Raw genomic sequence first — 57,671 nt, 5'->3', positions numbered from 1 at the left:
CCATCCCGGTCCTCTCGTACTAAGGACAGCTCCTCTCAAATTTCCTACGCCCGCGACGGATAGGGACCGAACTGTCTCACGACGTTCTGAACCCAGCTCGCGTGCCGCTTTAATGGGCGAACAGCCCAACCCTTGGGACCTACTTCAGCCCCAGGATGCGACGAGCCGACATCGAGGTGCCAAACCTCCCCGTCGATGTGGACTCTTGGGGGAGATCAGCCTGTTATCCCCGAGGTAGCTTTTATCCGTTGAGCGATGGCCCTCCCACGAGGTACCACCGGATCACTAAGCCCGACTTTCGTCCCTGCTCCACTTGTAAGTGTCGCAGTCAGGCTCCCTTCTGCCTTTGCACTCTACGAACGATTTCCGACCGTTCTGAGGGGAACCTTTGGGCGCCTCCGTTACTTTTTTGGAGGCGACCGCCCCAGTCAAACTGCCCACCTAACAATGTCCCGTCACCAGCTTCATGGTGCCCGGTTAGAATCCCAGTACTGTCAGGGTGGTATCCCAAGGTCGACTCCACACCCCCTAACGAGGATGTTTCCCAGTCTCCCACCTATCCTGTACAGACAATACCGAAACTCAATGCTAAGCTACAGTAAAAGCTCTACGGGGTCTTTCCGTCCAATCGCGGGTAGCAAGCATCTTCACTTGCACTACAACTTCGCCGGATTTACAGTTGAGACAGTGCCCAAGTCATTACGCCATTCGTGCGGGTCAGAACTTACCTGACAAGGAATTTCGCTACCTTAGGACCGTTATAGTTACGGCCGCCGTTTACTGGGGCTTAAGTTCACCGCTTCGCGTTACCGCTAACGATTCCCCTTAACCTTCCAGCACCGGGCAGGCGTCAGCCCCTATACATCAGCTTTCGCTTTAGCAGAGACCTGTGTTTTTGCTAAACAGTTGCTTGGGCCTATTCTCTGCGACCTACTCTCGTAGGCACCCCTTCTCCCGAAGTTACGGGGTCAATTTGCCGAGTTCCTTAACTGTAATTCTTCCGCCGGCCTTAGGATTCTCTCCTCACCTACCTGTGTCGGTTTGCGGTACGGGCACTACATTTCTCCCTAGAAGCTTTTCTTGGCGGCCGTAGAATCAAGTACTTCAGCCACAAGGGCCTTCCCCATCACACCTTAACTTAGCAAGCGGATTTGCCTACTTGCATGTCTAAGTGCTTAGACTAGCATCCAATAGCTAGCACACTCTATCTTCCTGCGTCACTCCATCGGTAATAACGATTTGCAGTGGTATCGGAATATCAACCGATTGTCCATCACCTACGCCTTTCGGCCTCGGCTTAGGTCCCGACTAACCCTCAGCGGACGAGCCTTCCTGAGGAAACCTTAGGTTTTCGGCCACTAGGATTCTCACCTAGTTCTCGCTACTAATGCCAACATACTCACTCGTAATCAGTCCACCGCTCCTTACGGTACGACTTCAGCCCGATTACGACGCTCCCCTACCCCAGTAGATTAAATCTACTAGCCGTAGCTTCGGTGATAAGTTTGAGCCCCGAACATCTTCGGCGCAGGATCTCTCGACTAGTGAGCTATTACGCACTCTTTTAATGAGTGGTACGCTTCTAAGCCAACATCCTAGTTGTCTTAGAAATCCCACATCCTTTCCACTTAACTTATACTTTGGGACCTTAGCTGACGATCTGGGCTGTTTCCCTTTTGACTACGGATCTTATCATTCGCAGTCTGACTGCCGGACTAATACTATATGGCATTCGGAGTTTGATAAGGTTCAGTAAGCGATATGCCCCTAGCCCATTCAGTGCTCTACCTCCATTAGTCATATCCGACGCTAGCCCTAAAGCTATTTCGGGGAGAACCAGCTATCTCCGAGTTCGATTGGAATTTCTCCGCTATCCACAGCTCATCCCATGGTTTTTCAACACCAACGTGGTTCGGTCCTCCACGAAGTTTTACCTTCGCTTCAACCTGGCCATGGATAGGTCACCCGGTTTCGGGTCTACGGCATGCAACTATTCGCCCTATTCAGACTCGGTTTCCCTTCGGCTCCGTACCTTAAGTACTTAACCTCGCTACATACCGTAACTCGTTGGCTCGTTCTACAAAAAGCACATCATCACACACATATGGTGCTCTGATCGGTTGTAGGCATACGGTTTCAGGTTCTATTTCACTCCCCTCCCGGGGTTCTTTTCACCTTTCCCTCACGGTACTTCTTCACTATCGGTCATCAAGTAGTATTTAGCCTTGGGAGGTGGTCCTCCCTGCTTCCCACAAGGTTTCACGTGTCTCGTGGTACTCTGGAGCAGAACTATGGTCTTCTTGTTTCATTTACAGGACTATTACCTTCTACGGTGTATCTTTCCAGATTTCTTCAATTACAATAGCCACCACATTTATATTCTGTCCGCAACCCCAAAGATAAATCTTTGGTTTGGGCTCTTCCGATTTCGCTCGCCGCTACTGACGGAATCGATTTTTCTTTCTCTTCCTCTAGGTACTTAGATGTTTCAGTTCCCTAGGTTTACCCTCCTATAGCTATGTATTCACTATAAGATACGTAGGGTTACCTACGTGAGTTTCCTCATTCGGAGATCTTTGGATCACAGGCTATTTGCGCCTACCCAAAGCTTATCGCAGCTTGTCACGTCCTTCTTCGGCTCTTGATGCCAAGGCATTCACCATACGCCCTTTGTAGCTTGACCTATCAAATCAAGTCTGCTTTAGCAAACTTGCTGAATATCTAAAATGCTAGCGTGCATTTTTCGATAATCAATTTATTACAAAGAATTAGTAAATATCTTTACTTTAACTTATGTGCAATTTTCAAAGAACAATGGTGGGCTTAAATGGACTCGAACCATCGACCTCACGCTTATCAGGCGTGCGCTCTAACCAGCTGAGCTATAAGCCCACATATGGTGGAGATAAAGAGATTCGAACTCTTGACCCCCTGCGTGCAAGGCAGGTGCTCTCCCAACTGAGCTATACCCCCATATATGTATATTAAGTTAAGATGCCAAATTAATGGTATCTCAAAATTAAACAGAGTAAACAACAACCAGAATTCGTGTATATTAAGTCTGAAATACATCAGTACTTAATAATTTCTCCATAGAAAGGAGGTGATCCAGCCGCAGGTTCTCCTACGGCTACCTTGTTACGACTTCACCCCAATCGCTGACCCTACCTTCGGCTGCTGCCTCCCTTACGGGTTAGCTCACAGACTTCGGGTATTGCCAACTCTCATGGTGTGACGGGCGGTGTGTACAAGGCCCGGGAACGTATTCACCGCGACATGCTGATTCGCGATTACTAGCAACTCCGGCTTCATGTAGGCGAGTTTCAGCCTACAATCCGAACTGGGACAAGTTTTTGAGATTTGCTCCACCTCACGGTCTTGCGTCTCTTTGTACTTGCCATTGTAGCACGTGTGTAGCCCTAGACATAAGGGGCATGATGATTTGACGTCATCCCCACCTTCCTCCCGGTTAACCCGGGCAGTCTCGCTAGAGTGCTCAACTAAATGGTAGCAACTAACAATAAGGGTTGCGCTCGTTGCGGGACTTAACCCAACATCTCACGACACGAGCTGACGACAACCATGCACCACTCTGTCTTCCTGTCGATACCAAAGGTACCGACTTCCCCGGTTAAGGGTAATTCAGGAGATGTCAAGTCTAGGTAAGGTTCTTCGCGTTGCTTCGAATTAAACCACATGCTCCACGCTTGTGCGGGCCCCCGTCAATTCCTTTGAGTTTTAATCTTGCGACCGTACTCCCCAGGCGGGATACTTATTGTGTTAACGGCGGCACGGAGGTGTTGAAACCCCCACACCTAGTATCCATCGTTTACGGCGTGGACTACCAGGGTATCTAATCCTGTTTGCTCCCCACGCTTTCGAGCCTCAGTGTCAGTTACAGTCCAGAAAGTCGCCTTCGCCACTGGTGTTCTTCCTAATCTCTACGCATTTCACCGCTACACTAGGAATTCCACTTTCCTCTCCTGCACTCTAGATATCCAGTTTGGAATGCAAAGCACCCAAGTTAAGCCCAGGTATTTCACATCCCACTTAAACATCCACCTACGCTCCTTTACGCCCAGTAAATCCGGACAACGCTTGCCACCTACGTATTACCGCGGCTGCTGGCACGTAGTTAGCCGTGGCTTCCTCCTTGGGTACCGTCATTATCGTCCCCAAAGACAGAGCTTTACAACCCGAAGGCCTTCATCACTCACGCGGCGTTGCTGCATCAGGGTTTCCCCCATTGTGCAATATTCCCCACTGTCGCGCCTCCCGTAGGAGTCTGGACCGTATCTCAGTTCCAATGTGGCCGATCACCCTCTCAGGTCGGCTACGCATCGTCGCCTTGGTGAGCCATTACCTCACCAACTAGCTAATGCGCCGCGGGTCCATCTTATAGCGGATTGCTCCTTTGATTTTCATTTCATGCGAAACGAAAATGTTATGCGGTATTAATCTTCCTTTCGGAAGGCTATCCCCCTCTATAAGGCAGGTTACCCACGTGTTACTCACCCGTCCGCCGCTAAGAAAGTTCCGAAGAACTTTCTCCGCTCGACTTGCATGTGTTAGGCACGCCGCCAGCGTTCGTCCTGAGCCAGGATCAAACTCTCAATTTAAAGTTTAATCATAGCTTACTTACTTAGTAAGTCTTTTTTCAAAAGAATTGCTGGTTTAAGTCTAGTTTTAGACTTTGTTTATTTTACTCTGTTTAATTTTCAAAGACCATTGCAATCGTTTCCGACCGCTTAATTATATTAACATTTTAGATTCAAATTGTCAACTTATTTTTTAATGTAAGTTTTAAATTTTCATCTCATCACCTCTCAGCGACGTTTATTATAGTAACATGTTTATTTATAGTTTCTAAGAAGTCCCTTGCATGAATATAGAAATTATCTCTCTATATTTTTATTTTACTGTATTATTTGCCATTTTCCTATTATTGATACACCTGGTATAGTTTAAAGAGTACAGCATACCCTTTATGTTATATCCAAAATATATTGCACCTTATAACTCCACAAAATAACAATAAATCTTTTAATACTGATTATAATAATTGTTATCTTAGATTTATTGAATAAAACTATAATGTCTATTAAAGCAAATAGATATATAATTATATAAACATAATAAACTTAATAAACTTAATAAACTTAATAATGCTAAAAAAACAATTATAACTTATATGTTAATGTTATTACTAAAAATCTTAATATTGCTGAATACTAGCATTCTTGAAAAAGTTATATATTTAATAGTAAAATATAATTTTTCATTAATATATTAACAATAACAACGATAATATATCTGTTGGCTTAATAAAAATACATATCACAAGAAAAATTAAGTAATTTATTATGTTCTATTTTATAGCTATACAGATTTATTAATCCTTAATAATTTATATATACTTACATAAATCTATAAAAATAAAAAAGGAGGAACACTATGAAAAAACTTTTAATTTATTCAGCAGTGATAATGTCCTTAACACTGTTTTCATGCTCTTCTACTAGTAGTTCAACTAATTCAAATACAAAGAAAAGTAGTTCTACAGAAATAAAAATAACATCTCCTACGGTAGAAAATGATATAAACACTCAAAATAGCACTAAAAAAACTGGCATAACCGTATCTGGTGGATTCAGTAAATCCCTGCCTATAATTAGACTTGGTAATAATACATATGTGTCCCAGTGGAAAGATAACAATAGGTTGTATAAATACATATCAAACGACTTAACCTCTTTAAATGATCTGACTAAGGCAGATAAAAAGTATGATTATTATTGTACAGAATTAATTCAAGATAATGAGAGAATTTATTTTTCTAATATGTCCGATAATAATAGCATATATACCTTAACTGATAGCACAGGTGAAATAAAGAAATTTGATAATAGTAGAAGTTCTAATCTAGTATTGGGTTCTGACGGACTATACTTTATAAATGCTAGTGATAATAACAAAATTTATAAGATAAGTTTAGCAGATAAAATAAAGACCGCTGTAACTCAAGATTCAGCATCAAAATTCCTTTTATTTAATGATTGGATAATATATCAAAATAAAAACGATAAATATAGAATATATGCTTATTCCCTTGCCGATAAAACTAAATTGAAACTAACTAATAATTCATCTGAAAGCTTTGGTGTAACTAATAATAATTTGTATTATGTGAATTCAGGCGAAGGCGACAGCATATGGTCTCTAGATCTACAAACTTTAGAAGAAAAAAAGATAGTAACTGCACAAGCTGAAAATCTGCAAATAGTTGCGAACAGAATATTTTTTATAAACAAATCTGATTCCAGCTATCTATACGAATTAATTTCACCTTCTACAGGAAACCAAGTGGCAGCAACTAAATCATTAGTGACTGAGGGAATTAATCAATATCATATACTAGAAAATACGATATATTATGAATCAATCACTTCTCATAATGATATAAAGGCATATAATATAAAATAAAATACCAACAGAATATTATTTAAGACATACTTTTCTTTATTATAGCTTTCGTAAAGAAAATAAATATCCCCAATCATTGAATAAATGGATGATTGGGGATATTATAAATTTGCCGCTATATTTAAATTTATACCAAAGCATTCCTAAGATTTCTTAAAATAGTTTTCAGATATAAGGTTCATCTATTTATAAATTACAATCCACTAACTATATCTTTAAACTTATTTCCTCTGATTTCAAAATTAGCAAACATATCAAAACTAGCGCAAGCTGGTGACAGAATTACTATATCTTCAGTTTTAGCCAAGTCTCTTGCTTTAAATACTGCTTCATCCAAACTATCTACCATATGCATTGGGATGCTAATTCCCTTTTCAGTACTCAGTTTATCGAATACATGTTTTATCTTTTCTTTAGTAGCACCTAAAAGTATAAGTTCTTTTATATATTTATTTCCTTCATACGCTAATGGTTCAAAAGGAATCTTCTTATCATAACCACCAGCAATTAATATTACAGGCTTATCAAAAGCCTTTATTGTAGCTATTGTTCTTGTAGGAGAAGACCCTATGGAGTCATTGTAATATTTAACTCCATCCAATTCTCTAACAAACTCACTTCTATGTTCAACCCCACCAAATGTAGTTGCTACAGCTTTCATTGATTGTATAGAAACTTCTTCATAAGTGGCTGCAAAAGCCGCTAAATAATTTTCAACATTATGCATTCCTTTTATAACTATATCATTCTTCTTACACACTTCTTTACCAAGTATATATAAACTTCCATCTTCAAAGTAAGCTCCATCTTCTAACTTTCTTTTAGAACTAAACTCTCTCACCTTTCCAATAGCCTCATTCCTAAAACCAGCAGTTATATCATTCTCAGTATTAATAACAAGCAAATCACTATTATCTTGATACTTAAATATGTTCTTTTTAGATTCTATATATTCATCCATATCCTTATGCATATCTAAGTGATTTGGAGTAATATTGGTAACGACAGCAACATCTACTTGACTATTCATAGTCATAAGTTGAAAGCTAGAAAGCTCTAGAACCACTTTATCTTCTTCACTTATCTCTTCTATCTTTGAGAATAGAGGAATTCCTATATTTCCTCCTATCCAAGTCTTAAAGCCCTCTTCTGAAAGTAACTTAGATATAACTGTAGTAGTTGTAGTCTTTCCATCACTGCCAGTTACAGCATATATCTTACCCTTACAATATCTAACAAACTCTTCGATCTCTGAAGTTATATAAGCACCTTCACTCTTAGCCTTAACTAGAGCCTCGTGGTCTATTCTCATAGATGGACTTTTAAATATAACCTCAAAGCCTTCTAATTGGTCAAGGTATTTGTCACCGAGATATAACTCTACACCTTTTTTCTCAAAATAATCTGCAATTTTATTCAATTGTTCTCTGTTTTTCTTATCAAAAGCTTTGACATTAGCCCCTAAATCTAATAAAAAATCTATTAATGGAATATTACTTACTCCGATTCCAATAACAGCAGTATTTTTTCCTCTAATAAAGCTCTTAAATTCACTAAAATCTTTTCTCATCAACAACTATCTCCTTCATGCTTATATAAATCTTATAAATTATTCAAAAGATTTTACCTATATCATTTTATGTACTATATTAAATACTGTCCCATTTCTTTCTAATTATAACACTGGCATATTATTTATTCTACTTACACAATAGTATATAATTAATAATTATATACTATTTATGGAGGACTTATGGATACTAAATATAAATCATATTATAACTCTCCTATCGGAACATTAGAGATTATAGCTAATGAAACTCATATTATAGGTTTAAATTTTGTAGATTCTGCTTCTAAGGATTTGAATGACGATAGCCCTATTATAAACTCCTGCTTAGTCCAATTAGACGAATACTTTAACAAACAGAGAACTACATTTGAACTACCTTTAGATCCTGAAGGCACAGAATTTCAAAAAAAGGTATGGGAAGCACTGATTACAGTTGATTTTGGATGCATAAAAACCTACAAGGACATTGCTATCTCCATAAATAACCCCAAAGCTGTAAGAGCTGTAGGTGGAGCTAATAATAAAAATCCAATTCTACTAATAATCCCATGTCATAGGATAATAGGCAGTTCAGGCAAACTAGTAGGTTACGGTGGTGGTCTATGGAGAAAGGAATGGCTTTTAAACCACGAGAATATACAGTTTAAGAGATAGTATATGTGAAAAATTCGGTATGTAAATTAGCTTTATTTTTTAAGACATACTACTTCATATTGAAATCTATCAAAATAAAGCTTCGAAGATCTATCGAAGGCTTTATTTTGAGTTAAATGATTGAAGTAATATGTCTTTTCAGAGGAATAGCTCTTCAAATTATAACTTTTTATTAAATATATCTGTTAGTCCAAGATCCTCAATTTTTTTCTTTACCTCAGCATTATTAATAGAATATAACCCCAACTTCTTCATCCGCTCAAAATACTCAGCACCGGAAAAAGTATGCCTAACTTTTCTTCCATCCTCAGTATTTAATCTTTCATTGGCATAAGCAATTATATCTCCAATAGCAGTTTCTCTCGGTAAAATAATAGTCTCTAATCCAAGATGACTTCTTACAGCATTATGACCAGCTAGCGTCCCTGTCCCCATAGCTTCAGTATGACCTATGAAGAAACCAGCTTTTTCTCCTGCCACAAACATATTATCCAGCCCATTAACCTTCATATCATTGCCTCTAGGTGTTGAAGAAAGATATCTTATAGAGTTACCAATACCTCCAGAGTATGGATCTATATATCTTGCATTTTCCAATCCTTTAATCTTTCTTAATTTCTCAAGAGGGTAATACGAAGTCATAACCTTTATATGACCTGTATCTAATAGAACTATATTCTCAGCAAATTCTTTTAGTGCATACTGTTGGCATACCTTTGAATTAAGTTTATCCATATTAATATCTTCTTCCGGAACCTTTAGTACTGCAGAACCCTTTTCTTCAAGTTCTTTGAGTATCTCCGGAGAAACACTTTCTCTAGGAATCTCACAGGACCCACTAAAAGCTCCAATAGTTCCATCACCTCTTTCTCCAGGTATATCTGAAATTCCAGCCTTTGAACTTAAGCTAACTCTCATTCCAAAGGTTGGGCATCTTAGTACACACATAACACATCCATTACCATACTTATTGCAATTATCCATAGATCCAGTGGATCCTGTAGACTCTACAAAAACATCACCTTCTACGGTATCTTTACCATAAAACTTTATTGCTTTTATCTTTTTATCTTCCTTAACTACATTTATAGCTCTAGAGGTAAAATTAACTTTTATCCCAAGACTAAGAATATACTTTCTGACCTCTGGCTCAACTTTACTTACATCACATAACCAAGCATGCTTATGTTGTGGAAAGTCGACATTTTTGTGGATTGCATTCCTATCCATAATATCTATTAACTCACCAGCACCAAGGGCTATTAATTCTTCTGCAGCGGTATATCTACCATTATTTCTCATTATACCCCCGACATTTCCTACGCCTAAGAGCATATCTGTTCTCTCAAAAATTTCAACTTCAGCACCAGCCTTTCTAGCAGCTATTGCAGCGGCGCAGCCGGCCCATCCGCCACCTATTACTATAAGTTTCATACTCTACCTCATTTTAATTAGTATATATTTAGCATATTTATCTGTTACTGATATTGTTACAACATAAAAACAGATTTTTTACCACTTTGCCTTTCAGAATTAATATGAGGAAAACCTGGCAGGCGAAGAAGATTTCTTTTTTATTCTTCAGCCTAAATAGCTGTTATTAACCCTTGATATTAGTAGGTTTTGCTGACAAAAAGTTTCATACTTTTCTAGACAGTAAAATAGAGCTATCCAGTTTTTCACTGAATAGCTCTAAATACGGTGTTCTATAATTATTAAGGTAATTACCTTAAATCAGAGATAATTAATATATAAAATTAAAACTCTAATCTTGAAGAAATATAGTTTTCTAATTCTTCTACTTTTATTCTAACTTGTTCCATAGTATCTCTATCTCTAACTGTAACAGCATTATCTTCTAAAGTATCAAAATCTACAGTTATACAGAATGGAGTTCCTATTTCATCTTGTCTTCTATATCTCTTACCAATACTTCCTGTCTCGTCATATTCAATATTAAAATTCTTTCTTAATTGTGCATATACCTCATCAGCCTTTTCTGAAAGCTTCTTTGATAGAGGCAATACTGCAGCTTTATACGGAGCCAGAGCAGGATGTAAATGTAGAACCGTTCTCATATCTCCATCTTCTAGTTCTTGCTCTTCGTATGCATCTGCTAAAAATGCAAGGGTAACTCTATCTGCACCTAAAGAAGGCTCTATACAGTATGGAATATACTTTTCATTGGTTGTAGGATCTAAGTAACTCATATCTGTACCTGAATGTTCTTGATGCTTTGTTAAGTCATAATCAGTTCTATCTGCTATACCCCAAAGTTCTCCCCAACCAAATGGGAATAAGTATTCTATATCTGATGTAGCATTAGAATAGAATGATAATTCTTCTTGTTCATGATCTCTCATTCTTAGACTATCCTTGTTCATACCCAAGTTCATTAGGAAATTCCAGCAATATTCTCTCCAATAGTTGAACCATTCTATGTCAGTTCCTGGCTTACAGAAGAACTCAAGTTCCATTTGTTCAAATTCCCTTGTTCTAAAAGTAAAGTTACCTGGAGTTATTTCATTTCTAAAAGACTTTCCTATTTGAGCTATACCAAATGGAACCTTTTTTCTTGAGCTTCTTTGTACTGATTTAAAGTTTACAAATATTCCTTGTGCTGTTTCTGGTCTAAGGTATATTTCTGATTTTGCGTCCTCAGTTACACCTTGGAAAGTTTTAAACATTAAATTAAACTTTCTTATCTCAGTAAAGTTTTTCTTTCCACACTTAGGACATTCTATCTGATGTTGTTCTATATAATCTTTTAATTGTTCATTACTCCATCCATCAGCAGATGCGACTTCAGCTCCTTGAGCAGTCATATGATCTTCTACTAACTTATCAGCTCTATATCTTGATTTACATTCTTTACAATCCATAAGTGGATCTGAGAATCCTCCAACGTGACCTGAAGCCACCCATACTTCTCTATTCATAAGTATTGCACAATCTACACCAACATTATAAGGACTTTCCTGTACAAACTTTTTCCACCAAGCCTTTTTTACATTATTCTTAAACTCTACACCTAAAGGGCCGTAATCCCATGAATTAGCCAATCCTCCATATATATCTGACCCAGGAAATATAAATCCTCTATTCTTACATAAAGCTACTAGTTTATCCATTGTTTTTTCAGTTGCCATTTTACTACCTCCATTTATAATCAAGTTTTAATTATGGTTAGTTTTACAGAAATGCTTCAAAATAATTAATTTATTCATGCCCCATAATCCCTAGAAGCCGGAATCATCGAACATACATAAATTAAGTTTTCGTAAAGATTCCCTATATAAGTAATACACGCTGCAAAAACAGTAATACGTTAAATATTATTATGTACCAAAATAATTTTGACAAATAAAAAAAGAGCCTATCACCAAAGGGACGAATTAATCCGCGGTTCCACCCTTCTTGGCAAATGCCCTACTCTAAAAATTAGCACTCAAAAGCTCCCTTCAAAATTACAACTTAATGGTTTGCACCATACACCATCTCTCTAGAAAGTCATAAATCCTACTCTTCTTTATCATCATACTATATTCATTTATAATTAGTATTTTACCAAAAAATTTCTTATTGTCAAGAAAAACACTAATATACCTATACAATGATTTCTTAGCAATTTGATTTTAACAAATAACTTTTCAGTTCATTCTAACAATAAAATATATCTTAGCAATAGTTAAATAAAAATAATTAAAGCTTCATGCTGAGCATGAAGCTTATTTTACAAAATAAAAATGGCTCCGCGAAGAGGGCTCGAACCTCCAACCTATCGGTTAACAGCCGAGTGCTCCACCATTGAGCTATCGCGGAACGTCATTACAAAGATAATTATATCATGTTCAGAAAACTTTGCAAGTGTTTTTTTATATTTTTTTATTAATTATCAATTTAACTATTAATCCTTAATTTACGTATATTTCTATGACAATTAAGGTATATCAATTTATGTACTAGATATTATCATAGAACATCTGCATTACTTTGCCTTTAATATATAATCTTATTGAATGGATAAATCTAGTCTATAGTCATATTATTATATATGCTAAAAACTCTACTTCCTTAAACATAAATCACCTAACTATTTAAATCTAAAACAGTGCGCTGTTATAAAACCTCTATTCATATGAATAGAAGCCATGCAAAAAAGGATATTGATACGCCTTTTTATACATGACTTCTATTTTAGAAAGTACTTTTACTCGCCCTGCAACAGCCCTTACAAATCCTTATAGTGGCTTCATTGTTGGGAATAAAAGAACATCTCTTATTGATGCAGAGTCAGTTAAGAACATAACTATTCTATCTATTCCTATACCAAGTCCCCCTGTAGGTGGCATTCCAGTTTCAAGGGCACTCATAAACTCTTCATCTATAACGTATGCTTCATCATCCCCAAGTTCTCTTTCCTTAGCTTGTTGCTCAAATCTTTCTCTTTGAACTATAGGATCATTTAATTCTGAGTAAGCATTACAAATTTCCCTTCCATAAACGAAACCTTCAAATCTTTCAGTAAAGGCCTCATTTCCTCTTTTCTTCTTAGTTAGAGGTGATATTTCTACTGGATAGTCTGTAATAAATGTTGGTTGAATCATATGCTCTTCAGCAAATTCTTCAAACAACATGTTAAGAACTTCACCTTTAGTTACATTCTTTATATCCTTCTTGAACTCAAGATGCTTTTCTTTTGCGATGGCTTGAGCTTCTTCATCACTATTAATAGTATTAAAATCTATACCCGCATACTCTTTAACTGCGTCAACCATAGTTATTCTTCTCCATGGCGCTTTAAACTCAATCTCAGTTCCTTGGTATGATATCTTAGTGGTTCCATGAACCTTTTCACACACTGTTGAAATTAAGTTTTCAGTTATTTCCATCATATCGTTGTAATCTGAATATGCTTCATAAAGTTCAATCATAGTAAATTCAGGATTATGTCTTACATCTATTCCTTCATTTCTAAAATTCTTACCCATATCATAAACTTTTTCGAAACCAGCTACTATGCATCTCTTTAAGTAAAGTTCAGTAGCAATTCTTAGATACATATCTATATCTAATGCATTATGATGTGTTATAAAAGGTCTTGCTGCTGCTCCACCTGCTATTGGTGAAAGTATAGGAGTTTCTATTTCAAGGAACCCTCTGTTATCTAAAAAGTTTCTAATTTCTTTTATTATTCTTGTTCTCTTTATAAAAGTATCCTTTACCTCAGGATTAGTTATTACATCTACTTCTCTTTGTCTATATCTCAAATCTGGATCTTTTAAACCATGCCACTTTTCTGGAAGTGGTTTTAATGACTTACATATAAGCTTAAATGATGAAACCTTAACTGAAACTTCTCCAGCTTTAGTCTTAAACACTTCACCTTCTGCGCTAACCCAATCTCCAAGATCATATGTTTTATATTCTTTTAGAGCTTCTTCTCCAACTTCATCTATTTTTATGAACAATTGAAGCTTTCCGTCTCTATCATGAATATCTGAGAATATAACTTTTCCTTGGCCTCTTTTAGACATAAGTCTTCCTGCAACTTTAACAATCTTACCTTCTAATGTTTCAAAATTATCCTTCACCTGCACAGATGAATGGCTTCTCTCAACTTTATAAACATCAAATGGGTCTTTACCTGCTTGTTGTAGATCTAAGAGTTTCTGCCTCCTTAATCTTTCTTGCTCATTAAATTGAGCCTCTAACTGGTTTATACTCATTTCCTCATTTGACATTAAAAATCCCTCCGTTAATCTCTTCTTATTCCTAGAACTTCAAACTTACTAACACCTGATGGAACAACAGCATCTACTACATCGCCAACTTTTTTGCCCATTAAAGCGCTTCCTACTGGAGATTCGTTTGAAATTTTATTTTCCATTGGATCCGCTTCAGCAGAGCCAACAATTATATATTCAACTTCTTCATCGAAGTCATAATCTTTTACCTTAACAATAGATCCTATTGTAACTGTATCTGTTGATATTTCTGACTCATCTACAACTACTGCATTTTTAAGCATGTTTTCAAGCTGAATAATTCTTCCTTCTGTAAAAGCTTGTTCATTTTTAGCTTCATCATACTCTGAATTTTCACTTAAATCTCCATATCCTAAAGCAACTTTTATTTTTTCAGTTATTTCTTTTCTTTTAACAGTTTTTAAAAACTCTAGTTCGTCTTCTAATTTTTTGACACCTTCATAAGTCATCATGTACTTTTTAGCTTCGCTCATTTTTTTCTCCCCTTCAACAGTCATACTATTATAATATATCATATTTTAACAAAACTTCATATAAATTTGTTATATATAGCCTTCCTTTAACTGTCAATTATTTTTCATATTATAAAACCTATAATAGATAATGTCAATACGGCAATAAATAAATAATTCCCATAACATCTAATTTCTGGAAACGTATTCTTTTATTCACAACATTAAATCCATTAAGTTGTAATTTAGTATTTAAGACTTGCTACATTCCTCAACCATATTTTAAAATAGGGTTCAGCAGAATAGCAAGTCTCGTTTACTTAATTTAAATTTGTAGCATTTCTCATTATTGTCATTTTAGTATATTGTTATACCCTATATTTATTCATTAATACATTTTAAAATGCAATGCTAATCTTCTTTTATTAAAAAATTTTTATACTCTTTTAATATATTTAAAACTGACTCAACATTAGTCTCTGTATTAATAATATTTTTAATTTCTGTACAACTTTTTAAACCTTTTATATACCAAGCAATGTGCTTTCTCATTTCTCTCAACGCTTTTCGCTCACCATCATATTTTAACGCAAGATTATAATGTTCCAAACACATATCAATTCTTTCAGTAGCTGTTGGATACTTAACTTCCAGTCCGCTCATCATATCGGAAACCTGCTTAAATATCCAGGGATTTCCCATACTACCTCTTGCGATCATAATACCATCACAATTAGTCATAGAGATCATCCTTTTAGCATCATCGGCAGTAACTACATCGCCATTACCGATAACAGGAATTTTAACAACTTCCTTCACTTGCCTTATTATATCCCAATCTGCTTTACCTTCATACATTTGTTCCCTTGTTCTACCATGTACGGCAATAGCATCTACTCCAGCATCCTCCATAAGTTGCGCAAAGTAAACATCATTTATATTATCTTTATCAAAGCCTTTTCTGAACTTTACAGTTACTGGTTTATTAGAAACCTCTTTAACAGCTTTAACTATTTCATAAGCTAATTTAGGTTCTTTCATAAGAGCTGAACCTTCACCGTTTTTAACTATCTTCGGTGCAGGACACCCCATATTTATATCTACTATGCAGATATCTTTATTTTCATTAAAATATTTTTCAGTTACTTCAGCCATAACCTTAGGATCATTGCCAAACATTTGTACTGCTACAGGTTTTTCTTCCTCAGATATTCTTAAAAGCTGCTCAGTATTGTCACTCCCGTAGTAAAGTGCCTTACTGCTTACCATTTCAGTATAAACGAGAGAACACCCTTTATTCTTACACAGCCCTCTAAAAGATATATCAGTAACTCCAGCCATGGGAGCTAAAAAAACATTATTCTTTAAACTTACATTACCAATATTCATCAGAATATACCATCTTCTATTCTCTATTCTTATAATAGATTATCTTAAGACCCTCTAGTGTTAGTCTCGAATCTACTTTGTCTATAACATCAGTTTCTCTAGCTATAAGATTAGCCAATCCACCAGTAGCTAAAACAAAAGGCTCTTCTTCTCCAAGCTCCATCATTTCTTGTTTCATCTTTTTTACAATATATTCAACTTGACCTATATAGCCATATATTATGCCTGCTTGCATACTAGTTACAGTATTTTTACATATGATTGATTCGGGCTTTTCTAGTTCTACTCTCGGAAGCTTTGCTGCTCTTTCGAAAAGAGCATCTGAAGAAATTCTTACTCCCGGCACAATACTTCCACCAAGATAATTACCATTCTTAGCTAAAGCACAAAAAGTAGTTGCTGTTCCAAAATCTATGATTATAGTGCTTCTTTTATACATTTCATATGCAGCTACTGCATTAACTATTCTATCAGCACCAACTTCTCTTGGATTGTCATATTTTATGTTTATTCCAGTTTTTATTCCTGGACCTACTATAATCGGATCCATATTAAAACATTTTCTAATCATATGCTCCAAAGAATACATTATGTTTGGAACTACTGATGAGATAATAATTCCCTCAATCGCCTTAACATCCAGATTGTTTTGAGTAAACAAGGCATTTACCTGTATTCCATACTCATCTGAAGTCTTCTTAGAATCTGTAGATATTCTCCAGCTAGTCATATACTTATTATCGTGATAAACCCCTAAAACTATATTAGTATTACCAACATCTACTAATAAGATCATAATAATAATCCTCCAACTAATACAATTAAAAGCATCTTTTCAAGCTGCTCATTGTTCATATATTCTATTTAAACTGCACAACAATATATTCATTAAATGCATTATATAAATATCAATATAATTTTAGCAAGTAAATATTATTTGTCAAGTTTTTATCAATGTTTAGTTGAAGTCTCTTTTCCTCTTAGTTCCTTTTTTCTGAGCAACCTCTACATTAATTCTTACGCCATTTATCTTCACTTTGTTCATAACTTCTAAAACTTGGTTTGAATATTGCTCAGGAACTTCTACAAATGTGTACTTTTCGTATATATCTATAGCTCCAATGCTTCTTCCTGGTATACCAACCTCACTAGCTATAGCTCTTACAAGATGTTCTGGCTTAAGATTTTTATCTCTTCCTATGTTAACAAACATCCTAACCATTCCTTCTTCTCTAGATGATCCAGCAGTTCTTGGAGTTCTTCTTCTTTCAAAGTCTTCACTTCTTGATGAAGATGCAGATGGATTCATATCAACATCATCTCTTTCAGTAAAGTTAAGCTCTCTTTGTAATAAAGCTGCCGCAATATCCTTAGCTGAATATCCTTCTTCCTCCATTTTTTCAACTATAGTTAAGTATTTCTTAAATTCATCACTCTTCATATCTTCTTGTAATATATCTACAAACTTTTTAACCTTAGCTTTTCTAACATCTTTCAATGTAGGTATATTGTGAAGCTTCATCTTCTTCTTTGTATAAGTCATTATGTCTCTAAGATCTCTCATTTGTCTTCCAGTAACCATAGTGAAGGCTTTTCCTTCTCTTCCAGCTCTTCCAGTTCTACCTATTCTATGAACATAGTGTTCTTCATGTTGAGGAACATCAAAATTAAATACCATTTCAACATCATCTATATCTAATCCTCTAGCAGCAACATCTGTAGCTATAAGTATTTTAATGTTTCCTTGCTTAAATCTTTGAATAACACTGCTTCTTACAGACTGCTTCATATCACCATGTATCTTACTTATATTGTATCCCTTATTAAGAAGCTTTTCTTCAATTTCATCTACCTTGCTCTTAGTATTACAGAAAATTAATGAAAGCTTAGGATTATACATATCTATAAGTCTTGTCATTACTTCTAACTTATCCTGTTCCTTAACTTCAACATACATTTGAGAAATGTTTGGAGTGGTTAATTCCTTGTTTTCAACTTTGATCATCTTAGGATCTTTTAAATGTTTTTTAACTATATCTAATATATTCTTCTTCATAGTAGCTGAGAATAATAACTTCTGTACTGGCTGATCTATTGTAGACATTATCTCCTCAATATCTTCTCTAAATCCCATATTAAGCATTTCATCTGCTTCATCTAATATTAGAACTTTTAAAGAGCCAAGTTTTACTGTACCTCTTCTCATATGGTCCATAACTCTTCCAGGAGTCCCAACAACTATTTGAGCTCCTCTTCTAAGCCCTCTTATTTGTCTTTCCATTGAGTCTCCGCCATACACAGCTAAAACTTCTAAGTTTCTTTTATACTTTGATAACTTTTCAAATTCTTCACTAACTTGAACAGCTAGTTCTCTAGTAGGACACAAAACTAAAACTTGTAACTCTTTAGTTGTTGTATCAATTTTATCTATAGTAGGTATTCCAAAAGCTGCAGTCTTTCCAGTACCTGTTTGAGCTAAGCCCACCATATCTATTCCTTGCATAACTACTGGTATAGCTAAAGCTTGTATTGGAGTAGCCTCTGTAAACCCCATATCGGTAATAGCTCTTTTTATTTCTTCTGAGCAGTTTAGCTCATTAAATATCATTTTTTCCATTAAATATCTCCTTTTTTAACTAATCTATTTTATTTTTCATCTTAATTAATTTATTACACACCAAAAAAGGTCGAACTAAAAAAACCCTTTCCATATCTAAGAGGATTTTTCAAGGCGACCAAAATTTCGTTTATACTCTTGAAGCAAATCGGTAAAAAACCCAAAAAACATGTTATAACATATTAATTCCTACGAGACTCTATTGTATCACATGGTTTATTCACTGTCAAAGTATAAAGATAAATAATAAAATTATGCCACATACCTTTATATCTAAATTTTTGTGTTATTTAGTATATTAATTTATTGGGATAAAATCGTAGTAGCCTTATGAAAATCTTCTTTTGTTCTATATTTTTACAACCTTATTAATATAAAATATCATTATGTTGAATAAGATTCTCATAGAAATTATTTCTTTCTAAGTATTTGAAAAAACCGCTGATTTTATACATAAAATCAGCGGTTTCAGTCCTTTAGAATAAGCCTATTATTTCACCGTCATCTAATATATCCATCTTATTTGCCGCAGGAACTTTAGGCAATCCTGGCATAGTCATTATATCACCAGTCAAAGCAACTACAAATCCAGCTCCATTGGAAACTCTTATTTCTCTTACAGTTATTTCAAAGTCACTAGGTCTTCCCAGTAATGTAGGATTATCAGATAACGAATACTGAGTTTTAGCCATACATATTGGAAGCTTATCTAATTTAAACTCTTCTAATTCCTTTATTTGCTTCAAAGCAGAGGACGTATATGTAACTCCCTTGGCACCATAAATCTCTCTAGCTATAGTATCTATTTTCTCTTTAATTGGCAACTCAGAATCATATATAGGGCTAAACTTTGACTGAGTAGAGTTTATAGTGTCAACAACCTTGTTAGCCAAATCTATTCCGCCTTCTCCACCTTTTTCCCAAACTTCTGTAAGTGAAACCTTCACTCCCAATGCTTCACAAAACTCTTCAACAGCTGCTATTTCATTATCAGTATCTGTGATAAACTTGTTTATTGCAACTATAACTGGAACACCATACTTTCTAATATTCTCTACTTGCTTTTCTAGATTCTTAACCCCTACCTTAACAGCCTCAACATCTTCTACATTGAGATTTTCCTTCTTTACACCTCCATGATGCTTTATAGCTCTAATAGTAGCTACAAGAACAGCACAGTCAGGTCTAAGTCCTCCATATCTACACTTTATATCAAAAAACTTTTCCGCACCTAAATCTGCTCCAAATCCAGCCTCTGTTACTGTATAATCTCCAAGTTTCATAGCCATTTTTGTAGCTATTATGGAGTTACATCCATGAGCTATATTAGCAAATGGTCCACCATGTATTATTGCTGGAGTATTTTCTAGTGTTTGAACTAGATTAGGTTTTATAGCGTCTTTCATCAGAAGAGCCATCGCACCTTGCACCCCTAACTCTTTAGCGTATACAGGCATTCCATCTAAATTATAAGCAACCAGTATATTACCCATTCTTTCCTTCAGATCATTAAGTCCGTCTGCCAAGCATAATATAGCCATTATTTCCGAAGCTACAGTTATCATAAATCCATCCTCACGTACGAATCCATTAACCTTGCCACCCATTCCTACTACTATATTCCTAAGTGCTCTATCATTCATATCTAAAACTCTTTTGAATATTATTCTTCTAGAATCAATTTTCAGAGTATTTCCTTGATGTATGTGATTATCGATAGCTGCACACAAAAGATTGTTAGCAGTTGTTATAGCATGCATATCTCCTGTAAAATGAAGATTTATATCTTCCATAGGTACAACCTGTGCATATCCACCACCAGCTGCTCCACCCTTCATACCAAAAACTGGTCCAAGTGAAGGTTCTCTTAATGCAATTACGGCCTTTTTCCCAATTTTATTTAGCGCCTGACCAAGTCCTACTGTAACTGTAGATTTCCCTTCACCCGCTGGTGTCGGATTTATTGCAGTAACTAATACTAATTTCCCATCTTTATTTTCTTTTTTATTGGAAAGAACGTCTAAAGAAATTTTACACTTATATTTACCATAAAGTTCAATATCATCATCCATTAAGCCTAGTTTTTCTGCAATTTTAACTATAGGTTCCATTCTTGACTCTTGAGCTATTTCTATATCTGTTTTCATAATAAAATCCCTCTCCTTAAAATATACCTTAGAATACTTCGTAAAATTAACCAAGTTCCTTTATGTAATATTACCAATATGTATATTATAACATTTATTATACCAAAATAAATACACATTCGAACCTTTTAATAAATATTACTTTTATAATTCGCCATATTCCATATTATATAATAAAAAGCACAAACGATCATACGCATTTATCTAAACTTCCATATTCTATCCAAAAAGCACCCCTTTAAACTTATAGTTTTTGTTAACAACAAAACTTTATACATTAAATATATAGTAAAAAATTTTATACTTTCTTAAATGGTAAAAAAGCAGCTACAAGTTATGTAGCTGCTTTTAATATTATGCATTATTAAATATTTCTTCAAACTCCTCAGCTTCAAGCTTCTCTTTTTCAAGAAGGGCTTGAGCCACAGCATGCAATTTACTAATATACTCAGAAAGTAATGACTCAGCTTTATTATAAGCCTCATCAATAAGATGTTTTATTTCCTTATCAATCTTAGAGCCAATTTCTTCACTAAAGTTTCTGCTTCTTCCTATATCTCTTCCTAAGAAAACTTCATTATGATCTGTACCAAAAGAAATTGGTCCAACTTCATCACTCATTCCATATTCCATTACCATGCTTCTAGCTATATTACTAGCTCTATCTATATCATTTTTAGCACCGGTACTTATATCACCCATGATTAGCTTTTCAGCTACTCTTCCACCTAAAAGCCCTACCATCTCATCCTTCAATCTTGACTTAGATGTATAGCTCCTATCTTCTGTTGGTAAGTGCATAGTGTAACCACCTGCCATACCTCTTGGTATTATACTTATTTGATGAACAGGGTCGGCATTTGGTAACAACTTAGCTACAACTGCGTGGCCCGCTTCATGATAGGCAGTTAACTTTCTATCATGCTCACTAATAACTCTGCTCTTCTTTTCAGGTCCAGCTATTACTCTAGTTATAGCTTCTTCCATTTCATCCATTCCAATAATCTTCTTACTTCTACGAACAGACAAAAGTGCAGCTTCATTTGTTAGATTTTCAATATCAGCTCCAGTGAAACCTGGTGTTCTTTTTGCTAACACATTTAAATCAATATCATCTGATAGAGGTTTATTTCTTGTATGAACTTTAAGTATCTCTTCTCTACCTTTAACATCAGGAGCTCCAACAACTATCTGTCTATCAAATCTTCCTGGTCTTAATAATGCTGGATCAAGAATATCTGGTCTATTAGTAGCAGCTATCATTATGATACCTTCGTTAGCACCAAATCCATCCATCTCTACAAGTAGCTGATTAAGAGTTTGTTCTCTCTCATCATGACCGCCACCTAAGCCAGCACCTCTTTGCCTACCAACTGCATCTATTTCATCTATAAATACGATACATGAAGGATTCTTCTTTGCCTGCTCAAATAAATCTCTTACTCTTGAAGCACCTACTCCGACAAACATTTCTACAAAGTCAGAACCAGAAATACTAAAGAAAGGAACTCCTGCTTCACCTGCTATAGCTTTGGCAAGAAGAGTTTTTCCTGTTCCTGGAGGTCCAACCAAAAGAACTCCTTTTGGAATTCTAGCGCCCATCTCTATATACTTCTTAGGTTGCTTTAGAAAATCTACTATTTCCTCTAATTCAGCCTTCTCTTCATCAGCACCTGCAACATCTTTAAATGTAACTTTTTTCTTATCTGGAGTTGCCATTTTAGCTCTACTTTTACCAAAATTCATAACTCCTCGGCTTCCGCCTCCACTTTGTGATTGCTGCATAAATATAAAGAAAAACGCTATTAATAAAAATATTATTAATACTGTTGGTATTATCTGAACCCAAACAGATATGTTAGTAGGAAGCTCAAATGCAACTTTTACGTTTGGTTTATTATTATTTGCAAGTAATATATTTAATGTTTCAACAGGAACTATAGTATTAAAGTTTTTATTATTCGTTAAGGTACCCTCAACAGTCATTTTATCCTGCTTTACTTGTATACTCTTAACCTGATCACTAATCCATTTTTGTTGGAATTCACTATAAGGTATTGTACTTCCTGCTTCTTCACTTTTTGCTAAAAAGACAGCAGCAACTACAACCATTACCATTATCAAAATCCAGGCCGTTAAGCTAGAAAATTTTTTCATCACAGGCCCCCCTCTCTTAGTAGTTACTATAAAATTTTACCATATGATTTTTTTCATTACAATATAGATAATTTACTTATTAGAGTATACTTCTTCTTTTAAAGAAGCTATAAACGGCAGATTCCTATACTTTTCAGCATAATCTATACCGTAACCAACAATAAACTCATCAGGAACCTCAAATCCATAATACTTTACATCTATATTAGTTTTTCTCCTTGCAGGTTTATTAAGTAACGTTACTATCTCAATACTGTTTGCATTTCTGTCTTCAAAGTATTTTAACAGATAACTTAATGTAAGTCCTGTATCTACTATATCTTCAACTATGATAACATCCTTACCTTCAACATCATTATCAAGATCCTTCAATATTCTTACAACTCCAGATGTTTGAGTAGAATTTCCGTAACTAGATACAGCTATAAAATCTAACTCACAAGGTATATCAATGTGCTTAAGCAATTCTGAAGCAAATATTACGGATCCTTTTAAGACCCCAACTACAAGCAGATCCTTTCCTTTATAGTTACGACTTAACGTTTCACCCATCTGTTTTACCTTATCTACTATTACCTCTTCAGAAAACAGTACTTCTTTTATGTCTTCTTTCATGTTAACTATTTCCTCTCCTTAAAACTTATTTGCAAAATATTTTTTGTATTATTGGTAACCTTAAATATATCACTTATATTTACCCCAACAATCCATGCAATGTCACTATCAAAACAAACCAAAGGTATATGGTCTCTTAAGTTATTAGGGATCTTTTTATCAATGAATATATCTTTTATCTTTTTAGTGCCATTCATACCTAAGGGTTTAATTTTATCTCCATTTTTTCTACTTCTAATAATTATTCTCTCTTTTATCTTATCATAATCAAAATATTTGATTAAGTCACTACTATTTAAATCTATTTTTTTACTATTTTGCTTTACTTCAATCTGAACATCATATAATAAACCTTCTAATCTGAAGGTTTCTATGTTTTTCACACTAAGTTCCCTCTTTACTAAAACATATTCCTTATTATCATGATTGTTATTTTGTTTTATAGTAATAATTATATCTCCATAAGAATTTTCTACAACTACATTATTAGGAATATTTATACTTTTACCAGTACTTCCTCTTTGTAATACGATAATATCATAGATATGTTTCATTTCATAATTATATGTAGCTTTTGCAACATAAAATATAGCTTTTCTTATAACCCTTGTAAGTAAAGATTCATGAACTAAAAATGCATCTTTCTTTATCACAATCATTCCTGATTTTTCAATACAAAAATCACTATATATATCTAATGCACTTTTATCTATATAATCGCTATCAATAGAAGCAAGAGAAGCTAGTCTATTAAGGGATTCAATAATATCTCTATTAAAGTTTCTTTTAATAAAAGGAATCATTTCAAGTCTTACCTTATTTCTAGAATATATACTTTCGAGGTTTGTTCTATCAATTCTAGGCTCCAATTTATTATATTCACAATAATTCTCTATCTCTTCTCTGGTCAAACACAATATTGGTCTTATAAATATTTCATCCCTCACTGGCCTTATACCTACTAAGCCATCCAATCCTGTTCCTCTCATCATTCTCATAAGTACAGTCTCAGCTTGATCATTTGCATTATGAGCTATAGCTACCTTTGTAAAACCTTCATTTTTTACAATTTCATCAAAAAACTCATATCTTGCTTCTCTACCAGCCATCTCAGAAGATATCCCCTTTTCTTTGGCAACAGCTTCGATTTGTACTCTCCTTACATAGCAAGGAATATTAAGTTCATTACATACCTTTTTAACATATTTCTCATCCTCAAAGGAGTCTTCTCCTCTCAACAAATGGTTAATATGTGCAGCACCTATAGAAATATTAAGTTCATCCCTTAAACTATATAAGATATGTAGTAGACAAACGGAATCCGGACCTCCTGATAGCGCTACTAATACTCTATCGCCTTCTTTTATCATGTGATGCTCTATTATAAAATTTATAACTTTATCATTCAAGTTAGAACACTTCCTATTCAACTTTAATAACTTATTATAACATATCATTAAACTCTTATTAAGAAATTTTATACAAATTCATTAAAACTTAAATTATAATTCTTATACAATTCTTAAAGTGCATACAGCATCATCTTACACATTCAAATTTTATAAAATATGAAATTAATAACTTCAATTTAAATTTTCACATAAAAAAGTCGCTGAAGCGACTTTCTTCAGTGAGTTTTTTTGCGCATCTGCCTTTTCTGAACGTATGTGAAGAAATTCTGGCAGGCGACATATTTTCTCTTTTTTATTTTCTCTCCAACATATGCATTTAAGCCATATACACATTGTTACTCACAGCTTTATCTAAAATATAATTTTCTAAAGAATAAAAAGGACTATGAAACCAATTGGTTAGCTTCATAGTTTAGATTTTTATTTAGTTGTAAAAATATATCATTTAGTAAATAGCATATACTTTCGAAACAACAACAGTCATATCATCCTTTATTCTTTGTCCACTTATCTCTTTAGCCTTATCTAATATCTCTATAGATAATTCTTTTGGATTTTTATTACTAGTTGTATATAAGAACTCAGTGAGCCACTTACAACTTCCGTCCCCATCTTTTCCATAAAGTATTCCATCACTTATTGTAACTATAAGATCTCCGTTACATACCTTCTTTTCTATAATATCAACATCCGTTGTATCTAGTATCCCAAAAGGTAAGGTTTTTGATTTGATGACTTCAACTTTATCTCCTCTCTTTATAAAACTCTCTACAGCCCCTACCTTCATAAACTTGACGTTTCCTGAGTAAAGATCTACATTTTGAAGATCCAACGTTGCAAACTTCTCATCCTCTGTAAACTTCATGGACATTATAGAATTCACTGTATTTATAGCAGTTAACTCTGAAAATCCAACCTGTGTAAACTTTTCTATAAGTTCTACAGCCGCTTTACTTTCAGCACCAGCTTCTGGTCCTGACCCCATTCCATCACTTACTAGCACCATATAGCTTCCACCTTGAGTTTTTCCGTAGCTATAGCTATCTCCTGTATACTTTTCCCCATCCTTGCAAGCTATAGCTGCATAAGATGATACGTGATATTTAGGTGTTTCTTCTATATATACAGAACACTTATTTGTCTTTGGTTCTATAGAACACCCCTCTCCACCTATGCTCATAGTTTTACCTATAGATCTATTTATTATAGGCAAAAGGTGCTTTACACACATTTGGCTACCGCCACAGCTATCCATAGTTATCTTTATATTTAATCTGCCATTTTTGTCATTGTAGCATAGAACATCCTCATATCTCACATTTTCTTTATTTAAAGCTCTCTTTATAATTTTCTCAACATCATTGCATATTATTATATCCTTACTAAAGTCTTCAACCAATTCACCAATAGTAACAGCCATATTATTTATATGGCCAGCTAATAATTTTCTTCCTTCACCTAGTCTTCTTTTAAGCATTTCATCCTGAATATAGTTATTAACAATTTCCTCTGTATTTTTAACTAGAGCATACTTTTTAATACACTTTTTATCAAGCTCTAATGGGAAGTCAGACCTACCCTCTTGATTATTTCTTATCAATTCAGAAAAAGCATTATAAGTAGTATGTAACTCTCTCTTCCAGCATGTATATCTCATATCACAGGAGCTACACACCCTATCACCTAAATTTTCTATAAGCGCACTACTCTTATTCTTTAGTAGCAGCCTATCATTATCGATTAAATTGTTCAATGTAACAGCTATGGTTGATAAAACATCTGTAAAATCAACTAACCTGTTAGTGAACTCCTCCTTTACCTTATAAAAATGTAAATCTCCTAAGGTATCTTGTTTCTTCTCATTATCCAACTCTAAAGATATCTTACTATAAATACTAACTGGAACTATACAAAATATTAATGCCACTATTATAGCTTCTATGGTTTTAAAATCATCCAACCCTTTTGAATACATAGCTAAAACAAAGTATACAACAATATACGATAATACAGTAAACCACTTTCCAGTATCTTTAAAAATACCTACAATCAATCCACATATGCTATATACACTTATATAAATTATCATATTATTGGTAGACAGACCTACTATTATTCCCATTGTAACGCCTGCCGCTGCACCAACAGAACTTCCCAGAGCAAATGCTATTGCTATAACAAAAAACAATGCTATTATGTTTCTTAAACTAATTCCCGCTAACGCTATGCTACCTATTCCAGAAACAATTAAGCAAAAAAGAAGCGCCATAGATATAAGTTCTTCATTGGTAAAAAAATGATTAGTTTTTATATCATCTAAGCATGTTAATGCATATTTTATAATATAATATATTGGATAAACAACAATACATTGTACTGCTGAAGTAAGAAGATTAATCCATAGAACTATGTTATGAGCAAAAGCTCTATAGATAACCATTGATAATAGTAATATAGAGAAGCTTATAATTAAGCTAGTTCTCTCCTTTATATTAAATCGAATGTTAACAAATATAGATACAATAGCTGCAGATAATATATAAATACCAACATTAGGCACACTGCCCAAGAGAGTAGCATACCCAAGTAAAACACCAACTGAAGCAATTATGCCTTCTTTTTTTTCTTCTCTGTTTAGAAATGATAATATAAAAGCTATACCAAAGGGCGCTAACCCATCTATACCCGCTCCACTTGCATTTATAGTAACTCTACTTATTAGAAAAGCACCAAAGAAATCAAATAACAACCTATAAGGAGACCCCATTATCTTAATCTCTTTCTTATCTTTTCTTTTATCTCCCACTCTCTTATATGTAGTGACATCTACTCCATATTGCATTAGTAACCCCTCCTATTTCTCTAAAGTGTAGTTTTATTATAGCAAAGCAATATGGAAATATATGTCATTTAGTGTTTAGTATCTATAATTTTATTCGGACATTTATCACTTTATTTCTTTATATTATTTGCATAGCTTTTTACGTATTTCTTTATAGATTCGGAAGTATATTATAAAACTAAGTTATTAATCCTAATATCCGGAGGCTTAAAAAAGGGCCTTATTTGTCGTTGCGAAATAGTCTTTGTTATTTTATAGAGATATTTTTTATGCATATATCAGCACTTGTAGAATTTATGCGTATACTTGTTAGAATTAGCCTTTAAGCATCTACTTTTAAAATGCATATAGGAAAAACCTAATAGACGAATATATTTTATTTTTCACTAAGTATCCTGTAAAGCAAAAAAAGAATCCATATATAATATGGATTCTTTTTGGTGCTGAAGACCGGAATCGAACCGGTACGGTGTTTTAGCACCGCAGGATTTTAAGTCCTGTGCGTCTGCCAGTTCCGCCACTCCAGCGCGTTATTTTCAATTGAAATGGTAGCGGAAATAGGACTTGAACCTACGACCCTTCGGGTATGAACCGAATGCTCTAGCCAGCTGAGCTATTCCGCCATGTTATGGTTGCGGGGGCAGGACTTGAACCTACGACCTTCGGGTTATGAGCCCGACGAGCTGCCAACTGCTCCACCCCGCGATATTATAATTGGTGCTGAAGACCGGAATCGAACCGGTACGGTGTTTTAGCACCGCAGGATTTTAAGTCCTGTGCGTCTGCCAGTTCCGCCACTCCAGCGTTTTTATTAAAATGGTAGCGGAAATAGGACTTGAACCTACGACCCTTCGGGTATGAACCGAATGCTCTAGCCAGCTGAGCTATTCCGCCATGTTATGGTTGCGGGGGCAGGACTTGAACCTACGACCTTCGGGTTATGAGCCCGACGAGCTGCCAACTGCTCCACCCCGCGATATTATATAATTGGTGCTGAAGACCGGAATCGAACCGGTACGGTGTTTTAGCACCGCAGGATTTTAAGTCCTGTGCGTCTGCCAGTTCCGCCACTCCAGCATAATTATCTTGCCGCCTCTCAGCGACAAGTTTTATTATAAGGTATGACCTCTATACTGTCAACACTTTTTTATATTTTTTTATTTATATACTCCATAAATTCTTAAAACCATTAAAAATGGCGGTTTTAGCACTTATGATTGCAATATAAACATATATTATATCTTATTATTCTCTAAAAATAATAAAAATCGGATGTATTCATCCGATTTTTTTATTTAAATACTTTATATTAACCTAAGTTCTTTCTGCCTTTTGATTTAAACTCTTGATGTTTCTTAACATCTGCCATCTTCTCTTCACTATCCTTAAGGAACTTTGACATTATATCTTCAAAATTATTTGAAGAAGACTTTTTCTTTTCTGAGTTCCAGTCAATCTCTACAGGTTTAACTGATTTCTTTTGAACATTTGCTTGCTTTATTGAAAGGCTTATCTTGCCATTATCATCTACAGATATAACTTTCACCTTTACCTTATCTTGCTCTTTTAGGTGAAGCCTTATATCTTTTACAAACGAATCTGCCACTTCTGAAATGTGTACAAGTCCAGTCTTACCTTCTACCTCTACGAATGCTCCAAAGTTTGTGATGTTAACCACTGTGCCTTCTAAAATGTTTCCTGCCATTAAGGTCATGTTAAAAATGTTCCTCCTTAAAATAATTTGAATATTAAAATTTATGTTATTTGTATAATAACCTATTTTGTGGAGCTTGAATCATTACTTACAGTATTATCGTCTTTAGTTATAACCTTCTTTTCACCAGGTTTAATCATACCTAACTTTTCCCTAGCCATCTTCTCACTATAAGCATCGGTTTTTGACATATTGACTTGATCTTTTAATCGATCATTTTTTTCTTTCACCTTATTTAATTCCACTTGTCTTTCAGTTACTTGTTTATCAATCTTTCTCATAGTAACTTCTTGCCTTATGAAACTAAAACTAAATATTGAAAAAATTAAAAGTATCGCTATATTTTTAAGAGTAAATTTATTTCTCATAATCAAGCCCCTTTGATTTCCAAAAAAATTCATTTATACTCCTATTTTAATGACTATTCATTTTTTATTCAAGTTATTTTTTTATCCAATTACTTATTGATTTTATTTCTTAAAAATATACTTTTAAAAATATAGAGTAAGTTTTTAAAAATCACTCTAAATCCTCTCCCAGTAACCCTCTCTGCTTTTCTTTCAATCTTCATTAATTTATCACTAAATAAATTAAGATATATAAGTGCTCCTATTATTATAAACAGGTATACATACATTCCCAAGAAAGCATAATTTACATAAAGAAGGAACGTAAATATTATTATTGCATTTAATACCCAAAACAAAAAATCTTCTATGAAAATTATGAATTTAGGAGCACCGAATCCTCTTACAATTCTGTAAAAGTCAAAAAGTATACCAGCTATTAAACCTGCCATAAGGCTAAATATTACTATCTCAAATTGTATCTTTAACGGAAGCAGCATAGAATCACCTATTTAAATATCTTTTTTAAGATACTTTCTTTCTCTTTTTTTACTTCACCAGAATAAATCATAGCCGATACCTTTCCTACGATAACTACATCTCCATTTTGTACATCAAGCTTATTCATCTTAAGTCCCTCACCTTTTACAGTAAGCATCCCTAAGCATGTATTTAACAATATCTTTTCTTCATCAAAGTTGAGAACTTCCACAACGCCTGTTAAAACAACCCTTTTTCTGTTTTCTAGTGTTAGGTTGCTTTTTCTTTCTTCAGCTTTTAGCTCCTTCTTATTCTCCATAATATCCTCCTATATGTTTTTATAATAAACTATATGACTAATTTTTTTGATATATTCGATAGATTAATATTTTTATTTATAGAGAGGATTATGTCTATGAAAATAAAATTTATATCTTACTTACATAACTTACAAATTAACTTATTTATAATTGCTGAGACTTAAAATGGATTTATTCTTTGTTTTAGATATATTCCCCCTATACTACCATTCATATTGATTTTATCTATATATACTATGATATAGATGAAAAAAGTTGCTGAAGCGAACTTCTTCAGTAACTTTTTTTTGCGCATCTGCCTTTCCGAATGTATATTAGGAAAATTGGGCAGTATAAGAAAAAAAGTTTCTTTGACTTTATGTCAAAGAAACTTCTATTCCTCGTCTCTATCTTCTTCACCTTCAAGAATTTCATACATTGCCTTTGCATTTTCTTTTTTAACATGTTCAACTATACTAATAATTTTAGCCTTTAATTTTTTATTAGCAAATACAATTTCAATTATATCATCTACTTTTACCTCAGTGGATGGTTTTGCAACTTTACCGTTTATCGATACCCTTCCGCCTTCACAAACCTCTTTAGCAACAGTTCTTCTTTTTATTATTCTTGAAACCTTAAGGTATTTATCTAATCTCATATATAACTCCTTATAATTTTAAGAACCCGAGAATACTCGGGCCCTATAAATATATGTCTATTACTTATTAACTTTTTCTTTGAATTCTTTACCAGCTTTAAATACTGGAACTTTTGAAGCAGGTATTTGGATAGTTTCCTTTGTTCTTGGATTTCTTCCTTCTCTAGCTGCTCTTTCTCTAGTTTCGAAAGTTCCAAAGCCAACTAATTGAACCTTTTCACCATTTTCTAATGCTTCTTGAACGCTGTCAATGAAAGATTTTAATGCAACTTCTGCATCTTTCTTAGTTAACTTACTCTTCTCAGCCATGCTTGAGATTAATTCTGCTTTATTCACTTTTACATCCTCCTTAGATCTCTTATGGTATGTTTTATAGTACCAGTTTAAGATTTTATGTACTATAATCTACATTAACATATTATATAACCACTTTTTTATATAGTCTATAGTAAATTACTTATTTCACAATGTAAATATAATATGGTAATGATTGCTCACTTATGCTATATATTCTTCATAAAAGGGAAATTTCCTTCTTTGCCCTTAGTTTTTTTCATCTTTTTTTGCTTCATTCCACAAAATATCCATTTCTTCGAGAGACATATCGGATAAATTTTGTCCTTTTTCGGATGCTATTTTTTCTATATAAGAGAACCTTTTTATAAACTTTTCTGTAGTAAAAGTTAATGCAAGTTCCCCCTCTACACCAAGGAATCTAGCTACGTTCACACAGGCAAACAGCAAATCTCCAACCTCTTCTACTATCTTTGCCCTATTTTCTCCATTATATACCTCTTTTATTTCATTTAGTTCTTCTTCTACCTTTAGCATAGCGTCTTCTACTCTATCCCAATCAAACCCAACCTTTTTAGCTTTACTTTGAACCTTTGCTGCTCTTATTGTTGCTGGTAGTGATTTGGCAATAGAATTCAGTTCTTCTGTAATACTTTCAAATCCCTTTTCTTTTTTCTTGATATCTTCCCACTTCTCCAAAACTTCCACTGATGTATCTATTGATTCATCTCCAAAAACATGAGGATGTCTATTTATCATTTTTTCGCATATACCTTGAATTACATCATTCATGTTAAAATAACCATCGTCTTTAGCTATAGATGAATGAAATACTACTTGAAGTAGTACATCACCTAATTCTTCAATCATTCCGGCATCATCCTCTTTGTCGATTGCATCTATAACTTCATAACTTTCTTCTATTAGCGCTTTCTTTAAACTTTCATGAGTTTGCTCCCTATCCCAAGGACAACCATCCTCACTTCTTAATTTATCTATTATACTCATTAAATCATAAAAATCCTTCTTATTATCCAAATCCTTAGGAACGTATATAGACGTTAGATAATCTATATCTTCCTGCATATCAATTTCATATAGAGGCATTTTCCTGATACTTTCCTGGCCTTTTATACCAGCAGCTCTAACAAAATAAACTTCAGTGTCGTCATTAAACTCTTCTTGAAGTTTAAGCTTTACCTCTGAAGCAATAAATTGATTATATACTTGAGTTATTATAATTCCCGATCTCTTGTCTAATACTTGGTTTCCTATATCAAAGGCATCAACTACTTTAAGACCTTCAACTGGGTCTATTTCTAGAGCCTCCATCATAACATCAATAAAGCTAACAGCAGGCAAAATCTCATAACATATATCATTTTCTTTGCATAAGTTAATAAGATTCACCACTGACTTCTCTGCAACTAAAGGATGCCCTGGAACACCATAAGTGATGTCATTAAACTTTCTATGCTGCTCTATTAAATCCACTGCTATACTTTCATACACTTGATCAAAGGTAGTAGAATTCTCATAAGCTGAATCATAGGTATTAAATTTTATGCCCTCTTCAACTAAGAATTGGACTGTTGGATGTTTTTCTGTTCTAAGAAATACATTGTCGCTATTTTTTAATTGTTTAACTACTCCCAAAGTTAATGCTTCCTCAGAACCAGGTCCCAAACCAATTATCTTAATCATATTATTTCTCCTTTTATCTATGTCTTTTTAAAAATCTGCTTTTTATATAATCATACTTAAACACACCAAATACTACTATTAGCAATACATATATAATAATACCCAAAAAAACAGAAATCAAGCAAGCTATTCCATTACTGGCCGTTTTATTAAGTATACCTAGATATGTTAATAACACAGCTATCATCATCACTACAGAAGCTCCTATAGGCTTTATTACCGCTGACCAATAATCTATACTAACCCTAAGCTTTATATGAAGATATATAAGATTAAGCATAGATGCTGCTATATAAGCTAGTATTGATGCTATAACTGCGCCATATATATTAAGCCATGAAACTGGTATAAGGTATACTGTTAATACAACCTTAATAAAGCATCCAATGAGCAGATTTACAACTGGAGCTGCATAAGATCCTGTTGACTGAAGTATAGCCGTAGTGGTTTGAGCCATGATTATAAAAGGAATCGAAAAAGATAAGTACTTAAGAATCTCGTACCCCTCTGATCTTCCAGGAAATATAAGCATCATAACTGGGCCAGCAAGAAAATATAGACCTAATGTACATGGGATAGCTATAACCATAGACATTCTTATTGCCGAATCCACCTTTGACTGAACCTCTCTTATATTCTTTAAAATATAATTCTCTGCAATTATTGGTATAAGAGAAGTACTTAAGGCTACTGATAATGTAAGTGGTATATTAACTATTACTGAAGCTTTACCAGTCAATTGAGCGTATAGTATAGTAGCTTGTCTATAATCAAAGCCTGCATTTAATAGCTGCCTTGGTACTAATATAGAATCAATTAAACTAGCTACAGTGCCAACAGCTCCTCCTAAAGATATTGGGATAGCTATTCTTATTAACTGTGCAAGAAGTTTATCATTTGATTTAACCTTTCTAACACCGAAGGATTTCTTAACCTTTAAGTACTTCACAATTAAGTAAATACCACCCAAAAACCCTCCAGCTGCAGCTCCAAAGGCAGCTCCTCCTGCAGAGTACTCAATTCCATAGGGCAGAAATAAAACCGCCAATCCAACACCAACTATTACTCTTCCTATTTGCTCAATTATCTGAGAAATAGCGGATGGACTCATATTTTGTAATCCTTGAAAAAAACCTCTAAAGGCAGTCATTAGAGATATACATAATGGTGCAAATGCTACTCCAATAATTGAATAGTAAGACTTTGTATCCCACTTTAAAGCAGTCATTATTGGCTTTGCTCCAAAGAATAAGAATAACGACATGCCTGTCCCTAAAATTAGCATTAAAATAAATGATTCTTTCATCGTTTGGAATGATGTATCTAAGTCACCAATAGCATTACTTTCGGAAACCATTTTAGATACTGCCACAGGAATCCCTGCTGCTATAGCAACATAAAACATGTATAATGGGTAAGTCATTTGATAATAACCAATGCCCTCATCGCCTATGAGCATTATTAACGGCCACCGAAAAAATATTCCTAAAAACCTTGTAAATATGCCAGCAACACCAAGTATTATACTTCCTTTTATAAGTGATTGTTTTTTCATAAAATACCTCCAAATTATTTAACTACTTAATCTTTATTGTCAATTTGGAGGTATTATTACAGAATTTTATATGTATATTGAATAAATATTTATTAACCAGTCAATAATTAGAATGGTTTTGGGATGCAAGTCTTAGGTTTACTATTGTTCCATCTGTTTTCCTAAGAATGCGGATGCTGTTTCAGCAAGCTTGGTTTCTAAGTCTCCAAACTTTTCTCCAGCTTGTTTTGACAATATTATAACAGCTCCAATTGCATCCCCTTCTGCTATTATTGGGGATACTACCTGGCATGAATACTTATCTTCAGCTGTATCTTCATTATATAGCGGAATAACTTTTGCACCTGTTAGACCTAAACAAACTGTCTTTCTATCTTCCATTATCTTCTCTAATTCATTACTTATCTTCTTTTCTACAAAGTCTTTCTTAGATGCACCACTTACTGATATAAACGTATCTTTGTCAGCTATTAAAACAATATGTCCAATAGCCTGTTGGAGGCTTTCTGCATATTCTTTTGAGAAATCAGTCAATTCTCCAATTGGAGAATATTTTTTTAGAATAACTCCACCTTCTCTATCTGTAAAAATTTCTAAAGGATCTCCCTCTCTTATTCTCAAAGTTCTTCTTATCTCTTTTGGTATAACTACTCTACCTAAATCATCAATACGTCTAACAATACCTGTAGCTTTCATTTTATAGTTACCTCCTTATATATCTTTCACTTAAAACCTTCCTTATTATTATTTTTCAGAATAGAAATTTTATACATGCTTTGGCTATAATTATCTTTTTGTACAACATGAATCCAATAAAGTAAAAACTCACATGAATTAAAATATATAAATTCATGTGAGTTTTATTATTTGAATATTAATAAATATTATTCTTCTTATTATAGCTTATCTTCATATGTCTCAACTTTTAAGTCTTTTTTCCATTGATCATATTTAGCCTTAAATAACTCATTCTTCTTATTTGTTTCTAGAGTCTGTTTAATAGTATCCTTAACAGCTGATAGCTCTTGAGTCTTTGATGATGATTGAATTCCAGTAACCTTTATTATATGCCATCCATATTGAGTTTTAACTGGTCCTGATATCTCTCCTTCTTTAAGCTTCTTTGCAGCTGCTAAGAAGTCTTTATCAAAGTTCTGAGCGTCATAAGCAACATATCCTAGGCTACCACCTTGATCTTTTGTACCGTCAGTACCATACTTAGCTGCTAAATCTTCAAATTTTGCTCCCTTATCTAATTCAGATTTTATAGACTTTGCTTTATCTTCACTATCAACAAGTATGTGGAACATGTTAGCACCAGGTTGCTGAGTGTACTGAGCTTTATTTTCATTGTAATACTTTTGTATATCTGCATCAGTAATACTGAAATCCTTAAATACTGTTTTATTAAGAATTGTATCAATCTTTATTTGAGTACCTAAATATTCTTTTAATGAATCCACAGTAAAGTTAGCAGACTTTAATGCATTATTAAACTCTTCATCAGTTTTATAAACCTTCTTAACATCTGCAAGTTTATCTGATACTTGCTTATCTAAATCAGTTTTAGAAGGAAGTACATTTGCCTTTTCTCCTTCTTTTAAAATCACCTTTTCTTGTACCATTGATTCAAGTTGAGTCTTTCTTTGATCTTTTAGCGCAGCTTTTCCATCAGTGCTTTTTTCTAAATCATTACCGTATTGTGTCTTTAACTGATCTATAGCGCTCTTAATCTTTTCATCAACTTGGCCAAGTGTAATTTTTTCACCATTAACCTTCGCTACAGCAGTCTTGCTTACAGCTTCTGGAGTTTTTTGTATCATCTTACACCCTGATAGTGATAAACCAATCACACCAATCAAGGCTATTGAAACTAATTTCTTTATGTTCTTCAAATTTCTTACCTCACTTTTCTTTAAATTGTATCCCCTTTATAACCAAATTTAATAGACATAAATTAGTATATCAATTTACAACATCAATTTCAATTTATATTACTTAAATTTATTTTTTTATTACCAATAAATAGTTTTTCTATTCAACTTAGTTATCTAAGGATAAAGCTTATTTGCTGATTTCTTTATTTAGATTGTCTAGCATATTTTTAAGCGTAGGAAGTATATCCTCTCTTTTGGTATCCTTCAACTTATACCCAAAGGATGGCTTATCTCCCATTCTAATTATTATATTATTTTTATATTGTTCCAACAATCGCTTAAATATATCCTTTTTAACCCTATCTCTACTCTGAAATTGGAACAATACCTCTCCCTGCTTTTCTTTAACATCTTCTATCCCCAAGTTTCTAGCCTTGCTCTTAATATAAGCTATATCCATTAGGTTATAAACCGGTTCAGGTATCTCTGAGAATCTATCCTCAAGCTCTTCTTTAACATCCATATAATCTTCTATGCTTTCTATGGCAGCTATCTTTTTATAGACCTCTATCTTCTGCAACTCATCCTCAATATATCTAGAGTCAATAAAGGCATCTACCTTTATGTCAATCGAAGTTTCTACAGGTTCCTGTTCTATCTCACCCTTTATAATTTTAATGGTATCTTCCAGCATTCTGCAATACAAATCATACCCAACTGAAGCCATATGACCGTGTTGAGCTGACCCCATCATATTACCAGCACCTCTTATCTCAAGATCTCTCATGGCTATTTTAAAACCAGAGCCTAATTCAGTAAAGTCCTTAAGTGCTCTCAACCTTTTCTCAGCTACTTCAGTCAATATCTTATCCTTTTTATATACAAAATAAGCGTATGCTATCCTATTACTTCTACCTACTCTTCCTCTCAATTGATAGAGTTGAGATAATCCCATTTTATCAGAATCATATACTATGATTGTATTTACATTAGGTATATCTATACCTGTCTCAATTATTGTAGTGCATATAAGTACATTAGACTCATTATTCATAAAGGATATCATTTCATTTTCTAGCTGTCTCTCTGTCATCTGTCCATGAATAACAGTAGTTTTGCACTCAGGCACCAAGTTTTGAATATAGTCGGACATTTCCATAATACTTTCAACTCTATTATATACAAAGAAAACTTGACCACCTCTATTTATTTCTCTCAAAATAGCATCTCTAATCAGTTGGTCATTTTGTTCTACCACATAAGTCTGTATAGGATACCTTTCTTCAGGTGGAGTTTCAATAACAGATATATCTCTCACCCCCGTAAGAGACATGTGTAATGTTCTAGGTATAGGCGTAGCACTTAAAGTAAGAACATCAACATTTCTTTTTATATTTTTTATTTTCTCCTTTTGGGCAACTCCAAATCTCTGTTCTTCATCTACAATTAGAAGCCCCAAATCTTTAAATTGAATATCTTTAGAAACTAATCTATGAGTACCTACCAATATATCTACATTTCCTTCTTTTACTGCTTGTAAAGTTTCCTTCTGCTGTTTTGAAGTCCTAAATCTAGATACCATATCAATCTTTATAGGAAAATCAGAAAATCTCTTAACCATATTATTATAGTGTTGATCTGCTAATATAGTGGTTGGAACAAGTAAAGCAACCTGCTTGCCATCCATAACTGCTTTAAAAGCTGCTCTTAATGCAACTTCAGTTTTCCCATATCCAACATCTCCACATAATAATCTATCCATTATCTTGTCGGACTCCATATCGCTCTTTATATCTTCTAAAGCAGTTAATTGATCTGGAGTCTCCTCATATGGGAACTCCTCCTCAAATTGATTCTGCCATTGAGTATCTATAGTAAACTTATGGCCTTTTAATGTAGATCTTGTTGCATATAGCTTCACTAGGTCTTGTGCTATTTCGTTAATAGATTTCTTTACTTTAGCCTTAGCTTTCTGCCATTCACTGGAGCCAAGCTTATTAATCTTCGGAGCCTTACCTTCAGTACCAATATATTTCTGAACCAGATCTAATTGATCTACAGGTACATAAAGCTTATCACCTTTAGCATACTCAATATCCAAGTAATCTCGCTTATGTCCGCTGACATCTATTTGTTTAATTCCTTTATATACCCCAATACCATGATTAGCGTGAACTACATAGTCTCCTAGTTTAAGTTCAGCAAAACTCTTTATCTTAGATACGCCCTTCTGCTTGGTTGCTTTTCTTGAAGATTTCCTTTTAGCTTCTCCAAAAACCTCCTTATCAGATATTACACATATTTTCATATCTGTATATTCAAAGCCTTTTAGCTGATTTCCAAAGGTTATTACAACTTCTCCAAATTGTATATCATTAACTACATCTTTATAAACGCTTTCAATATCCCTATCTCTTAATGTATCTACAAGTCTTTCCCCTCTTGGCCTAGTCCCTGATAATATTACTGTCTTATAGCCCTTTTTCTTTTTCTCTTTAATATCATCTATTAACATATCTATTTTTCCTTGATAGTTATGTAATGTAAGCTGAGAAAAAGCTACTGTATCATAAGTATGAATAAATTCGCTGTTTTTAGTAAATGGATTTACTGTTATAATCCTAGAAGAATTAAACTTCTCACTTAAGATATCTTTCCCTAATATCAAATTTGCCTGAGACGGTAATATATCTCCCCTTTGTAAAAATGCAGTGTAGTTTTCTTCAAATTCATATATTACACTATCAAGTTTTCCATTACACCTTTGATCATCGTCCATAATCATAAGATAATCTTTAAAATAATCAAAAAACGAAGAAGGTTTATTAAAGAAAAGCGGCAAATAACTCTCAATAGTTTCAAAGGACCATGACTCCCTAAGATTCTCTACGTTAGATTTAATTACCGATGATATCCTTGAAATAATATCTTTTTCGCTGTTATCTCTGGATTTTATAAAACTTGACAGTTCATCATTAATTTTCACTATAGCCTTCTGTATAGTATCATCATCAAGGATTATTTCCTTAGCAGGAAACACCTCAACTTCTTTTACTTTATCTATACTTCTTTGACTTTCAATATTAAAAAACCTTATAGAGTCAACCTCATCCCCAAAGAGCTCTATTCTATATGGAAGCGCAGTATTAGGAGGATATATATCCATTATACCTCCTCTTACCGAAAACTGACCTTTACCGTCAACTATATCCATTCTTTCATATCCGCACTCGATTAAATTCTTAGAGAATTCTTTAAAGTCAACTTCATCTCCCACTTTTATTTTAAAAGTATGACTTATATACAATTCCTTTGGCGTATAAATTGTAGCGAAACTCTCAACCGATACTATTACTATCTTTTTTTTCTTATCCAAAATTTCTTTAAGTACTTTTAATCTAGCCCATCTTAAATCTCCAGAAACGGCATCAATATTATAAAAAACAATTTCTTTTGAAGGAAAGTAATATACATCTGTAGTATATAGTGATAAATCCTCATATAAATTTTTTGCTTCTACATCATTATGCGTAATTACAACTATAGATCTATCATTATTTTCAAAAATACCATTTATTAAATATCCTTTTCCAGACTCAGACACACCAGATATAGAAAATGGGTACTTATCTTTGTCTATATTTGATCTAACCTTCTGAAAGTTAGGATTAATTGTCAATGGCTCCATAAGGCCATTTAATCTCATAGAAACACCACCCATAAAACATTATTATTCTGCTTTAAATCCATTAAACTTGTTCATTGCCTCATTTATATTATCTTTTATCATAATTTCAACAGCTTGAACAACAGCTGGTAACGTTTTTTCCAAAACCCTATTTTCTTCACTACTAAACTTTCCTAATACGTGAGATACCAAGTCGTGTTTAGGTTGTCCTACTCCTACTTTTATTCGTGGGAACTCATCCGTCGCTAGGTTATTAATTATACTTTTTATACCATTATGTCCTCCTGCACTGCCTTTAGCTCTTATTCTTAACTTTCCAACTTCTAAACTTATGTCATCATATATTACAATTATTTCATCATTATTCAACTTGTAAAAATTCACTAACTCTCTTATACTTTCTCCACTCAAATTCATATATGTAGTTGGCTTCAACAAAACCACTTTATTATTGTTTATAAATCCTTCTCCATATACACCTTTAAATTTTTCCCTATTTATTTCTATATTATACTTATTTGCAATATAATTAATGGCATCAAATCCTATATTATGCCTAGTATTAACATACTCCTGGCCTGGATTGCCAAGCCCTACAACTAAATACATGCCCATACCTCCGTAGATTAAATTTCGATTCAAAAAGACATATCGATGTACTACTTCATAATAAAATCTATATTTTCAAATTTTCCTCTCAAAATCCAGAAGAGTTTTGAAATTTGATTTTCATTGAAGTGCTACATCTTTATCTATATAATACAAACTAAAAATAAAAAATGCAACAAAGCATGCGTTAGCTATAATTACAGCCAGCATGCTTCACATCACATCTTCTGAGAAAGCTTCATAGATACCTCTTTAGTATCGTTTCCTCTTAGAACCTTACAAGATATAGTATCTCCAATATTATGTGATTTAATTATACCATCTATCTCATCTAATGTTTTTATCTTCTTTCCATCCATCTCTATGATGATATCAGAAGATTTTAACCCTGCAAGATCTGCACTTCCCTTTGGTACTATACTCTGTACATAAACCCCTTCAATGTCCTTATTTTGCTTTTTAGTAAAGTTCCAGCCTTTAAACCCTAACCCTACAAGCTTTACTTCATAATCACTAATTATTGAATCAATAATCTTTTTAGCATCTTCAATATTTAATGCAATACTTAACCCTGGAGATGAGTATTTATTAGTCAAAGGTACGCTATTTATCCCTACAACTTCCCCATATACATTGGTTAATACTCCACCGTTATTTTCTTTATTTATTATCGCATCAGTTTGAATTGTTCTAAAAGACTGTTTTTCTGATCCTTGAGCTTTAGCACCTTCCACCCTTATGTTAGTAGATGTAACTATGCCAGTAGTTACAATACCTATATAATCATCTCCTATAGAATTGCCTAAGGCTATTACCTTATTGCCCTCTCTGATATCTGAAGAATCGGAAATCTTTACACAGGGCAATTTATCTGCATCTATCTTTAAAACAACAAGATCACTACCAGCATCATAACCTATAACCTTTGCTTCTTCCACCTTAATACCTAGTCCGGCTCTCTTCACAAATATTTTTTCGTATGCCGCTATGGAACTAAAATTAGTTACTATGTATCCATCTTCCTTAAATATTAATCCTGTTGCATTTGTGGTGCTGTTTATATTAAAATTATCTTCTTTGTTACTTAAACTTACTATGGAAGGAGAGACTTTTGAAACTATATTACTTATTTGTCCATCGTCAGCATCAATAGAACTATCCTTATTTTCTACTATCTGAAATATAGTTCTATTATTATCCTTAAGTCTTAATCCATACTTTATTTGAACAATATAAGCACCTGATATGGCTCCAGCTACTGAGGCTACTAGTATTATAACTATACCTTTTGTTAATCTTCGTATAGTAGCTCTTCTTTTATTTTCTTTAAATCTTATCATTCCTTCTAAATTATCAGTGTTATCTTTTTTTAGTGCTTTCTTTTCAACGCGTATAGTTTTATCCTCCTTCTCCATGTAGCACCTCCTACGGTATTAAAACCATACAATATTACACTTTTTTAAGGGAAAATGTGAAAATGACTCCTTTATCTCCAGTTTTATTTTCTACCCAAATGTCTTCACCATGCAATGAAAGTATATGTCTTACTATAGGTAACCCTAAACCAGTACTTACTTTGTTGGTTCTAGATTTATCTGATTTATAAAACCTATCCCAAATATAAGTTTTTTCTTTCTCTGTTAATGTTGCTCCATCATTGTACACACTAATTAAGGCTTTGTTTCCTTTTGATCTAGTAGATATCTTTACATTTCCGTTTTCATTGCAGTACTTAATAGCATTATCGATAAGATTATTTACTACCTGGATTAATCTATCTCTATCTCCTGCTACATATAAATTCTGACCTTCCAACACCACATCTACCTTTAATCTCTTTTCTTTTATCTTCTGCTCCAAACTTATAGTACAGTGTCTAATAATCTCATTAATATTTATCTCACTAACATTTAGCTTAAGCTTACCAGCCTCCATTGCTGATAAATCAAGAAGATCGTTTATCAGTCTAGTAAGTCTCTGAATTTCCTCATAGGCTATACCTAAATAATATTTTTCTTTCTCAAGTGGAATAATCCCATCTAGTATACCAGCTATAAATCCTTTAATTGAGGTTATTGGCGATCTAAGTTCATGCGAAACATTTGATATAAATTCCCTTCTGTTCTTTTCTACTTCTTCTAAGGATTCTGCCATTGTATTAAAAGAATCTGCCAATTCTCCGATCTCATCCTTAGAACGTATGTATACCCTATTTTCTATATCACCTTTAGCTAACCTCTTAGCAGCGGTATTTATCTTAGCAAGTGGAATTATAAGTAATCTATCACAAACATAGTATATTATTATACTTGATATCACTAGAGCAACTAGTATTGAAACCCATATTATTGTATAAACTTGTTTAAGCTGACCTTTTATCTGCTCTAAGGGTGTAGTCATAACAATAGAGCCAATAAAAGTATCACCATACATTATAGGTTTATAATATACATATTGAGAATCCCCGAAAGCTCTGTTTTTGCCATTCCTATCCTCAATAGACTTTCCTGACTTCAAATCTTCTACATTCTTACTATCTATAATCTGAGTTCTAAGAAGACTCTGTTTCGATTCACTAGAAGAGATAGCTACTCCTCTGTAGTCAGTAACTACTATATCTGCCCCTATGGATAAACTTACATAGTTTGCTACAGAGCTTAGATCCTCTAGCTGACTATTTCCATTATATACATTTATTCTTTCCTTTGAAATCAAAGCAGCTTGAAGATCTAATTGTTGCTTTCTCTGATTAAAGTGATAGTTTTCAAACCAAACAGATAATACTATAGCTATAACAACCAGACAGGTAGCAATTATTAGAGTGAAAGTCATTAAAAGCTTAGAAACTAAGCTGTTTTTTTTCATCTACTTCACCTCAAACTTATATCCTACTCCCCATACGGTTTCAAGCTGCCAGTTAGACCCTCCATGTAGTTTTTCTCTCAGTCTTTTGACATGAACATCAACTGTTCTTGAATCTCCAGGATAGTCATAACCCCATACCTCGCAAAGTAATTGTTCTCTTGTAAAAACCCTATTTTTATTAGATGCAAGATAATATAATAATTCAAACTCTTTAGGAGGCATTTTTATTTCATTATTCTTATAAACAACATTATACGAGTTGGCATCTACTACTAGTTCAGAGAAATATAAGGTTTCTTTATTACTCGAATCAACATTATACCTTCTCAATACCGCCTTTACTCTAGCAATCATTTCCTTTGGCTCAAATGGTTTTACAATGTAATCATCTGCACCTAGCTCAAGTGCAAGTACTTTATCAAAAGTTTCACCTTTTGCAGTAAGCATTACAACTGGAGTCTCATGTTCTTTTCTTATCCACTTTAAAACGTCTATGCCATCTATATGTGGTAGCATCATGTCTAAAAGTACTAAATCCGGTTTGTAATCTAAAAAGATTTCTTCAGCAATTCTACCATTGTTAGCAACCTTCGTATCATAATTAGCACTCTGTAAATACATTTTTATTACTTCGCATATATTTTCATCATCATCAACAATGAGTATCTTTCCTAGCAATCCATCCATAAATAACACTCCTCATTTCTTTATATATTAAATTTAACATACTTAGACTATTATTTTATATACCTTTTCAAAAAAGTTACAAATTATTCACCTCAATTGCATTTATTAAACTTGTTTTTGGTAAAAAAATAAAGATGCACCAAATCAATCCGAAAAATATTTTCAAAACTTTTATAGCTTTTATGAGCTAATCTTAAAAATACAACTTTCATCATGAAATGGCACATCTGTACTATCAATTAAATGTATATTAATTTATTATGTATAAGTTTATTTTAGCCTTCAAATAACTTACTTAGTGGTTTATCATCATATATTCTATTTATAGCTTCTGCTATAAGTGGAGCCACTGACAATGATTTAAACTTATGTAGATCTTCTCTTTCAGGAAGCGCTATGGTATTTAGCATAACTAATTCCTCTATAGCTGAATTATTAATCCTCTCAAATGCAGGCCCTGAAAGAACCCCGTGAGTACAACAAGCATAAACATTAGTTGCTCCTAGATCTTTAAGTGCATTGGCTGCATTTGCTATTGTTCCAGCAGTATCAATCATATCATCTATAAGTATACATACTTTTCCTTCAACTTCTCCTATTATGTTCATTATTTCAGAAACATTAGCCTTAGGTCTTCTCTTATCTATTATCGCTATAGGTGCGTGTAATCTATCTGCAAATTTTCTTGCTCTAGTTACACTACCTAAATCTGGTGATACTACAACTACGTCATCTCTATCACCTAGTCCTTTTTCGATAAAGTACTTAGAAAGTATTGGAGCTCCCATTAAGTGATCAACTGGAATATTAAAGTAACCTTGGATTTGTGCTGCATGTAAATCCATAGTCAAGACTCTCTCTGCCCCAGCAGCAGTAAGCAAGTCTGCTACTAACTTTGCTGTTATAGGATCTCTTGATTTCGCTTTTCTATCCTGTCTAGCATAGCCATAATAAGGAATAACAGCAGTTATTCTACCTGCAGAAGCTCTCTTAAATGCATCAATCATTATAAGAAGTTCCATAAGGTTATTATTAACTGGAGCACTTGTTGATTGAACTAAAAATACATCAGCACCTCTAACAGTTTCTCCAATATCTACTGAAATTTCTCCATCACTAAATGTACCTACTTTAGCAATACCTACAGGCAAGCCTAAGATACTTGCTATTTCGTGAGCCAATTGTGGATGTGAGTTTCCAGTGAATATTTTAATGTTCTTTCCATGAGTTATCATATTGTGAAGACCTCCTTAAAATTTAGGGTAGTAATAAAAACTATTTTTTTAGTCCTTTCTTATCTACCCATCCAGCTATATTGGTTTGCTTAGCTCTAGCTATTGCAAGACTTCCTTCCGGAACTTCTTTAGTTATTGTGGAGCCAGCAGCTATATAAGTATTATCTTTAACTTCCACCGGAGATACCAAATTAGTATTACATCCTATAAAGGCGTTATCCCCAATGATAGTTTTATGCTTATCTTTGCCATCATAGTTTACTACAACAGTTCCGCATCCAAAATTGCAGTTTTTGCCTACCTCTGCATCTCCTATATATGTCAAATGAGAAACCTTTGTATTATCATCTATAGTTGACTTTTTAATCTCTACAAAATCACCTATTCTCACATTATTTCCAATCTTACTTTCAGGTCTAATATATGCAAAAGGACCTACTGTAGTTTCATTACCAACTATACTATCTATTATCACAGAAGATTGTATCTCTACGTCATTACCTATTGTACTATTGTTAATCCTTGAATTTGGATATAAAACGCAGTTTTCTCCTATGGTAGTATGACCTTCTAAATAATTTCCAGGATAAACAATAGTATCCTGTCCTATAACTACATCAATTCCTATATAAGTACCATTTGGATCTATTATTGTAACTCCGTTATCCATATGATACCTATTAATCTTATCTCTAAGTATCTTTTCTACTGTAGCTAGTTCTACTCTAGAATTTACACCTATAGTTTGCTCAAATTCAGTTATAACAGCTCCAATTTTTTTGTCTTCATTTTTAAATATACCAATCACATCTGTCAAGTAATACTCACCTTGAGCATTATTATTTGATAATTTATCTAGTGCATCTACTAAACTTTTTATATCGAAACAATACATTCCTGCATTTATTTCATTAATTTTTAGTTCCTCAGCACTACAATCCTTGTGTTCCACTATCTTTTCAACATTATTATTGCTTCTTACAATTCTTCCGTATCCAGTTGGATTGTCTATAAGCGATGTTAGTAGAGTAGCTGAATTTTTGTCACTTACGTGTGTATCTATAAGCTTTTTCACAGTTTCGCTAGTTATTAATGGGGCATCTCCTGTAAAAATTGCTACAACCCCTTCTTTATCCCTCAAAAATTCTTTTGAGCACTTAACAGCATGCCCAGTGCCTAACTGCTCCTCTTGTAGTGAATAGGATACATTCCTATCTGCAGTTTTCTCTCTTACTAAATCAGCACCTTTTCCTATTATAACGTTTATGTCATCAACTTCTGCATTTCTAATGGTATCAATAACATGGTTAACCATCTCTTTGCCTGCAACCTTATGCAATACTTTAGGCACAGTTGACTTTATCCTTTTACCCTGTCCAGCTGCTAATATTATAGCACATTTATACATCAAATCACCTCTTTATGAGTTATATAAATCTAATAGCATACATTATTAATTTAATATCTCAAGCTTAACGCCTATTATATTATATTTTATATGACCTTGTATTTCAACTTTTTGTGAAAAATGAATTTAACATATAACCGCAAAATAAAAAAGCTCAACGAAGTGACTTCTTCAGCAAGCTTTTTTTGCGCATCTGCCTTCTCTAATGCATATGAGGAAAATATGGCAGGCAAATAAGATTTCTTTTTTTACTGTTTACCCTAAACAGGTATTCTAAACGCTTGAAATTACTATGTTTAGCTAGAAAAAAACTTATACTTTTCTAAACAAAAATAAAAGGAAGTATTAACTTCCCTTCATCCATATTACTCAGCATCTTCAGTATCTGACTCTAATGCCTTTTCATATTCAGTTAAAATAGCTTCTTGAATTTTTTCTCTAGTATCAGTATTTATTGGATGGGCTATGTCTTTAAATTCTCCATCTGGAGTCTTTCTGCTTGGCATAGCAATAAATAGACCATTTTGACCTTCTATAACCTTAATATCATGAACTACGAATTCATTATCAAAAGTTACAGAAACTATTGCCTTCATTTTTCCCTCAGCAGCTATCTTTCTGATTCTAACGTCTGTGATTTGCACTTCACTACACCTCCAGTTGCTTTATTGATTTATAAATTCTCTAAAAATTACTGAATTCCTCTTTTTTTAATTAAATTTTTTGAAAATTTTTTATTATCCTTTAAATTATATATTTTATATAATTTATAAAATATATTAATATTATTAACTGTTATTGAAATAGTGCTGATGGGTTCATTATTACGTCTCCACTTTCCTCTACACCCTTTAGCTCAGCTATTGCAACATAATTGTTAATGAGCTTCTTGTTAGCCCCTACGTTGTCAACTAATACGCCTATGCCGATAAGATTGCTATCAAATTCCTTCAAAAGGTCTGTAATACCTTTAGCCGTTCCTCCACCCTTCATAAAATCATCTATAAATATACACTTGCTCCCATTTCTTAATGATCTTTTTGATAATGACATTTGCTGAAGTCTTCCTGATGAACCAGAAACATAATTTATTGTTACAGTCGGACCTTCGGTAACTTTACTATCCCTTCTAGCAATAACAAGCTGTACTCCAAGATATCTTGCTACCTCATAAGCTAAAGGTATTCCTTTAGTCTCTACCGTAACCACATAATCAACCTCATCTTTATTGAAAAATGAAGACAAAATCAGCCCCGCTGTACTTATAATCTGAGGATTGTACATAACATCAGTCATATAAATAAAATTACCAGGAACTACTCTGTTAGTATCTTTTAACATTTCACATAATTTATTAGCAAAGTCTTTCTTAGCAGCTTCTCCTATTTCTGCTATATACTTTATGCCTCCAGCTGCACCAGATATTGTTTCAATTTTTCCCATATCCATCTTTTCTAACAATTCTCTTACTATAACAATATCTTCACTTATAGTCGACTTAGCCGCATTTAATAACTCTGAAAAAGTATTTAAACCTATTACTTTATTAGGATTCTCTATCAAATATTTAGTTATAGCTGCAATTCTACCATTTCTACTTATCTTTTCCACTATATCACCTACATCATCAACTTTACGAATTATACATATAAAAATATAATCTATCATTCATATTGTATTCAATATTATATCCATAATCAATCTTTTTAACCACTTTATTATAGTTTCATAACCACTTTATTTATTTTATTGTAATTTTTAGGTGATAATTGTAATATTCTAGTTTATTTTTTTCAAATTAATACATATACTATTAATTTTTCTATTAAATTCTATTATAATATATACTACAGTTAAGTTATTTAGATTTAGTCAAGGCACCACAAAAATATATATACTTATCAACGAAAGATGACCATTTAAACATAGCCTAATTATAAACAACAATTATGAATACGGTTTACGCCCAATCTATAACTTTTGTCAATAACTGCAAAGGAAGGTAACGCATATGAATATTTTTCAGCAAATTTCCTCTCACCAACTAAAGAATGGAATGATAGTGGCAAAGGACCTTACTATCAATAACTTGACATTGTTAACCAAAGGTACTGAAATAACTGAAAATATAGCTGAAAAAATAAAGCTTAATTTTCCCCTTTCAGACATAGTAATTTATTCTGAAACTAACCCAGATAACTCATCATTATTTGAAAATAGAAATTCTATCAAGATTGCTAAGATTGAAAAATCCTTTAGCAAGATGTCTGAAGTTGCAGAAAGTATATTTGATTCTATTAAAGATACAGATAAGTTTAATATGTCTGAGGTAAGATCTATATCTGATAGTATCATGGAACAATTAACGGAAACAGGATTAGTAATTAAAAACATAATAGATGAAAGAAATGAAGATAAATACCTCACACGACACTGTGTTAACGTAGCAACAATTAGTTCACTAATTGGGAAATGGCTTCAGCTTCAAAAAAAAGAGCTTATATTCTTAACTTATTCGGCTTTGCTACACGACATAGGAAAAATTAAGATAGACCCTAGAGTCCTCAATAAAAAATCCAAACTTACTGAAGATGAAGTTAATCTTTGTAGAACTCATTCAACTCTAGGATATGATATAGCTAAAAAGGTTCCTTACATAGATCAATCAATCTTATTTGGAATACTATTTCATCACGAAAGAGAAGATGGTACAGGCTATCCACTTAAAGTAAAAGGACCTCAGATACCTAAGTTTGCCAAAATAATAGCTATTGCAGATATCTTTGATGCTATGACCTCTAATAGAGTATATAAAAATAAGCAATGTGCTCTTGATGTGTTAGAGGAAATAAAATGTGAAATTTTCGGAAAACTTGATCCTGTAATAGGTACAGTATTTATAAATAATATCCTAAACTATTATATAGGAGAATTAGTTTTACTTAGCACTGGAAAAATAGGAAAGGTAGTGAAAATAGATTTAAATTCAATTACACGTCCTTGGATATCCATAGATGGCAATATCATCAACTTGAACAATGAACCTACTATTAGGATAGTAGATTTAATATAGATACAAAAGACTCAACTATTATTCATACAATATAGTTGAGTCCTTCATTTTATCTTATAGGTTCTCCGTTAAGATTCTGATATTGAGGGATATTTTTTGCATTTCCCTTATTATCTTTATCTTTATGAAGCTTTTGTCTTCTCATTCCATCATCCGTTACATTATTTCTTATTTTATTTGACATCATTCATCCTCTCCTTTCGTAATTATCTTTTACAGCGAGAAACTTTTTATTCGTAAATTAACTACCTTAATATAAAACAGCTCACCTATCCAAAATTACGATACTAAATTGTCATCCTATTACAGTAGTCGTATATATTCCCTTTATAAATCAGTTCTTTGTCTGGGATATCTGTCAAGTCATCAACTTTCATAAGCTCCGCTTCCTTTTTAAAATCATATATATTCCCGTTGACAAGAATATGAGAAACAAACTGAGTACAAAAATAATGATTTTTTCTCTTTACTGGCTTATTAAAAAGCACGCCAAACAATCCCATAAAATTATATCTTAACTCGTATTTCCTGATTATAAACTTGTCTACTTCTGCTTTAACCAGTTTATATTGTTCTTCAGAAATTTTCACTTTATATATTATACATTCACTATTTCTAAATATTTTATATACACCTTCATAAATATTTTCTTCTACAAATCCACCTGAAAAAGGGTTTTTGGGGTTTGTTCTACCAAAAGAATACATCTTAGTTAAAGAAGGATCCATACTTAAAGAAGAATGTGCATATTTATTTTTTGTAATTAAATATATTATTCTCGAAAGCCATGTTCCAGTCTTTGAAAAAACCAAATATATGTATTTATCTTCCATAGCCCTATCTTTAACTCCCCTTCTATAAAATCTATAGATATTCTATTCCTATAATTTTTAAAATTACTAAAAGCACCTTTAACTATTAATGGTGTTTTACTCAATTTATATGTTTAATTTTAAAGTAGTTCATATTAGTGGAGTCCTTAACTCAACTATACCCCTGTCTTTATAACAAATAATACAGTATTACATATATATTAACAACAAAATAATTTATATAAGAAATAGGTAGCAAAATTTATTTTTTTTCATAAAATAATTATGAATTATGTTTTATTAAGTGTGCATTTTTAAAAAAATGTATATAATTATAAATGGTAATTTATAAAGGAGTTGATATCTTGTCATTTAATTTTATAAAAGATAAAAATAAGAAAGTACATTTTATAGGTATCGGTGGAATAAGTATGAGTGGTCTTGCTGCCGTTCTTTTAAGAGAAGGCTATAAAGTATCTGGTTCTGATGCGAAAGAATCAGAAATAACTAACAGACTTAAAAATGAAGGTGCAGAAATTTACATAGGACATGATAGTAGTAATCTGAAAGATGTAGATTTAGTAGTTTATACAGTAGCTATACCTTCCGACAACCCTGAGCTTTTAGAAGCACAAAGAAAAAATATTATTTTAATGGATAGAGCTGAATTTTTAGGAAAAATAATGCTTGGACACAAATATGGGGTTGCTGTTGCAGGTACTCATGGTAAAACAACATGTACTTCTATGGTTTCTCATATAACATTAAAAGCACATCTTGATCCAACTATACTTGTCGGTGGTGACCTTGATGCTATTAATGGTAATTTTAGAGTAGGTAACAGTGAATACTTTATAACAGAGGCATGTGAATATAAGGAATCATTTTTAAAGTTCTCACCATTTATAGGTATTATCCTAAATATTGATGCTGATCATCTAGATTACTATAGAGATATAAATCATATTCAAGAAACTTTTGAAAAGTTCGCTTCTATAATACCTAGTAATGGTTATTTAGTTGGCTACGCTGATGACGAAAGAGTAATGTCTATAATTAATAATGCAAAATGTAACATACTAAGCTATGGTATAGAAAAAGGCAACATAACAGCTAAGAATATAACTTTCAATGTCAATGGTTGTGCAACTTTCGATGTCTTTAAGGATAATAGCAAAATGTTCTCAATTAGTTTAAATGTACCTGGAAAGCATAATATTTTGAACGCTCTTTCTTCAATATGTATCGGTATCATATTAGAAATACCTGAAAAAGATATAATTGATGGACTATCAGCATTTAAAAATGCTCACAAAAGATTTGAACTTAAGGGACATAAATCCGGAATTACAGTAATAGATGATTACGCACATCATCCTGCTGAAATAAAAGCTACTTTAAGTACAGCAAAGAAAATACCTCATAAGTCAGTTTATTGTGTTTTTCAACCTCACACTTATACAAGGACTAAAAGTCTTTTTAGTGACTTTACAGAAGCCTTTAATGATGCTGACGAGCTAATCCTTATGGATATTTATGCTGCTAGAGAGAAGAATACTGGCCTTGTTACTTCTGATGAATTAGGAGAAGCTATAAGAGCAAAAGGCATACACTGCGTGAATGTTCATTCTCATGAAGAAGCAGTCAAGTATGTAAAAGGTAAAGTATCTGATGGGGATCTTTTAATAACTGTCGGTGCGGGAGATGTAGTTAAGGTTGGAGAATTATTTTTAGAAGAATAAATTTAAAGCAGTCCCAAAAAACACATCATTTACTAGCAGATACTTCATAACCACTTAATTTTAGAAGTATTATTTAATTTAGAATGATATAAAAATAACTTTAGTAATAATAGTAAAGCTGTACCACTTCAACTCTAAACTGAAGTGGTACAGCTTTACAAATTACAGTCAACATTTTATAATGACAGCTCTAATAATATCAATATATCCTAATTTAGTTCTATTATAATAGGCTTATTAACTAACTTTACTTTACCTTCTAATACGTGAATATCGCTATCATCTATAACATTCTTATAAACACCATCTGCTAAAGAAATCTGTACATTTCCTTCAGCTTTACTTACATTGAAAATTCCTAATAATCTATTATTATCTTTTTCATAAGAGGCAAGTATAACGTCATTCTCTACGCAATCAACTGTATAGAAGCCACTAGCAACAATATCCATTCTCTTAATTTGTGCTAATCTTTTTAATAAAGATATATAATCTTCCTTCAAGTTGTCCCAATTCACCTTATCGCTATCAAATAAACTAGGACAGTTTGGATCTTGAGCCTCTTGACCAGCATAAATTAAAGTTGCACCTTTTTGGAAATATAAAAATCCTGTCCAAATCTTTAATGCATCTTCATCTGGTATAAACTTCTTAGCTCTAGGCTGATCGTGATTTTCTAAGAATCTAAGTTTAACGTAATTATCTGGATACATTCCATCTTGCATTTTTACTTTATTTATATAATCTTTCAAACTATTTTTCTTATCAAAATATCCAGTATACTCAACATTTACATCATAATCATAAGTTATATCAAAAGCTTGGTATATTTCACTATCTGATAGTCCTACAAATCCATGTTTCCTCATTTCAAGTAAGAAGTGAGGGTGAACAGTTTCTGAAAGCCATATATGATCAGGATTCACTTGTGCAACCGATTGCCTTGCAAGCAACCAGAAGTCTAATGGCACTAAAGGAGCCACATCACATCTAAATCCATCTACCCCAACAGAAGCCCAATACTTTAAGGTTTCTATTTGATATTCCCATAAATCCTTATTGTTGTAATCCAAATCTACTATATCGGTCCAATCACCTACCTTATTACCCATATTTCCATCTTGTTTTTTATAGAAATACTCTGGATGATTATCTACCAGCCACGAGTCTGGTGAAGTATGATTATAAACTACGTCTATCATACATAACATTCCAAATTCATGTATCTTATCTACAAGACTTTTAAAATCTTCTATAGTTCCATACTCAGAGTTTATTCCTCTATAATCCTTAATAGCATAGGGTGATCCTAATACACCTTTTCTATTCTTTTCTCCTATAGGATGAATTGGGAGAAACCATACTATATCTGTTCCTAATTCCTTTATTCTAGCAAGATCTTCTTCCACATCTTTAAAGGTTCCATTCTTACCATAATTCCTTACAAAAACCGAATAAATTATTTTGTTTCTTAAACTCTTACAGGTATCCTTTGCCATATTATTCACCTCAATATTTTAATCAAATTCAGTTAAGCGTTTAAACTATATAATTACTTTACTGCACTTTCCTAAATATATCAATATCGTTTACATTAAGTTTATAAAAAATTATCTAAAGCTACCTTCTTTAGTGATTCTTTTTGCACATCTACCTTTCCGAATGCATATGAGGAAAATGTGGCAGCTAAACAAGTTTTCTTTTTTACCAAATATCCTCCTAACAAGCCGCTCTAAACCTTTCAAATTGCTATGTTTAACTAATAAAGAACCACTTGGAGTTAAACATACTTATATAGATATATTTGACTCCAAGTGGTTATATTATCATCAAACTTCTAGTTCTATAAAATCATTAATTTTCCCATCGATATTTACTACCTCGTCTTCAAGACGTTCTTTTTCCCTCTTTAAATCTATTACACATTCGTCTACATATCTAGCTAAATGTCTTATTTCATCGTAACTTTCCTCAATCTTTGTAAGTACACTAATATCTGTAAATATATTGTCAAAGAATATGTCGACAGTTTTAGTAATTAGAGAAAACTCTAACTTATTTGAAATAGTCTCAAAGGATGCAGTCACGTCAGACAATTCCTTTTTAAATTTGTCTACAAGATATGGAATCTTGTTAAGTTTAACCTGTGTATCATCAATTTTTTCATGCTTCTCTATAGATACAATTATACTATCACTGAACAAATCTAAGGTTCCCCAATTTTTAGCACTAGATAAACTATCTTGAGCGTCATCTATACGCGCAAGTAAATTTTCCCCTGACAGCACTGCTTCTTTTAATTCTTTAATGCTAGTACACAAATCTAATCTTAAGTTTTCTAATTCTCTTAGTTTTTCTTTAGAAGCTTCGCTTCCAATAGATTTTACTTGTTCTTCTTTTTCTTTGATAAGTTTTTTATACTGGATATTTGCATTACCTACCCTATCAAGCTCTTTCCCTAATTTACTCAAGTCCTCATTAACATCTGATACTTTTTGATTGCACTGATCAAACTTAATTTTGATCTCAATATATTCTTTTTTCTCTTTATCAAGTTTTTCTTCTTTATTATTGAGAATTACTGCTAATAGATTAGATAAAGTGATACCTTCAAGTTTTTTGATATCTAACTCCTCTTTTGTGAGTTTCTGTTTAAACTCAATTAGTTCTTTTTCATAGCCGTCTAATAGTTCCTTTAACTCTTTAATTCTTTGCTCTATATGTTCTTTTTCTTTAACTTTTTCCTTGGCACTTCTTATTTCTTCATTAATCTTTAAAAACACACTTAAATCTCCATTTATTATATTTAATAATCGGCCTATGTTTAATATTATTATTGAAGTTAAGTGGTTATGAAGAATATGCTATATTAGCTAACTCCTCAACGAATCGAATGACTAACCACTTAATTCAACACGTTATTTGAATAGCGCCAACAATTATTTCAGCTTAATATAAGGTCCTTTATTATGGCTGGCATTTCTCTTACAGCACCATACATTTCAGTTATAAAGTTTTCTTTTGAAAACACCCCTTTATAAGTAGCAGATACTTTATTTTTCTTGCACAACAGCCATGCTCTTCTAAGATGAAAATCATTTGATACTACTACTGCTGTACTTAAATCTTTTTCTTTCATTATTCTTGATGTGAATTTTATATTTTCTGAAGTATTGGTGGATTTATCCTCCACTATTATCTTATCCTCTTCAATACCTTTGCTCAATAAAATCCTTTTCATCCCTTCTGCCTCTGAAATATTCTCTCCAGGACCTTTTCCTCCTGAAACTATTATATACTTTCCAAAACCTTTTTTATAAAGTTCAGCCGCTTCCACTGTTCTCTCAGTAAGAAATTCGCTAGGTGTTTCACCTCTAAGTCTACAGCCTAATACCACTATAGCATCACTTTTTACAGGTTTTGTAAAAATAGGCAAAGAAAAAATAAACCCTTGAAATACTACAAAAATAATAATTATAGCTAAGAAAATCATCTTAAGCCTCTTTTTCATAATTGCTCCTCCATTTATTAATAGTCATAATCTTTAATATTTGTGCATAGAATTAATTGCAAGCTATATCTCAAAAAAATTACACAAAATCATATATATTACTGAATTATATACGAAAAACAAAGTATAATAGTTATTTTTAGGTTACGTATTTAAAAATTTACGCCTAATATCAGAGTGCTTTTGGAGTTTTTCATAAAATTAAAAAAACTGGAAAAAACCTTTGACACTTTTAGATACCTGTGTATATAATTATATTAAAGAAATTTTAACGTAAAGGAGGTAGGAACATGTTAATAGCAAGATTCAATTTTATGAATGGCAGATTGAGAAATTCAAACAATTCCATATTCATTAACAATAGTCCTATCTCTACGAATTTTATTGTCGGTTAATTTTTAACGACTTTAACTTTGTATGTAATCAGGTCATGGGCTATTGTCCATGACTTTTATATTGCTTTTTTATGCAAAAAGGTCATGGCATATCCATGGCCTTTTTTTGCATAAATGGGCACTATGAACGAACAAAAAGGGGGGAATAGATTTGAGAAGAATCTTAAATTATTTATTTAAACACAAGGCTATACTTCTTATTGGCTCTATATCAATGATTATAATTATAGCCGTAGATAATATCACACCTTATCTTCAAAAGATAATAATTGATAAAGTAATTACTGACAAACAGTATTCACTTTTGTATCCAGCACTGGGTGGAATATTAGCCATTACCTTATGTAAAGCTGGGCTTGGGTACGTCAAAGAGTTTTTCTTTGACTTCATTGCTGCAAAGGTTCATAGAGATATAAAGAACGAGTTGTTTGAGCATATTCAAACAATGGAATTTAAGTATTTTGATAATATGAACACTGGTGAACTAATGTCAAGAATAGGTGAAGATATAGAAAATATCTGGCAAACCATAGGGTTTGGTCTAAGACTTTTCGTTGAAAATATCATTTACTTCATTATAAGTAGTATAATCCTGTTAGTATTAAG

42 protein-coding genes, 10 tRNA genes, 2 rRNA genes and 1 other annotated feature (2 of these 55 only partly in view) are annotated in these 57,671 nt (G+C 32.9%); of the genes, 5 read left to right on the top strand and 49 right to left on the bottom strand.

Annotated elements, in window-relative coordinates; all coding sequences use genetic code 11:
- The 4 genes from C1I91_RS03250 to C1I91_RS03235 all read right to left on the bottom strand — a co-directional run.
- Nucleotides 1-2,683, bottom strand: a 23S ribosomal RNA gene (locus C1I91_RS03250); it reaches 226 nt to the left of the window's first position.
- Nucleotides 2,684-2,815: 132 nt separating this feature from the next.
- Nucleotides 2,816-2,892: transfer RNA gene (locus C1I91_RS03245), tRNA-Ile, on the bottom strand.
- Between the two features lie 5 nt (nucleotides 2,893-2,897).
- Nucleotides 2,898-2,973, bottom strand: a tRNA-Ala gene (locus tag C1I91_RS03240).
- A gap of 123 nt (nucleotides 2,974-3,096) precedes the next feature.
- Nucleotides 3,097-4,619, bottom strand: a 16S ribosomal RNA gene (locus tag C1I91_RS03235).
- Together the 16S and 23S rRNA genes with 2 tRNA genes alongside form the textbook arrangement of a ribosomal RNA operon.
- Before the next feature lie 835 nt (nucleotides 4,620-5,454).
- Here C1I91_RS03235 and C1I91_RS03230 point away from each other — a divergent pair.
- Nucleotides 5,455-6,483 (top strand): DUF5050 domain-containing protein, encoded by a 1,029-nt coding sequence (locus C1I91_RS03230; RefSeq protein WP_128211209.1) that lies wholly within the window; start codon nucleotides 5,455-5,457, stop codon nucleotides 6,481-6,483.
- A 193-nt stretch (nucleotides 6,484-6,676) separates the two neighbouring features.
- Here C1I91_RS03230 and murD read toward each other — a convergent pair whose 3' ends face one another.
- Entirely contained in the window at nucleotides 6,677-8,053 is a 1,377-nt protein-coding gene (murD, locus tag C1I91_RS03225; protein WP_128211208.1) for a UDP-N-acetylmuramoyl-L-alanine--D-glutamate ligase, read from the bottom strand.
- 183 nt (nucleotides 8,054-8,236) lie between these two features.
- Between murD and C1I91_RS03220 the strand changes: the two genes are divergently transcribed.
- Nucleotides 8,237-8,710, top strand: a complete 474-nt coding sequence (locus C1I91_RS03220) for a methylated-DNA--[protein]-cysteine S-methyltransferase (protein WP_128211207.1) — start codon at nucleotides 8,237-8,239, stop codon at nucleotides 8,708-8,710.
- 159 nt (nucleotides 8,711-8,869) lie between these two features.
- On the opposite strand, the gene C1I91_RS03215 is transcribed toward C1I91_RS03220, so the two are convergent.
- The 39 genes from C1I91_RS03215 to purR all read right to left on the bottom strand — a co-directional run bounded on the left by C1I91_RS03215 (nucleotide 8,870) and on the right by purR (nucleotide 49,143).
- Complete coding sequence (locus C1I91_RS03215; protein ID WP_128211206.1) at nucleotides 8,870-10,144, bottom strand: FAD-dependent oxidoreductase; 1,275 nt, start codon at nucleotides 10,142-10,144, stop codon at nucleotides 8,870-8,872.
- A gap of 323 nt (nucleotides 10,145-10,467) precedes the next feature.
- The gene (locus C1I91_RS03210) at nucleotides 10,468-11,859 is read right to left on the bottom strand and encodes a glycine--tRNA ligase (protein WP_128211205.1); all 1,392 of its coding nucleotides are present in this window, start codon (nucleotides 11,857-11,859) and stop codon (nucleotides 10,468-10,470) included.
- A 234-nt stretch (nucleotides 11,860-12,093) separates the two neighbouring features.
- Nucleotides 12,094-12,255 (bottom strand) — a binding site (T-box leader).
- 202 nt (nucleotides 12,256-12,457) lie between these two features.
- Nucleotides 12,458-12,532, bottom strand: a tRNA-Asn gene (locus C1I91_RS03205).
- A gap of 419 nt (nucleotides 12,533-12,951) precedes the next feature.
- Nucleotides 12,952-14,454, bottom strand: a complete 1,503-nt coding sequence (gene lysS / locus C1I91_RS03200; protein ID WP_128211204.1) for a lysine--tRNA ligase — start codon at nucleotides 14,452-14,454, stop codon at nucleotides 12,952-12,954.
- Between the two features lie 14 nt (nucleotides 14,455-14,468).
- Nucleotides 14,469-14,951 carry a transcription elongation factor GreA gene (greA, locus tag C1I91_RS03195; RefSeq protein WP_128211203.1) on the bottom strand — a complete coding sequence of 161 codons (483 nt, stop codon included), beginning with the start codon at nucleotides 14,949-14,951 and terminating at the stop codon, nucleotides 14,469-14,471.
- A gap of 390 nt (nucleotides 14,952-15,341) precedes the next feature.
- Nucleotides 15,342-16,319, bottom strand: a complete 978-nt coding sequence (dusB, locus tag C1I91_RS03190; RefSeq protein ID WP_128211202.1) for a tRNA dihydrouridine synthase DusB — start codon at nucleotides 16,317-16,319, stop codon at nucleotides 15,342-15,344.
- 16 nt (nucleotides 16,320-16,335) lie between these two features.
- Nucleotides 16,336-17,115 (bottom strand): type III pantothenate kinase, encoded by a 780-nt coding sequence (locus C1I91_RS03185; RefSeq protein WP_128211201.1) that lies wholly within the window; start codon nucleotides 17,113-17,115, stop codon nucleotides 16,336-16,338.
- A 162-nt stretch (nucleotides 17,116-17,277) separates the two neighbouring features.
- A complete protein-coding gene (locus C1I91_RS03180; RefSeq protein WP_128211200.1) occupies nucleotides 17,278-18,936 on the bottom strand; it encodes a DEAD/DEAH box helicase in 1,659 nt (552 codons plus the stop codon).
- Nucleotides 18,937-19,412: 476 nt separating this feature from the next.
- Nucleotides 19,413-21,083, bottom strand: a complete 1,671-nt coding sequence (locus C1I91_RS03175) for a formate--tetrahydrofolate ligase (RefSeq protein WP_128211199.1) — start codon at nucleotides 21,081-21,083, stop codon at nucleotides 19,413-19,415.
- 354 nt (nucleotides 21,084-21,437) lie between these two features.
- A complete protein-coding gene (ftsH, locus tag C1I91_RS03170) occupies nucleotides 21,438-23,240 on the bottom strand; it encodes an ATP-dependent zinc metalloprotease FtsH (RefSeq protein ID WP_128211198.1) in 1,803 nt (600 codons plus the stop codon).
- Between the two features lie 72 nt (nucleotides 23,241-23,312).
- Nucleotides 23,313-23,855, bottom strand: coding sequence for a hypoxanthine phosphoribosyltransferase (gene hpt / locus C1I91_RS03165; protein WP_128211197.1), 543 nt, complete (start codon nucleotides 23,853-23,855; stop codon nucleotides 23,313-23,315).
- Nucleotides 23,856-23,860: 5 nt separating this feature from the next.
- A complete protein-coding gene (tilS, locus tag C1I91_RS03160) occupies nucleotides 23,861-25,264 on the bottom strand; it encodes a tRNA lysidine(34) synthetase TilS (protein WP_128211196.1) in 1,404 nt (467 codons plus the stop codon).
- Nucleotides 25,265-25,712: 448 nt separating this feature from the next.
- A complete protein-coding gene (spoIIE, locus tag C1I91_RS03155) occupies nucleotides 25,713-28,109 on the bottom strand; it encodes a stage II sporulation protein E (protein WP_128211195.1) in 2,397 nt (798 codons plus the stop codon).
- 438 nt (nucleotides 28,110-28,547) lie between these two features.
- A tRNA-Leu gene (locus C1I91_RS03150) sits at nucleotides 28,548-28,636 on the bottom strand.
- A 19-nt stretch (nucleotides 28,637-28,655) separates the two neighbouring features.
- Nucleotides 28,656-28,732, bottom strand: a tRNA-Met gene (locus tag C1I91_RS03145).
- Between the two features lie 6 nt (nucleotides 28,733-28,738).
- Nucleotides 28,739-28,814: transfer RNA gene (locus tag C1I91_RS03140), tRNA-Met, on the bottom strand.
- A gap of 10 nt (nucleotides 28,815-28,824) precedes the next feature.
- A tRNA-Leu gene (locus tag C1I91_RS03135) sits at nucleotides 28,825-28,913 on the bottom strand.
- 13 nt (nucleotides 28,914-28,926) lie between these two features.
- A tRNA-Met gene (locus C1I91_RS03130) sits at nucleotides 28,927-29,003 on the bottom strand.
- A 6-nt stretch (nucleotides 29,004-29,009) separates the two neighbouring features.
- Nucleotides 29,010-29,085, bottom strand: a tRNA-Met gene (locus C1I91_RS03125).
- Between the two features lie 12 nt (nucleotides 29,086-29,097).
- Nucleotides 29,098-29,186, bottom strand: a tRNA-Leu gene (locus C1I91_RS03120).
- Between the two features lie 232 nt (nucleotides 29,187-29,418).
- Nucleotides 29,419-29,823, bottom strand: coding sequence for a S1 domain-containing RNA-binding protein (locus C1I91_RS03115; protein ID WP_128211194.1), 405 nt, complete (start codon nucleotides 29,821-29,823; stop codon nucleotides 29,419-29,421).
- A 62-nt stretch (nucleotides 29,824-29,885) separates the two neighbouring features.
- The gene (locus C1I91_RS03110; protein WP_128211193.1) at nucleotides 29,886-30,191 is read right to left on the bottom strand and encodes an FtsB family cell division protein; all 306 of its coding nucleotides are present in this window, start codon (nucleotides 30,189-30,191) and stop codon (nucleotides 29,886-29,888) included.
- Between the two features lie 89 nt (nucleotides 30,192-30,280).
- Complete coding sequence (yabQ, locus tag C1I91_RS03105) at nucleotides 30,281-30,622, bottom strand: spore cortex biosynthesis protein YabQ (protein WP_338032595.1); 342 nt, start codon at nucleotides 30,620-30,622, stop codon at nucleotides 30,281-30,283.
- Between the two features lie 56 nt (nucleotides 30,623-30,678).
- The gene (gene yabP, locus C1I91_RS03100) at nucleotides 30,679-30,969 is read right to left on the bottom strand and encodes a sporulation protein YabP (RefSeq protein ID WP_128211191.1); all 291 of its coding nucleotides are present in this window, start codon (nucleotides 30,967-30,969) and stop codon (nucleotides 30,679-30,681) included.
- Nucleotides 30,970-31,343: 374 nt separating this feature from the next.
- Entirely contained in the window at nucleotides 31,344-31,610 is a 267-nt protein-coding gene (locus tag C1I91_RS03095; protein ID WP_128211190.1) for an RNA-binding S4 domain-containing protein, read from the bottom strand.
- 60 nt (nucleotides 31,611-31,670) lie between these two features.
- Entirely contained in the window at nucleotides 31,671-31,946 is a 276-nt protein-coding gene (locus C1I91_RS03090) for an HU family DNA-binding protein (RefSeq protein ID WP_128211189.1), read from the bottom strand.
- A gap of 207 nt (nucleotides 31,947-32,153) precedes the next feature.
- Nucleotides 32,154-33,608, bottom strand: coding sequence for a bifunctional methyltransferase/pyrophosphohydrolase YabN (gene yabN, locus C1I91_RS03085; RefSeq protein WP_128211188.1), 1,455 nt, complete (start codon nucleotides 33,606-33,608; stop codon nucleotides 32,154-32,156).
- 13 nt (nucleotides 33,609-33,621) lie between these two features.
- Entirely contained in the window at nucleotides 33,622-35,163 is a 1,542-nt protein-coding gene (locus C1I91_RS03080; protein WP_128211187.1) for a putative polysaccharide biosynthesis protein, read from the bottom strand.
- A 141-nt stretch (nucleotides 35,164-35,304) separates the two neighbouring features.
- Entirely contained in the window at nucleotides 35,305-35,859 is a 555-nt protein-coding gene (gene spoVT, locus C1I91_RS03075) for a stage V sporulation protein T (RefSeq protein ID WP_128211186.1), read from the bottom strand.
- Between the two features lie 200 nt (nucleotides 35,860-36,059).
- Nucleotides 36,060-37,058, bottom strand: a complete 999-nt coding sequence (locus C1I91_RS03070) for a peptidylprolyl isomerase (RefSeq protein ID WP_128211185.1) — start codon at nucleotides 37,056-37,058, stop codon at nucleotides 36,060-36,062.
- A 169-nt stretch (nucleotides 37,059-37,227) separates the two neighbouring features.
- A complete protein-coding gene (gene mfd, locus C1I91_RS03065; protein ID WP_128211184.1) occupies nucleotides 37,228-40,746 on the bottom strand; it encodes a transcription-repair coupling factor in 3,519 nt (1,172 codons plus the stop codon).
- 24 nt (nucleotides 40,747-40,770) lie between these two features.
- Entirely contained in the window at nucleotides 40,771-41,337 is a 567-nt protein-coding gene (gene pth, locus C1I91_RS03060; RefSeq protein WP_128211183.1) for an aminoacyl-tRNA hydrolase, read from the bottom strand.
- 218 nt (nucleotides 41,338-41,555) lie between these two features.
- Nucleotides 41,556-42,752, bottom strand: coding sequence for a S1C family serine protease (locus tag C1I91_RS03055; protein ID WP_128211182.1), 1,197 nt, complete (start codon nucleotides 42,750-42,752; stop codon nucleotides 41,556-41,558).
- Between the two features lie 34 nt (nucleotides 42,753-42,786).
- Nucleotides 42,787-44,202 carry a sensor histidine kinase gene (locus tag C1I91_RS03050; RefSeq protein ID WP_128211181.1) on the bottom strand — a complete coding sequence of 472 codons (1,416 nt, stop codon included), beginning with the start codon at nucleotides 44,200-44,202 and terminating at the stop codon, nucleotides 42,787-42,789.
- On the bottom strand, nucleotides 44,203-44,889 hold the full coding sequence (locus C1I91_RS03045) for a response regulator transcription factor (RefSeq protein WP_128211180.1): 687 nt from the start codon (nucleotides 44,887-44,889) through the stop codon (nucleotides 44,203-44,205). It abuts the gene before it with no gap.
- A gap of 275 nt (nucleotides 44,890-45,164) precedes the next feature.
- Entirely contained in the window at nucleotides 45,165-46,124 is a 960-nt protein-coding gene (locus C1I91_RS03040) for a ribose-phosphate diphosphokinase (protein ID WP_128211179.1), read from the bottom strand.
- A gap of 40 nt (nucleotides 46,125-46,164) precedes the next feature.
- A complete protein-coding gene (glmU, locus tag C1I91_RS03035; protein ID WP_128211178.1) occupies nucleotides 46,165-47,532 on the bottom strand; it encodes a bifunctional UDP-N-acetylglucosamine diphosphorylase/glucosamine-1-phosphate N-acetyltransferase GlmU in 1,368 nt (455 codons plus the stop codon).
- Between the two features lie 365 nt (nucleotides 47,533-47,897).
- The gene (spoVG, locus tag C1I91_RS03030; protein ID WP_128211177.1) at nucleotides 47,898-48,176 is read right to left on the bottom strand and encodes a septation regulator SpoVG; all 279 of its coding nucleotides are present in this window, start codon (nucleotides 48,174-48,176) and stop codon (nucleotides 47,898-47,900) included.
- Between the two features lie 151 nt (nucleotides 48,177-48,327).
- Entirely contained in the window at nucleotides 48,328-49,143 is an 816-nt protein-coding gene (gene purR / locus C1I91_RS03025) for a pur operon repressor (protein ID WP_128215899.1), read from the bottom strand.
- A gap of 400 nt (nucleotides 49,144-49,543) precedes the next feature.
- On the opposite strand from purR, the gene C1I91_RS03020 reads away from it, so the two are divergent.
- On the top strand, nucleotides 49,544-50,605 hold the full coding sequence (locus C1I91_RS03020) for an HD-GYP domain-containing protein (protein ID WP_128211176.1): 1,062 nt from the start codon (nucleotides 49,544-49,546) through the stop codon (nucleotides 50,603-50,605).
- A 49-nt stretch (nucleotides 50,606-50,654) separates the two neighbouring features.
- Here the strand turns inward: C1I91_RS03020 and C1I91_RS28500 are convergent, their stop codons facing one another.
- Nucleotides 50,655-50,792, bottom strand: coding sequence for a clostri-philic family protein (locus tag C1I91_RS28500; RefSeq protein WP_205694276.1), 138 nt, complete (start codon nucleotides 50,790-50,792; stop codon nucleotides 50,655-50,657).
- 100 nt (nucleotides 50,793-50,892) lie between these two features.
- Nucleotides 50,893-51,438, bottom strand: a complete 546-nt coding sequence (locus C1I91_RS03015; protein ID WP_128211175.1) for a hypothetical protein — start codon at nucleotides 51,436-51,438, stop codon at nucleotides 50,893-50,895.
- A gap of 344 nt (nucleotides 51,439-51,782) precedes the next feature.
- Here C1I91_RS03015 and murC point away from each other — a divergent pair, with 344 nt between their 5' ends.
- Nucleotides 51,783-53,159, top strand: a complete 1,377-nt coding sequence (murC, locus tag C1I91_RS03010; protein ID WP_128211174.1) for a UDP-N-acetylmuramate--L-alanine ligase — start codon at nucleotides 51,783-51,785, stop codon at nucleotides 53,157-53,159.
- 209 nt (nucleotides 53,160-53,368) lie between these two features.
- Here murC and C1I91_RS03005 read toward each other — a convergent pair whose 3' ends face one another.
- From C1I91_RS03005 to C1I91_RS02995, 3 genes are all read right to left on the bottom strand, one after another.
- Complete coding sequence (locus C1I91_RS03005) at nucleotides 53,369-54,658, bottom strand: alpha-amylase family glycosyl hydrolase (protein WP_128211173.1); 1,290 nt, start codon at nucleotides 54,656-54,658, stop codon at nucleotides 53,369-53,371.
- A gap of 330 nt (nucleotides 54,659-54,988) precedes the next feature.
- On the bottom strand, nucleotides 54,989-55,942 hold the full coding sequence (locus tag C1I91_RS03000; protein WP_128211172.1) for a coiled-coil domain-containing protein: 954 nt from the start codon (nucleotides 55,940-55,942) through the stop codon (nucleotides 54,989-54,991).
- Nucleotides 55,943-56,103: 161 nt separating this feature from the next.
- Nucleotides 56,104-56,670, bottom strand: a complete 567-nt coding sequence (locus C1I91_RS02995; RefSeq protein WP_128211171.1) for a YdcF family protein — start codon at nucleotides 56,668-56,670, stop codon at nucleotides 56,104-56,106.
- A 546-nt stretch (nucleotides 56,671-57,216) separates the two neighbouring features.
- Between C1I91_RS02995 and C1I91_RS02990 the strand changes: the two genes are divergently transcribed.
- A protein-coding gene (locus tag C1I91_RS02990) for an ABC transporter ATP-binding protein (protein ID WP_128211170.1) crosses the window boundary here: on the top strand, nucleotides 57,217-57,671 show its 5' end (the start). It continues 1,282 nt past the right edge of the window; 455 of the gene's 1,737 nt are visible here — the first part of the coding sequence; it begins with the start codon at nucleotides 57,217-57,219; its stop codon lies beyond the right edge, outside the window.

The sequence above is a fragment of the Clostridium manihotivorum genome (genome assembly GCF_004015185.1).
GTDB classification, from domain to species: Bacteria; Bacillota; Clostridia; order Clostridiales; family Clostridiaceae; genus Clostridium_AR; species Clostridium_AR manihotivorum.
This window is presented reverse-complemented; position numbering and strand designations above follow the sequence as displayed.

Excerpts from the sequence above, each read along its gene's own strand:
- C1I91_RS03230 (WP_128211209.1), top strand. The coding sequence starts at position 5,455 with ATGAAAAAACTTTTAATTTATTCAGCAGTGATAATGTCCTTAACACTG.
- murD (WP_128211208.1), bottom strand. The coding sequence starts at position 8,053 with ATGAGAAAAGATTTTAGTGAATTTAAGAGCTTTATTAGAGGAAAAAAT.
- C1I91_RS03220 (WP_128211207.1), top strand. The coding sequence starts at position 8,237 with ATGGATACTAAATATAAATCATATTATAACTCTCCTATCGGAACATTA.
- C1I91_RS03215 (WP_128211206.1), bottom strand. The coding sequence starts at position 10,144 with ATGAAACTTATAGTAATAGGTGGCGGATGGGCCGGCTGCGCCGCTGCA.
- C1I91_RS03210 (WP_128211205.1), bottom strand. The coding sequence starts at position 11,859 with ATGGCAACTGAAAAAACAATGGATAAACTAGTAGCTTTATGTAAGAAT.
- lysS (WP_128211204.1), bottom strand. The coding sequence starts at position 14,454 with ATGTCAAATGAGGAAATGAGTATAAACCAGTTAGAGGCTCAATTTAAT.
- greA (WP_128211203.1), bottom strand. The coding sequence starts at position 14,951 with ATGAGCGAAGCTAAAAAGTACATGATGACTTATGAAGGTGTCAAAAAA.
- dusB (WP_128211202.1), bottom strand. The coding sequence starts at position 16,319 with ATGAATATTGGTAATGTAAGTTTAAAGAATAATGTTTTTTTAGCTCCC.
- C1I91_RS03185 (WP_128211201.1), bottom strand. The coding sequence starts at position 17,115 with ATGATCTTATTAGTAGATGTTGGTAATACTAATATAGTTTTAGGGGTT.
- C1I91_RS03180 (WP_128211200.1), bottom strand. The coding sequence starts at position 18,936 with ATGGAAAAAATGATATTTAATGAGCTAAACTGCTCAGAAGAAATAAAA.
- C1I91_RS03175 (WP_128211199.1), bottom strand. The coding sequence starts at position 21,083 with ATGAAAACAGATATAGAAATAGCTCAAGAGTCAAGAATGGAACCTATA.
- ftsH (WP_128211198.1), bottom strand. The coding sequence starts at position 23,240 with ATGAAAAAATTTTCTAGCTTAACGGCCTGGATTTTGATAATGGTAATG.
- hpt (WP_128211197.1), bottom strand. The coding sequence starts at position 23,855 with ATGAAAGAAGACATAAAAGAAGTACTGTTTTCTGAAGAGGTAATAGTA.
- spoIIE (WP_128211195.1), bottom strand. The coding sequence starts at position 28,109 with ATGCAATATGGAGTAGATGTCACTACATATAAGAGAGTGGGAGATAAA.
- C1I91_RS03115 (WP_128211194.1), bottom strand. The coding sequence starts at position 29,823 with ATGACCTTAATGGCAGGAAACATTTTAGAAGGCACAGTGGTTAACATC.
- C1I91_RS03110 (WP_128211193.1), bottom strand. The coding sequence starts at position 30,191 with ATGAGAAATAAATTTACTCTTAAAAATATAGCGATACTTTTAATTTTT.
- yabQ (WP_338032595.1), bottom strand. The coding sequence starts at position 30,622 with ATGGCAGGTTTAATAGCTGGTATACTTTTTGACTTTTACAGAATTGTA.
- yabP (WP_128211191.1), bottom strand. The coding sequence starts at position 30,969 with ATGGAGAATAAGAAGGAGCTAAAAGCTGAAGAAAGAAAAAGCAACCTA.
- C1I91_RS03095 (WP_128211190.1), bottom strand. The coding sequence starts at position 31,610 with ATGAGATTAGATAAATACCTTAAGGTTTCAAGAATAATAAAAAGAAGA.
- yabN (WP_128211188.1), bottom strand. The coding sequence starts at position 33,608 with ATGATTAAGATAATTGGTTTGGGACCTGGTTCTGAGGAAGCATTAACT.
- C1I91_RS03080 (WP_128211187.1), bottom strand. The coding sequence starts at position 35,163 with ATGAAAAAACAATCACTTATAAAAGGAAGTATAATACTTGGTGTTGCT.
- spoVT (WP_128211186.1), bottom strand. The coding sequence starts at position 35,859 with ATGAAAGCTACAGGTATTGTTAGACGTATTGATGATTTAGGTAGAGTA.
- mfd (WP_128211184.1), bottom strand. The coding sequence starts at position 40,746 with ATGAGATTAAATGGCCTTATGGAGCCATTGACAATTAATCCTAACTTT.
- pth (WP_128211183.1), bottom strand. The coding sequence starts at position 41,337 with ATGTATTTAGTTGTAGGGCTTGGCAATCCAGGCCAGGAGTATGTTAAT.
- C1I91_RS03055 (WP_128211182.1), bottom strand. The coding sequence starts at position 42,752 with ATGGAGAAGGAGGATAAAACTATACGCGTTGAAAAGAAAGCACTAAAA.
- C1I91_RS03050 (WP_128211181.1), bottom strand. The coding sequence starts at position 44,202 with ATGAAAAAAAACAGCTTAGTTTCTAAGCTTTTAATGACTTTCACTCTA.
- C1I91_RS03045 (WP_128211180.1), bottom strand. The coding sequence starts at position 44,889 with ATGGATGGATTGCTAGGAAAGATACTCATTGTTGATGATGATGAAAAT.
- C1I91_RS03040 (WP_128211179.1), bottom strand. The coding sequence starts at position 46,124 with ATGATAACTCATGGAAAGAACATTAAAATATTCACTGGAAACTCACAT.
- glmU (WP_128211178.1), bottom strand. The coding sequence starts at position 47,532 with ATGTATAAATGTGCTATAATATTAGCAGCTGGACAGGGTAAAAGGATA.
- C1I91_RS03020 (WP_128211176.1), top strand. The coding sequence starts at position 49,544 with ATGAATATTTTTCAGCAAATTTCCTCTCACCAACTAAAGAATGGAATG.
- C1I91_RS28500 (WP_205694276.1), bottom strand. The coding sequence starts at position 50,792 with ATGATGTCAAATAAAATAAGAAATAATGTAACGGATGATGGAATGAGA.
- C1I91_RS03015 (WP_128211175.1), bottom strand. The coding sequence starts at position 51,438 with ATGGAAGATAAATACATATATTTGGTTTTTTCAAAGACTGGAACATGG.
- C1I91_RS03005 (WP_128211173.1), bottom strand. The coding sequence starts at position 54,658 with ATGGCAAAGGATACCTGTAAGAGTTTAAGAAACAAAATAATTTATTCG.
- C1I91_RS02995 (WP_128211171.1), bottom strand. The coding sequence starts at position 56,670 with ATGAAAAAGAGGCTTAAGATGATTTTCTTAGCTATAATTATTATTTTT.